This is a genomic window from Micromonospora sp. R311, assembly GCF_056780015.1.
In genome coordinates this window covers 1-54,923 of the sequence record NZ_JBSWCE010000030.1, presented here as the reverse complement: position 1 = coordinate 54,923, position 54,923 = coordinate 1, and the positions used below count along the sequence as shown (strand labels likewise).

61 protein-coding genes, 1 pseudogene and 1 riboswitch (1 of these 63 running past the window's edge) are annotated in these 54,923 nt (G+C 73.7%); of the genes and pseudogenes, 38 read left to right on the top strand and 24 right to left on the bottom strand.

Annotated features, from left to right (window positions below):
* The 3 genes from AC1WTP_RS24340 to AC1WTP_RS24330 all read left to right on the top strand — a co-directional run.
* Window positions 1-829 carry the 3' portion of a ComEC/Rec2 family competence protein gene (locus AC1WTP_RS24340; protein WP_481651622.1) on the top strand. 1,514 nt of this gene lie to the left of the window's left edge, so only the last 829 of its 2,343 coding nucleotides appear in the window; its start codon lies beyond the left edge, outside the window; it ends in the stop codon at window positions 827-829.
* Between the two features lie 124 nt (window positions 830-953).
* Window positions 954-1,934 (top strand): DNA polymerase III subunit delta, encoded by a 981-nt coding sequence (holA, locus tag AC1WTP_RS24335; protein WP_481651621.1) that lies wholly within the window; start codon window positions 954-956, stop codon window positions 1,932-1,934.
* Window positions 1,931-2,509, top strand: a complete 579-nt coding sequence (locus tag AC1WTP_RS24330) for a hypothetical protein (protein WP_481651579.1) — start codon at window positions 1,931-1,933, stop codon at window positions 2,507-2,509. The genes holA and AC1WTP_RS24330 overlap by 4 nt, the downstream gene beginning before the upstream one ends.
* A gap of 216 nt (window positions 2,510-2,725) precedes the next feature.
* On the opposite strand, the gene rpsT is transcribed toward AC1WTP_RS24330, so the two are convergent.
* Together rpsT and AC1WTP_RS24320 are read right to left on the bottom strand one after the other, a co-directional pair.
* Window positions 2,726-2,992, bottom strand: a complete 267-nt coding sequence (gene rpsT, locus AC1WTP_RS24325) for a 30S ribosomal protein S20 (RefSeq protein WP_481651578.1) — start codon at window positions 2,990-2,992, stop codon at window positions 2,726-2,728.
* Window positions 2,993-3,210: 218 nt separating this feature from the next.
* Window positions 3,211-4,197, bottom strand: coding sequence for a phosphotransferase family protein (locus AC1WTP_RS24320; protein WP_481651577.1), 987 nt, complete (start codon window positions 4,195-4,197; stop codon window positions 3,211-3,213).
* A 45-nt stretch (window positions 4,198-4,242) separates the two neighbouring features.
* On the opposite strand from AC1WTP_RS24320, the gene AC1WTP_RS24315 reads away from it, so the two are divergent.
* From AC1WTP_RS24315 to AC1WTP_RS24275, 9 genes are all read left to right on the top strand, one after another.
* Window positions 4,243-4,857, top strand: a complete 615-nt coding sequence (locus AC1WTP_RS24315; RefSeq protein ID WP_481651576.1) for a DUF4240 domain-containing protein — start codon at window positions 4,243-4,245, stop codon at window positions 4,855-4,857.
* Window positions 4,854-5,390: a DUF4240 domain-containing protein gene (locus tag AC1WTP_RS24310; protein ID WP_481651575.1), complete on the top strand. Its 537-nt coding sequence runs from the start codon at window positions 4,854-4,856 to the stop codon at window positions 5,388-5,390. The genes AC1WTP_RS24315 and AC1WTP_RS24310 overlap by 4 nt, the downstream gene beginning before the upstream one ends.
* Before the next feature lie 135 nt (window positions 5,391-5,525).
* Entirely contained in the window at window positions 5,526-7,403 is a 1,878-nt protein-coding gene (gene lepA / locus AC1WTP_RS24305) for a translation elongation factor 4 (RefSeq protein WP_481651574.1), read from the top strand.
* 391 nt (window positions 7,404-7,794) lie between these two features.
* Window positions 7,795-8,082 (top strand): GlsB/YeaQ/YmgE family stress response membrane protein, encoded by a 288-nt coding sequence (locus AC1WTP_RS24300; protein ID WP_481651573.1) that lies wholly within the window; start codon window positions 7,795-7,797, stop codon window positions 8,080-8,082.
* Between the two features lie 243 nt (window positions 8,083-8,325).
* Entirely contained in the window at window positions 8,326-8,610 is a 285-nt protein-coding gene (locus tag AC1WTP_RS24295; protein ID WP_481651572.1) for a GlsB/YeaQ/YmgE family stress response membrane protein, read from the top strand.
* Window positions 8,611-8,815: 205 nt separating this feature from the next.
* Window positions 8,816-10,105, top strand: a complete 1,290-nt coding sequence (locus AC1WTP_RS24290) for a sugar ABC transporter substrate-binding protein (RefSeq protein ID WP_481651571.1) — start codon at window positions 8,816-8,818, stop codon at window positions 10,103-10,105.
* Window positions 10,102-11,088: a carbohydrate ABC transporter permease gene (locus AC1WTP_RS24285; RefSeq protein WP_481651570.1), complete on the top strand. Its 987-nt coding sequence runs from the start codon at window positions 10,102-10,104 to the stop codon at window positions 11,086-11,088. Before AC1WTP_RS24290 ends, AC1WTP_RS24285 begins: the two co-directional genes overlap by 4 nt.
* A gap of 23 nt (window positions 11,089-11,111) precedes the next feature.
* The gene (locus AC1WTP_RS24280; protein ID WP_481651620.1) at window positions 11,112-11,942 is read left to right on the top strand and encodes a carbohydrate ABC transporter permease; all 831 of its coding nucleotides are present in this window, start codon (window positions 11,112-11,114) and stop codon (window positions 11,940-11,942) included.
* 100 nt (window positions 11,943-12,042) lie between these two features.
* On the top strand, window positions 12,043-12,684 hold the full coding sequence (locus tag AC1WTP_RS24275) for an MOSC domain-containing protein (RefSeq protein ID WP_481651569.1): 642 nt from the start codon (window positions 12,043-12,045) through the stop codon (window positions 12,682-12,684).
* Between the two features lie 65 nt (window positions 12,685-12,749).
* On the opposite strand, the gene AC1WTP_RS24270 is transcribed toward AC1WTP_RS24275, so the two are convergent.
* The 3 genes from AC1WTP_RS24270 to AC1WTP_RS24260 all read right to left on the bottom strand — a co-directional run bounded on the left by AC1WTP_RS24270 (window position 12,750) and on the right by AC1WTP_RS24260 (window position 15,716).
* Window positions 12,750-13,655: a phytanoyl-CoA dioxygenase family protein gene (locus AC1WTP_RS24270; RefSeq protein ID WP_481651568.1), complete on the bottom strand. Its 906-nt coding sequence runs from the start codon at window positions 13,653-13,655 to the stop codon at window positions 12,750-12,752.
* Between the two features lie 225 nt (window positions 13,656-13,880).
* The gene (locus tag AC1WTP_RS24265; protein WP_481651567.1) at window positions 13,881-14,744 is read right to left on the bottom strand and encodes a hypothetical protein; all 864 of its coding nucleotides are present in this window, start codon (window positions 14,742-14,744) and stop codon (window positions 13,881-13,883) included.
* 171 nt (window positions 14,745-14,915) lie between these two features.
* Window positions 14,916-15,716, bottom strand: a complete 801-nt coding sequence (locus tag AC1WTP_RS24260) for an enoyl-CoA hydratase-related protein (RefSeq protein WP_481651566.1) — start codon at window positions 15,714-15,716, stop codon at window positions 14,916-14,918.
* 18 nt (window positions 15,717-15,734) lie between these two features.
* Here AC1WTP_RS24260 and hemW point away from each other — a divergent pair, with 18 nt between their 5' ends.
* Window positions 15,735-16,958: a radical SAM family heme chaperone HemW gene (hemW, locus tag AC1WTP_RS24255; protein WP_481651565.1), complete on the top strand. Its 1,224-nt coding sequence runs from the start codon at window positions 15,735-15,737 to the stop codon at window positions 16,956-16,958.
* Between the two features lie 66 nt (window positions 16,959-17,024).
* On the opposite strand, the gene AC1WTP_RS24250 is transcribed toward hemW, so the two are convergent.
* The gene (locus AC1WTP_RS24250; RefSeq protein ID WP_481651564.1) at window positions 17,025-17,687 is read right to left on the bottom strand and encodes a DUF4870 domain-containing protein; all 663 of its coding nucleotides are present in this window, start codon (window positions 17,685-17,687) and stop codon (window positions 17,025-17,027) included.
* A gap of 233 nt (window positions 17,688-17,920) precedes the next feature.
* Between AC1WTP_RS24250 and hrcA the strand changes: the two genes are divergently transcribed.
* From hrcA to AC1WTP_RS24235, 3 genes are all read left to right on the top strand, one after another.
* The gene (hrcA, locus tag AC1WTP_RS24245) at window positions 17,921-18,943 is read left to right on the top strand and encodes a heat-inducible transcriptional repressor HrcA (RefSeq protein WP_481651563.1); all 1,023 of its coding nucleotides are present in this window, start codon (window positions 17,921-17,923) and stop codon (window positions 18,941-18,943) included.
* 73 nt (window positions 18,944-19,016) lie between these two features.
* The gene (gene dnaJ / locus AC1WTP_RS24240; RefSeq protein WP_481651619.1) at window positions 19,017-20,159 is read left to right on the top strand and encodes a molecular chaperone DnaJ; all 1,143 of its coding nucleotides are present in this window, start codon (window positions 19,017-19,019) and stop codon (window positions 20,157-20,159) included.
* A 51-nt stretch (window positions 20,160-20,210) separates the two neighbouring features.
* Window positions 20,211-20,945: a 16S rRNA (uracil(1498)-N(3))-methyltransferase gene (locus AC1WTP_RS24235; protein WP_481651562.1), complete on the top strand. Its 735-nt coding sequence runs from the start codon at window positions 20,211-20,213 to the stop codon at window positions 20,943-20,945.
* A gap of 146 nt (window positions 20,946-21,091) precedes the next feature.
* Here AC1WTP_RS24235 and AC1WTP_RS24230 read toward each other — a convergent pair whose 3' ends face one another.
* On the bottom strand, window positions 21,092-21,853 hold the full coding sequence (locus AC1WTP_RS24230) for an SDR family NAD(P)-dependent oxidoreductase (RefSeq protein ID WP_481651561.1): 762 nt from the start codon (window positions 21,851-21,853) through the stop codon (window positions 21,092-21,094).
* A 68-nt stretch (window positions 21,854-21,921) separates the two neighbouring features.
* Here AC1WTP_RS24230 and AC1WTP_RS24225 point away from each other — a divergent pair, with 68 nt between their 5' ends.
* The 8 genes from AC1WTP_RS24225 to AC1WTP_RS24190 all read left to right on the top strand — a co-directional run bounded on the left by AC1WTP_RS24225 (window position 21,922) and on the right by AC1WTP_RS24190 (window position 29,406).
* Window positions 21,922-22,272 (top strand): histidine triad nucleotide-binding protein, encoded by a 351-nt coding sequence (locus AC1WTP_RS24225; RefSeq protein WP_481651560.1) that lies wholly within the window; start codon window positions 21,922-21,924, stop codon window positions 22,270-22,272.
* A 45-nt stretch (window positions 22,273-22,317) separates the two neighbouring features.
* Window positions 22,318-23,694, top strand: a complete 1,377-nt coding sequence (locus AC1WTP_RS24220) for a serine hydrolase domain-containing protein (RefSeq protein WP_481651559.1) — start codon at window positions 22,318-22,320, stop codon at window positions 23,692-23,694.
* A gap of 132 nt (window positions 23,695-23,826) precedes the next feature.
* Complete coding sequence (locus AC1WTP_RS24215) at window positions 23,827-24,885, top strand: PhoH family protein (RefSeq protein ID WP_481651618.1); 1,059 nt, start codon at window positions 23,827-23,829, stop codon at window positions 24,883-24,885.
* A gap of 14 nt (window positions 24,886-24,899) precedes the next feature.
* Window positions 24,900-25,373: an rRNA maturation RNase YbeY gene (gene ybeY, locus AC1WTP_RS24210; RefSeq protein ID WP_447138475.1), complete on the top strand. Its 474-nt coding sequence runs from the start codon at window positions 24,900-24,902 to the stop codon at window positions 25,371-25,373.
* On the top strand, window positions 25,349-26,764 hold the full coding sequence (locus tag AC1WTP_RS24205; RefSeq protein WP_481651617.1) for a hemolysin family protein: 1,416 nt from the start codon (window positions 25,349-25,351) through the stop codon (window positions 26,762-26,764). Before ybeY ends, AC1WTP_RS24205 begins: the two co-directional genes overlap by 25 nt.
* Window positions 26,757-27,143 carry a cytidine deaminase gene (locus tag AC1WTP_RS24200; RefSeq protein WP_447138476.1) on the top strand — a complete coding sequence of 129 codons (387 nt, stop codon included), beginning with the start codon at window positions 26,757-26,759 and terminating at the stop codon, window positions 27,141-27,143. Before AC1WTP_RS24205 ends, AC1WTP_RS24200 begins: the two co-directional genes overlap by 8 nt.
* Window positions 27,140-28,036, top strand: a complete 897-nt coding sequence (era, locus tag AC1WTP_RS24195) for a GTPase Era (RefSeq protein WP_481651558.1) — start codon at window positions 27,140-27,142, stop codon at window positions 28,034-28,036. Before AC1WTP_RS24200 ends, era begins: the two co-directional genes overlap by 4 nt.
* 170 nt (window positions 28,037-28,206) lie before the next feature.
* The gene (locus AC1WTP_RS24190) at window positions 28,207-29,406 is read left to right on the top strand and encodes an acyltransferase family protein (RefSeq protein ID WP_481651557.1); all 1,200 of its coding nucleotides are present in this window, start codon (window positions 28,207-28,209) and stop codon (window positions 29,404-29,406) included.
* On the opposite strand, the gene AC1WTP_RS24185 is transcribed toward AC1WTP_RS24190, so the two are convergent.
* Entirely contained in the window at window positions 29,387-30,163 is a 777-nt protein-coding gene (locus AC1WTP_RS24185; protein ID WP_481651556.1) for a DUF4097 family beta strand repeat-containing protein, read from the bottom strand. The genes AC1WTP_RS24190 and AC1WTP_RS24185 overlap by 20 nt on opposite strands.
* Before the next feature lie 101 nt (window positions 30,164-30,264).
* Here AC1WTP_RS24185 and recO point away from each other — a divergent pair, with 101 nt between their 5' ends.
* The 5 genes from recO to AC1WTP_RS24160 all read left to right on the top strand — a co-directional run bounded on the left by recO (window position 30,265) and on the right by AC1WTP_RS24160 (window position 33,443).
* Window positions 30,265-31,074, top strand: coding sequence for a DNA repair protein RecO (recO, locus tag AC1WTP_RS24180; protein WP_481651555.1), 810 nt, complete (start codon window positions 30,265-30,267; stop codon window positions 31,072-31,074).
* 8 nt (window positions 31,075-31,082) lie between these two features.
* Complete coding sequence (locus AC1WTP_RS24175; RefSeq protein ID WP_481651616.1) at window positions 31,083-31,883, top strand: isoprenyl transferase; 801 nt, start codon at window positions 31,083-31,085, stop codon at window positions 31,881-31,883.
* A 71-nt stretch (window positions 31,884-31,954) separates the two neighbouring features.
* Window positions 31,955-32,140 carry a hypothetical protein gene (locus AC1WTP_RS24170; RefSeq protein ID WP_481651554.1) on the top strand — a complete coding sequence of 62 codons (186 nt, stop codon included), beginning with the start codon at window positions 31,955-31,957 and terminating at the stop codon, window positions 32,138-32,140.
* Between the two features lie 291 nt (window positions 32,141-32,431).
* Window positions 32,432-32,632 (top strand): thioredoxin reductase, encoded by a 201-nt coding sequence (locus AC1WTP_RS24165; protein ID WP_481651553.1) that lies wholly within the window; start codon window positions 32,432-32,434, stop codon window positions 32,630-32,632.
* Window positions 32,622-33,443, top strand: coding sequence for a pirin family protein (locus tag AC1WTP_RS24160; RefSeq protein WP_481651552.1), 822 nt, complete (start codon window positions 32,622-32,624; stop codon window positions 33,441-33,443). Before AC1WTP_RS24165 ends, AC1WTP_RS24160 begins: the two co-directional genes overlap by 11 nt.
* A gap of 98 nt (window positions 33,444-33,541) precedes the next feature.
* Here AC1WTP_RS24160 and gndA read toward each other — a convergent pair whose 3' ends face one another.
* Entirely contained in the window at window positions 33,542-34,987 is a 1,446-nt protein-coding gene (gndA, locus tag AC1WTP_RS24155) for an NADP-dependent phosphogluconate dehydrogenase (RefSeq protein ID WP_481651551.1), read from the bottom strand.
* 175 nt (window positions 34,988-35,162) lie between these two features.
* A complete protein-coding gene (locus AC1WTP_RS24150) occupies window positions 35,163-35,459 on the bottom strand; it encodes an MTH1187 family thiamine-binding protein (RefSeq protein WP_481651550.1) in 297 nt (98 codons plus the stop codon).
* A 313-nt stretch (window positions 35,460-35,772) separates the two neighbouring features.
* On the opposite strand from AC1WTP_RS24150, the gene AC1WTP_RS24145 reads away from it, so the two are divergent.
* Window positions 35,773-36,030 (top strand): hypothetical protein, encoded by a 258-nt coding sequence (locus AC1WTP_RS24145; RefSeq protein ID WP_481651549.1) that lies wholly within the window; start codon window positions 35,773-35,775, stop codon window positions 36,028-36,030.
* Between the two features lie 56 nt (window positions 36,031-36,086).
* Here the strand turns inward: AC1WTP_RS24145 and AC1WTP_RS24140 are convergent, their stop codons facing one another.
* The 5 genes from AC1WTP_RS24140 to AC1WTP_RS24120 all read right to left on the bottom strand — a co-directional run bounded on the left by AC1WTP_RS24140 (window position 36,087) and on the right by AC1WTP_RS24120 (window position 41,464).
* Window positions 36,087-36,596: a hypothetical protein gene (locus tag AC1WTP_RS24140; RefSeq protein WP_481651548.1), complete on the bottom strand. Its 510-nt coding sequence runs from the start codon at window positions 36,594-36,596 to the stop codon at window positions 36,087-36,089.
* On the bottom strand, window positions 36,593-38,365 hold the full coding sequence (locus AC1WTP_RS24135) for a PHP domain-containing protein (protein WP_481651547.1): 1,773 nt from the start codon (window positions 38,363-38,365) through the stop codon (window positions 36,593-36,595). The genes AC1WTP_RS24140 and AC1WTP_RS24135 overlap by 4 nt, the downstream gene beginning before the upstream one ends.
* Window positions 38,366-38,492: 127 nt before the next feature.
* On the bottom strand, window positions 38,493-39,293 hold the full coding sequence (locus AC1WTP_RS24130; RefSeq protein ID WP_481651546.1) for an energy-coupling factor transporter transmembrane component T family protein: 801 nt from the start codon (window positions 39,291-39,293) through the stop codon (window positions 38,493-38,495).
* Window positions 39,290-40,756: an ABC transporter ATP-binding protein gene (locus AC1WTP_RS24125; protein ID WP_481651545.1), complete on the bottom strand. Its 1,467-nt coding sequence runs from the start codon at window positions 40,754-40,756 to the stop codon at window positions 39,290-39,292. Before AC1WTP_RS24125 ends, AC1WTP_RS24130 begins: the two co-directional genes overlap by 4 nt.
* A gap of 114 nt (window positions 40,757-40,870) precedes the next feature.
* Window positions 40,871-41,464 (bottom strand): ECF transporter S component, encoded by a 594-nt coding sequence (locus AC1WTP_RS24120; RefSeq protein ID WP_481651544.1) that lies wholly within the window; start codon window positions 41,462-41,464, stop codon window positions 40,871-40,873.
* 71 nt (window positions 41,465-41,535) lie between these two features.
* Window positions 41,536-41,641: riboswitch (TPP riboswitch) on the bottom strand.
* A gap of 76 nt (window positions 41,642-41,717) precedes the next feature.
* Here AC1WTP_RS24120 and AC1WTP_RS24115 point away from each other — a divergent pair.
* From AC1WTP_RS24115 to AC1WTP_RS24100, 4 genes are all read left to right on the top strand, one after another.
* Window positions 41,718-42,551 (top strand): alpha/beta fold hydrolase, encoded by an 834-nt coding sequence (locus AC1WTP_RS24115; protein ID WP_481651543.1) that lies wholly within the window; start codon window positions 41,718-41,720, stop codon window positions 42,549-42,551.
* 47 nt (window positions 42,552-42,598) lie between these two features.
* Complete coding sequence (locus AC1WTP_RS24110; RefSeq protein ID WP_481651615.1) at window positions 42,599-43,348, top strand: sugar isomerase domain-containing protein; 750 nt, start codon at window positions 42,599-42,601, stop codon at window positions 43,346-43,348.
* Between the two features lie 121 nt (window positions 43,349-43,469).
* Window positions 43,470-43,973, top strand: a complete 504-nt coding sequence (locus AC1WTP_RS24105) for a DUF6328 family protein (RefSeq protein WP_481651542.1) — start codon at window positions 43,470-43,472, stop codon at window positions 43,971-43,973.
* 114 nt (window positions 43,974-44,087) lie between these two features.
* Window positions 44,088-46,109 (top strand): acyl-CoA dehydrogenase family protein, encoded by a 2,022-nt coding sequence (locus tag AC1WTP_RS24100; protein WP_481651541.1) that lies wholly within the window; start codon window positions 44,088-44,090, stop codon window positions 46,107-46,109.
* 386 nt (window positions 46,110-46,495) lie between these two features.
* Here AC1WTP_RS24100 and AC1WTP_RS24095 read toward each other — a convergent pair whose 3' ends face one another.
* Genes AC1WTP_RS24095 through AC1WTP_RS24060 form a run of 8 tightly spaced genes read right to left on the bottom strand, consistent with a single transcriptional unit; the run spans window position 46,496 to window position 50,991 of the window.
* Window positions 46,496-46,663 (bottom strand): hypothetical protein, encoded by a 168-nt coding sequence (locus tag AC1WTP_RS24095; RefSeq protein WP_447138495.1) that lies wholly within the window; start codon window positions 46,661-46,663, stop codon window positions 46,496-46,498.
* 9 nt (window positions 46,664-46,672) lie between these two features.
* A complete protein-coding gene (locus AC1WTP_RS24090; RefSeq protein WP_481651540.1) occupies window positions 46,673-47,278 on the bottom strand; it encodes a hypothetical protein in 606 nt (201 codons plus the stop codon).
* A gap of 59 nt (window positions 47,279-47,337) precedes the next feature.
* On the bottom strand, window positions 47,338-47,733 hold the full coding sequence (locus AC1WTP_RS24085) for a Fur family transcriptional regulator (RefSeq protein WP_481651539.1): 396 nt from the start codon (window positions 47,731-47,733) through the stop codon (window positions 47,338-47,340).
* Window positions 47,730-48,029, bottom strand: a complete 300-nt coding sequence (locus AC1WTP_RS24080; RefSeq protein ID WP_447138498.1) for an ArsR/SmtB family transcription factor — start codon at window positions 48,027-48,029, stop codon at window positions 47,730-47,732. Before AC1WTP_RS24080 ends, AC1WTP_RS24085 begins: the two co-directional genes overlap by 4 nt.
* Window positions 48,030-48,072: 43 nt before the next feature.
* A complete protein-coding gene (locus AC1WTP_RS24075; RefSeq protein WP_481651538.1) occupies window positions 48,073-48,939 on the bottom strand; it encodes a metal ABC transporter permease in 867 nt (288 codons plus the stop codon).
* A gap of 4 nt (window positions 48,940-48,943) precedes the next feature.
* A complete protein-coding gene (locus tag AC1WTP_RS24070; protein WP_447138500.1) occupies window positions 48,944-49,705 on the bottom strand; it encodes a metal ABC transporter ATP-binding protein in 762 nt (253 codons plus the stop codon).
* A complete protein-coding gene (locus AC1WTP_RS24065; protein WP_481651537.1) occupies window positions 49,702-50,679 on the bottom strand; it encodes a metal ABC transporter substrate-binding protein in 978 nt (325 codons plus the stop codon). The genes AC1WTP_RS24070 and AC1WTP_RS24065 overlap by 4 nt, the downstream gene beginning before the upstream one ends.
* A gap of 54 nt (window positions 50,680-50,733) precedes the next feature.
* The gene (locus AC1WTP_RS24060) at window positions 50,734-50,991 is read right to left on the bottom strand and encodes a hypothetical protein (RefSeq protein WP_481651536.1); all 258 of its coding nucleotides are present in this window, start codon (window positions 50,989-50,991) and stop codon (window positions 50,734-50,736) included.
* 27 nt (window positions 50,992-51,018) lie between these two features.
* Here AC1WTP_RS24060 and AC1WTP_RS24055 point away from each other — a divergent pair, with 27 nt between their 5' ends.
* From AC1WTP_RS24055 to dusB, 4 genes are all read left to right on the top strand, one after another.
* The gene (locus AC1WTP_RS24055) at window positions 51,019-51,360 is read left to right on the top strand and encodes an antibiotic biosynthesis monooxygenase family protein (RefSeq protein WP_109899743.1); all 342 of its coding nucleotides are present in this window, start codon (window positions 51,019-51,021) and stop codon (window positions 51,358-51,360) included.
* 24 nt (window positions 51,361-51,384) lie between these two features.
* Window positions 51,385-51,960, top strand: coding sequence for an Rv0361 family membrane protein (locus tag AC1WTP_RS24050; protein ID WP_481651535.1), 576 nt, complete (start codon window positions 51,385-51,387; stop codon window positions 51,958-51,960).
* Between the two features lie 113 nt (window positions 51,961-52,073).
* Window positions 52,074-53,453, top strand: coding sequence for a glycine--tRNA ligase (locus AC1WTP_RS24045; RefSeq protein ID WP_481651534.1), 1,380 nt, complete (start codon window positions 52,074-52,076; stop codon window positions 53,451-53,453).
* A 145-nt stretch (window positions 53,454-53,598) separates the two neighbouring features.
* Window positions 53,599-54,771 (top strand): tRNA dihydrouridine synthase DusB, encoded by a 1,173-nt coding sequence (gene dusB, locus AC1WTP_RS24040; RefSeq protein ID WP_481651533.1) that lies wholly within the window; start codon window positions 53,599-53,601, stop codon window positions 54,769-54,771.
* A gap of 59 nt (window positions 54,772-54,830) precedes the next feature.
* On the opposite strand, the pseudogene AC1WTP_RS24035 reads toward dusB, so the two are convergent.
* Window positions 54,831-54,923, bottom strand: a pseudogene (locus AC1WTP_RS24035) (C39 family peptidase); the annotation flags it as partial.

Here is a 54,923-nt window from a genome sequence, read left to right as displayed (position 1 = left end):
CGGCGCGCTGCCGGTCCGGCTGGTGGCGGACGGCTGGCCGCCGGCGGGCTGGGTGGTGGCCGCCTGCGCCGTCGGTCAGGGGGACGCGGTCGTGCTGCCGGTGAGCGCCGGGCGGGCGGTGGTGGTCGACGCCGGCCCGGAGCCGGCGGCGGTCGACGCCTGCCTGCGCCGGCTGGGCGTCCGGGAGGTGCCGCTGCTGGTGATCAGCCACTTCCACGTCGACCACGTCGGCGGTGTCGCCGGGGTGTTCCGGGGGCGGCGGGTCGACGCCGTGCTCGCTCCGCGGTGGCCCGAGCCGGTGACCGGTCGGGAGCTGGTGCGCGTCGAGGCGGTGACCCGGGCCGCCGAGCTGTTGACCGCCCCGCCCGGCTGGCGCCACCGGCTGGGCGCGGTCGAGTTGGCCGCCCTCGGTCCGCCCCACCCCCTGCGCGGCACCCGGTCCGACCCGAACAACAACTCGCTGGTGCTGCGGGCCGTGGTCTCCGGCGTGCGGATCCTGCTCACCGGCGACGCGGAGGTCGAGCAGCAGCGGGCGCTGCTGGCGGGCGTACCGGCGGGTGAACTGCGGGCGGAGGTGCTGAAGGTGGCCCACCACGGCTCGGCCTACCAGGATCCGGACTTCCTGGCCGCGGTCCGTCCCGCCGTCGCGCTGGTGTGCGTGGGCGTCGACAACGACTACGGGCACCCGAACCCGGGGCTGCTGGACCGGCTGGCCCGGGGCGGAGCGCGGGTGCTGCGCACCGACACCGACGGCGACGTGGCGGCGGTGGTCGGGCGGTCCGGCCTGGCGGTGGTGACCCGGGGCGTCGATCCCGGCCGGCAGCGCTGACGGATCGACGCCGATTCTAACGATTAACGATGAACCAACGTAAATGTCTGGATTTGCGCTGAGTGCGGGCTCCGTGAGCGGAGTACCGATGACCAGGCTGGATCCGGTCGCACGCCGTGCGAATATGGGCGGCGTGACCGCCGCCAACCTCGCTCCCATTCTGCTCGTCCTCGGCGACGAAGAGCTGCTCGCCACGCGCGCGGTGACCGAAACCGTCGCCCGGGCCCGCAGTGTGGACCCGGACGTGGACGTTCGGGAGTACCAGGCGGGTGCGCTCACCGTCGGCGAGATCGCCGAGATGCTCAGCCCCTCGCTCTTCGGCGGCCGGCGGGTGCTGGTGCTCCGGTCCGGTCAGGACGCCCGCAAGGACCTGGTCGCCGCCCTGCTGGCGTACGCGAAGAACCCCGACCCGGACGTCCAGCTGGTCGTGCTGCACCTCGGCGCCGCCAAGGGCAGGGCGTTCGCCGACGGGCTCAAGGCGGCGGGCGCGACGGTCGTGCCGGCGGCCAAGCTCAAGGGGCACCGCGACCGGGTGGCGTTCGTACGTGACGAGATCCGCCGGGCCGGCGGCAAGTGCACCGAGGACGCCGCCGAGGCGCTCATCGCTGCGGTCGGCAACGACCTGCGCGAGCTGGCGGCGGCCTGCTCCCAGCTGATGGCCGACACCGACGGCCGGATCGGTGCCGACACGGTGGCGCGCTACTACCGGGGGCGGGTCGAGGTGACCGGCTTCACGGTGGCCGACGCCACCATGGTCGGCGACGTCCCGGCCGCGCTGGAGGCGTTGCGCTGGGCCCTGCACGTCGGGGTGGACCCGGTGCCGATCGCCGACGCGATCGCCGACGGCGTCCGCACCGTGGCCCGGGTCGCGTCCGCCGGCCGGGGCAGCCCCTACCAGCTGGCCAGCAGCCTCGGCATGCCGGCGTGGAAGATCGAGCGGGCCCAGCGGCAGGGTCGCGGCTGGACGCCCGAGGGCCTGGTCCGGGCGATGCAGGCCGCCGCCGAGTGCAACGCCGCCGTCAAGGGCGGCGCGGACGACCGGGCATACGCCCTGGAGCGGGCCGTCTTCTCGGTCGCGGCCGCCCGGCAGGGTGGCGCCCGGTGAGCGGAGCGGGCCACGGCTCGTGGGCGACGATCCCGGCCGACGAGGAGCGGTACCGGCCGCTCTACGCCCGGATCCTCGGCCTGCGCTTCGTCAATCCCGGCGGGGTGCTCTGCTTCCTCTTCTTCGAGGGCGTCGTCGCGCTGGCCGCGCTGCTCGCCCTCGCCGAGCTGGTGACCTGGTGGGCGGTGCTGGTCCTGCCGGCCGCGGTGGCGGTGATGGTGAAGCTCAACGACATGGTGGCGGCGCTGGTCGTCCGGTCCGCGGCGGCGGTGCCCGAGCAGGAGCGGGAGCGGTTCCGGCGGCAGATGGAGCCGGTGGTCGGCCGGGCGCAGGTCGAATGGATCACGCACAGCGTGCCCGGCGTGGTCATCACGTCCGAGCCGGTGCGCACGACGCCTGCTCAGCCCGCCCGGAACGGGTCGGGTGGCTCCGCCCGGTCGGGTGGCGCCGAGTCGGCCCCGGGGGCGCCGGGCGGAAGCGGGCCGGCGGGCGGTCGCGGGTCGGAGCACCCGGCGCCGGGCCGACCCGGGATCGGCCCCGACTCGTCCACCGGCCGCCCGACTCCGCCGACCTGACGCCGCTGGCCGCAGCCGTCACCGGACGCCGGTTGCGGTAGGTGTCAACCGGGCGCACTCGACAGAGCCGCCACCTGGGCGCCGGTGTGGAGGTGGGCGCGGGTGCACGCGCACGCCGTCGACGGCGTGGACCTGCCGGGTGCCGAGCCCAGGGGACACACAGACGGAAGCCCCGGGCAGCGCCCGGGGCTTCCGGTCAGGTCTGGGTCCGCCGGATCAGGCGGAGAGCGACACCACGCGCTTGGCGATCGCGGACTTGCGGTTCGCGGCCTGGTTGGAGTGGATCACGCCCTTGCTGGCCGCCTTGTCCAGCTTGCGCGTAGCGTCGCGCATCAGGACGGTGGCCTTCTCCACGTCGCCGGCCTCGGCGGCCTCGTGGAACTTCCGGATGGCGGTCTTCAGCGACGACTTGACCGACTTGTTACGCAGCCGGCGCTTCTCGTTCTGCCGGTTGCGCTTGATCTGGGACTTGATGTTCGCCACGCGACAGCCTCGTCTTGATAGCTCGGGTTGGTCTGCTTCCGCGCGCGACGAGCATGCGTCATCGCTGCGCGAAGAGCCAGGTTACCAGGTCGCCCGGGACGAGCCAAAACGGCCGGGTCCGCGGTGCCCGGACGGGGCGCCGGGCGGCCGGCCCCAGCGCGTCTCCGCCACCACCCCGGCCGGGCTCGGCTCTGCCGGACACCGCGGAGACCGCCGGGTCACGCCCAGCCCCGCCGGCGGGCGAGCCAGTCGAGCGCCTGCTCGCCGCTCCACCGCTGGTGCGCCCGCAGGTGCGCCGAGGCGGTCGGCGGCGCCGACCCGGCGGTGGTGAGGAAGTAGCCGGCCAGCGCGGCCAGGGTGACGTCCAGCACGTCCGCGGGAGCGCCGGCGGCGCCCGGGTGCCCGGCGAAGAGGCCGTCGGCGTCCAGCCCGCTGGCGTACGCGGTGATCAGCAGGCCGGCCAGGTCGAACCAGGCCGGCCCGTGGCAGAGCCAGGTCCAGTCGCAGAACCAGGCCCGGCCGTCGGCGTCGACGAGCACGTTGTCCAGCCGCAGGTCGCCGTGGATCAGCCCGGTGCCGGCGGCGGCGTAGCGGGGGAGGCGGGACTCCAGGGCGACCAGCTCGGGCAGCCGGTCCCGGACCGGGGCGGGCAGCGGTGGTGCCGGCTCGCGCCCGGCGGCCACCTCGCCCCACCAGAGGATGTCCTCCCGGGCCAGGTCGGCGAGCCGGGGCAGCCCCAGGGCGACCAGTTCGGGCGGCGGGTCGGCCAGGGCGGCGGCGAGCCGGGCGTACCCGGCGAGGGTGGCGGCCAGCTCGGCCGGGTCCCAGGGCAACCGGGGCGTACGGCCGGCAATCGCCTCCTGGCCGACGGCGAACCAGCCGGCCGCGCGCAGGGTCCAGCGGGGGCGGGGCACCGGCAGGCCGGCGGGCAGCCGGTCGAGGATCGCCGCCTCCCGCGCGTACCAGTCGACCAGCTGCGGTTGCCCGGCGGCGGGCGCGGCCTTGACGAAGGCCCGGCCGCCGTCGGCGGTGCCGAGCACGGCGGCGAAGCCGCGGGTGAAGCCGGCGCCGGCGACCTCCACCGCGACCACCGGCGCGCCGAGCCGGTCGGCGAGCGCCGTCCGCAGCCCGGCGGGCAGGTCGGCCCAGCCCGGCCGCAGCGCCGTCGCGTGGTACGGCACCGGTGGCAGCGACGGCGGGGGCACGCCTCCATGCTGCCGCGTGTCGTACCGCCCCGCGATACTGCGCCGGTGATCGCCACCGACGACTTCTGGGCGCTGATCGAGGCGTCCGCCACCGCCACCGCCGACCCGGACGCCCGGCTGGCCTGGCTCACCGACCGCCTGGCCGAGCGGCCCACCGACGACGTGGTCGATTTCGCGCTCCGGCTCGACGAGGCCCGCGCCCGGGTGGACACCTGGTCGATGTGGGGCGCCGCGCTGCACATCTGCGGCGGGCTCTGCTCCGACGACGGCTTCCACTACTTCCAGGCCTGGCTGGTCGGGCTGGGGCGGGAGGCGTTCGAGCGGGTGGTCGCCGACCCGGACGCGCTCGCCGACGTGCCGCAGGTGCGCCGGCTCGCCGGCCGGCCCAACCGTGACTGGGCCGACGACGAGTGGCCCGACTGGGAGGCGCTCGACTACGTCGCCGAGCGGGCGTACGCGCGGATCACCGGCGACGAGGACGGGCTGGAGGGGGCACTGGCGGCCCGGGGGAGGGACGTGAGCATGTCCCCCGACCCGCAGGACCCGGAATGGGAGCTGGCGGACCCCGAGGAGCTCACCCGGCGCTTCCCGCGGCTGGTCGAGCTGTTCCCGCTGCCCGACCGGCGGCCCTGGTCGGTCTGGGAGACTGCCAGGCCATGAGGACCGACGACTTCTGGCAGTTGATCGACCAGGCCCGGGCCGGCGGCGGAGGCGAGCCGGGAGCGGTCGCCGCCCGGGCCGTGGCGCTGCTCGCCGAGCACGAGCCGGCCGACATCGTCGGCTATGCCCGCCATCAGCAGCGGGTGCTCGCCGCGTCCTACCGGGTGGACCTCTGGGGCGCGGCCTACCTGATCAACGGGGGCGCCTCGGACGACGGCTTCGAGTACTTCCGGGGCTGGTTGATGACGCAGGGGCGGGCGGTCTTCGCCCGGGCCGTCGCCGACGCCGACTCGCTGGCCGAGCTGCCGCAGGTGCGGGCCGCCTCGCTCAGCGGCGAGGAGTTCGAGTGCGAGGAGATGCTCACGGTGCCCTGGGACGCCTACCGGAAGGCGACCGCGACCGACCTGCCGGCCGACCGCGACCCGGTCCCGGTGCCCGACCTCAACGACTTCTGGGACTTCGACGACGAGGAGGAGGCCCGCCGCCGGCTGCCGAAGCTCGCCGCGCTCTTCGTCGAACCGCCCGCCGAGTGACGCCGGCGCGGCTGACGGCACCAGGTCGGCGCCGGGGATCGCCCGCGCAGCGGGAGCACGGCGGCGACGTGGGAGCATAGAGGGGGCCGGCGTCGCGCCGGCCTGCTCAACGTCAGCCGACCAGAACGGACAGCTGTGCCACCGACGCTCGATTCCGGCGCGAACGCTCCTGGTGCCACCGACCCGGCGCGCATCAGGAACTTCTGCATCATCGCTCACATCGACCACGGGAAGTCGACCCTGGCCGACCGGATGTTGCAGCTCACCGGCGTGGTCGACCCCCGGCAGATGCGTGCCCAGTACCTCGACCGGATGGACATCGAGCGCGAGCGCGGCATCACCATCAAGAGCCAGGCCGTTCGGATGCCGTGGACCATCCGGGAGGGCGAGCGGGCCGGCGAGCAGGCCGTGCTCAACATGATCGACACCCCGGGCCACGTCGACTTCACCTACGAGGTGTCCCGCTCGCTGGCCGCCTGCGAGGGCGCCATCCTGCTGGTCGACGCCGCGCAGGGCATCGAGGCGCAGACCCTGGCCAACCTCTACCTGGCGCTCGAGAACGACCTGCACGTCATCCCGGTGCTCAACAAGATCGACCTGCCGGCCGCCCAGCCGGAGAAGTACGCCGAGGAACTGGCCCACCTGATCGGCGGCGACCCGGCCGACTGCATCAAGGTCTCCGGCAAGACCGGCGAGGGTGTGCCGTACCTGCTCGACGAGATCGTCCGGCAGTTCCAGCCGCCGGTCGGCGACGCCGCGGCGCCCGCCCGGGCGATGATCTTCGACTCGGTCTACGACGTCTACCGGGGCGTGGTCACCTACGTCCGGGTGATCGACGGGCACATCAGCGCCCGGGACCGGATCAAGATGATGTCCACCGGCGCGGTGCACGAGCTGCTGGAGATCGGGGTCATCTCGCCGGAGATGGTCAAGGCCGACGCCCTCGGCGTCGGCGAGGTGGGCTACCTGATCACCGGCGTGAAGGACGTCCGCCAGTCCCGGGTCGGTGACACGGTCACCATCAACTCCCGCCCGGCCACCGAGGCGCTCGGCGGCTACAAGGACCCGAAGCCGATGGTCTACTCGGGCCTCTACCCGATCGACGGCTCGGACTACCCGAACCTGCGCGACGCGCTCGACAAGCTCAAGCTCAACGACGCCGCGCTCACCTACGAGCCGGAGACCTCCGGGGCGCTCGGCTTCGGCTTCCGCTGCGGCTTCCTCGGCCTGCTGCACCTGGAGATCATCCGGGAGCGGCTGGAGCGGGAGTTCAACCTCGACCTCATCTCCACCGCGCCGAACGTGGTCTACCGCGCCCTCCAGGAGGACGGCGAGGAGGTGGTGGTGACCAACCCGAGCGAGTACCCGACCGGCAAGATCGCCGAGGTGTACGAGCCGACGGTGCGGGCCACCGTGCTCACCCCCAACGACTACGTCGGCGCGGTGATGGAGCTCTGCCAGGGCCGCCGGGGCAACCTGCTCGGCATGGACTACCTCTCCGCCGACCGGGTGGAACTGCGCTACACCCTGCCCCTGGCCGAGATCATCTTCGACTTCTTCGACCAGTTGAAGAGCCGCACCAAGGGCTATGCCTCGCTGGACTACGAGCCCTCCGGCGAGCAGTCGTCCGACCTGGTGAAGGTCGACATCCTGCTGCACGGCGAGCCGGTCGACGCGTTCAGCGCGATCGTGCACAAGGACAAGGCCTACACCTACGGGACCAGCATCGCGGCCAAGCTGCGCAACCTGATCCCGCGCCAGCAGTTCGAGGTGCCGATCCAGGCCGCGATCGGCAGCCGGGTGATCGCCCGGGAGACGATCCGGGCGATCCGCAAGGACGTGCTCGCCAAGTGCTACGGCGGTGACATCAGCCGTAAGCGCAAGCTGCTGGAGAAGCAGAAGGAAGGCAAGAAGCGGATGAAGATGGTGGGCCGGGTGGAGGTCCCCCAGGAGGCCTTCATCGCCGCGCTCTCCTCCGACTCCGGTGACGGCAAGGCCCCCGGCAAGAAGTGAGCCACCGCCGGTCGACCGGCGGCTGACGTACGACGGCCGGCGCCCCGGCCGGGCAGGGACCACGCGGTCCGGCCCGACCCGGGGCGCCGGCCGTTGTCGTGTCGGGTCGCCGGCGTGGCCGGCGCCCGCCGTCCGGCGAAGGACGCTTGCCGGTCCGGCGGGGCGGTCGAAGGTATTTTCCGGCGCCCGGCATCGGCCGGAATCACCGTGCCGGAGCCGCTGTGACCTGCGCCGACGGCCTCCGGCGCGAATTCGACCCAGCGCCGGGCATCGGCCGCGGACGAGGTCGGCGGGGACTGCGTCGGTTTGGCGAATCGACCGGTCGGGAATTTAGCGGTCACGACAGGAAGCACACACCGTGTGACAGACATTCTGCAAAGGAGGGGCGACCGTGGAGCTGACCGTTTGGGGCATCATCACTGCGCTCATCGTTGGTCTGATCGTCGGCGCTCTGGGCCGCCTGGTCGTGCCGGGCCGCCAGAACATGCCGATCTGGCTGCACATGCTGATCGGCGTGGGCGCCGCGCTGCTCGGCACGGTGCTCGCCCGGGCCGTGGGCATCGCCACCGAGACCGCCGGCATCGACTGGGGCGAGCTGCTCGTCCAGGTGGTGCTGGCCGCCATCGCCGTGGCCCTGGTGGCCGGCGTTGGCCGACGCCGCAGCGTCACCCACCGGTAATTCCCGTACCGCCTGAACCCGACGGGCGCCCGACCACCAGGTCGGGCGCCCGTCCACGTGCGGGGCCCGGGTGGCGCCGGCAGCGGGGCCGGCCACGGCGGGCGCGGTGGAACCTCCCGGTCTGGCGTCGCTCGGGGCGGATTGTCACCCCAAGTCGGTTTGGGTTTCTGGCGCATCGGGCAATCAGGGGGCGCGACACGAACATCACCCATCGTCACAGACATCCATTGAAGGAGGGCGACCGTGGAGCTGACCGTTTGGGGCATCATCACTGCGCTCATCGTTGGTCTGATCGTCGGCGCTCTGGGCCGGCTGGTCGTGCCGGGCCGCCAGAACATGCCGATCTGGCTGCACATGCTGATCGGCGTGGGCGCCGCGCTGCTGGGCACGGTGATCGCCCGCGCCTCGGGCTTCGCCGAAACCGCCGGACTGGACTGGCGTGAGCTGCTGCTGCAGGTCCTGCTGGCGGCCGTCGCCGTGGCCCTGGTGGCCGGGGCCGGTCGCCGCCGGGGGGTCACCCACCGGTAATTCCGCAACGACGGGCGCCCGGCCGGCAGGCCGGGCGCCCGTTCGTCTGCGTACGCCCTGATTCGCCCCGTCGCAGGATGTCCCCCGGCCCGGCGCTGCGATACGGTCGCCTCGCTTCCGCCGAGCGTCCACTGTCGTAAAGGAATTTTTCCTACTAAGGTGCGGCGGAGAAGGTTAATGCCAGACGGCGCGAGGGAGAAGTGGCGTGAACAGGTGGAAGCGGCTGGCTCCGGTCACCGCCGTCGTGGCCTCGGCCGCGATGGTGCTCGCCGGCTGCGGCGGCTCGGACGACGACGGAGCCGCCGACAACAGCAAGCTGACGGTCTGGATGATGGGCGAGGGCAGCGAGGCGCAGACCAAGTTCCTCGACGGCGTCGAGACCGAGTTCCGGCAGAAGCACCCGGACACCGACGTGGTGGTCCAGTACATCCCCTGGCTGGAGGCGCCGAAGAAGTTCCAGGCGGCGCTCGCCGGCGGTGAGGGCCCGGACATCACCGAACTGGGCAACACCGAGACGCAGGGCTGGGCCGCGCAGGAGGCGCTCGCCGACGTCTCCAGCCGGATGGGCGGCTGGGCCGACGGCAAGGACATCCTGCCGGACCTGGTGCAGAACGCGCAGCTCGACGGCAAGCAGTACGGCGTGCCGTGGTACGCCGGCGTGCGGGGCATCTACTACCGCACCGACTGGTTCGCCGAGGCCGGCGTGCAGCCGCCGACCAACTGGGACGAGCTGGTCAACGCCGCCAAGACGGTGCAGGCCAAGAAGCCCGGCACCTACGGCATCGCCCTGCCGGGCAACTCGGAGCTGCCCTTCTACTCGTTCCTCTGGGGCGCCGGCGCCGAGATCGCCACCAACCAGGGCGGCACCTGGAAGTCCGGTTACACCACGCCGGAGGCGCAGAAGGCGGTCAAGTTCTGGACCGACCTGGTGACCGTGCACAAGGTGGCCCCGCCGGCCGCCGCCGGCTGGAACGAGATCGACGCCCGCACCCAGTTCGCCACCGGCAAGGCGGCGATGGCCTTCGGTGGTAGCTGGCAGCAGGGCGCCATCAAGAAGGACAACCCCGAGATCGAGAAGGTCTGGGGCACGTTCCCGATCCCCGGTCCGGACGGCAAGCCGGCGCCCGCCTTCGCCGGGGGCTCCGACGTCGCCATCTGGAAGGACAGCGAGCGGCAGGACCTGGCCTGGGACTACCTGACCGTGCTGCTGAACAAGAAGAACGCCCAGACCTTCGCCGACAGCCTGGGCTTCTTCCCGGTCTACCAGGACCTGGTCAGCGGTGGCACGTACGCCAACGACAAGATCATGGCGCCGTTCGCCACCGCGATGCAGAACACCAAGCTCACGCCGCTCACCCCGAAGTGGGTGGAGGTCAGCCGGACCAAGACGGTGACCCAGGCGATGAACAGCTCGGTCATGAAGGGTCAGAAGACGGTCGAGAAGGCCACCGCCGACGCGGCCGCCGAGATGGAAAGCATCCTCAACGCCAAGTGACCACGCTGACCGAGGCGACGGAGGCGACCGCCGCGCGGGAGAACCCCGCGCGGCGGCGCCGCCGGGTGGACCGCCTGCCCTACCTGCTGCTCCTGCCCTGCCTGGTGATCATCGGGGTGCTGCTGCTCTGGCCCCTCGGCCAGGTCGTGGTGATGTCCTTCTACCGGCTCAACAACGTCCGGCAGCTGCGCGGCGACCGGGAGTGGCCGTGGATCGGGCTGGGCAACTACACCGAGATCCTCGGTGACCCGTTCTTCCTCACCGTGCTGCGCAACACGGTGCTCTTCGCGGCGGCCAACGTGGTGCTGACGATGATCCTGGGCACCCTGGTCGGCCTGCTGCTCAACCGGCTGGGCCGGAAGATGGCCGCCTTCGTGGCCAGTTGCGTGATGCTGGCGTGGGCCACCCCGGCGCTGACCGGCACGATCGTCTGGAAGTGGATCTTCGACGACACCAGCGGCCTGGTCACCTGGTTGTTCAACGCCCTGCCCGACGGGCTCTCCACCAGCCTCTTCGGCCGCAGCGACTGGACCGGCTACGGCTGGTTCAACTCCCCGCTGCTGTTCTTCTCGATCCTCACCCTGGTGGTTGTCTGGCACTCGTTCCCGTTCATCGCGGTGAGCGTGCTGGCCGGGCTGAAGAGCGTGCCGAGTGAGCTGCACGAGGCGGCCCGGGTCGACGGGGCCGGGCCGTGGCGGGTCTTCTGGAAGGTCACCTTCCCGCTGTTGCGGCCGGTCTTCGGGATCCTGATCGTGCTCTCCACCATCTGGGACTTCAAGGTCTTCACCCAGCAGTTCGTGCTCGCCGGCGGCACCCAGGACCGGCCGACGTTCATGCTCGCCATCTACTCGTACGCCGAGGCGTTCTCGCCGCCGCCGAAGTACGGCCTGGGCGCGGCGATCGCGGTGATCCTCACCCTGATCCTGCTCGTGGTGACCGGCTTCTACGTCCGCATGGTGCTCAAGCAGGAGGAGGACGCGTGACGCGACGCGCGGGCGGCGCAGGCGTGAAGCGGATCGCCCTCAACGGCGCGGGTCTGCTGGTGGCGCTCTTCGCGGCCTTCCCGGTCTACTGGATGATCGCCACCTCGCTGAAGCCGAGTTCGGAGATCTTCTCCAGCACGCCCAGGCCGGTGCCGAACGAGCCGACCCTGGAGCACTACCGGGAGATCCTCACCGGCAACCTGATCCCCGGCGTGACCTTCGCCGACTTCTTCCTCAACAGCGCGCTGGTCGCGATCTCCACGGTGCTGCTCAGCGGCCTGGTCGCGCTGCTCGCCGCCACCGCGGTCGCCCGGTTCCGGTTCAAGCTCCGGACCAGCTTCCTGATCATGCTGCTGGTGGTGCAGATGATCCCGCTGGAGGCGCTGGTCATCCCGCTGTTCCTGATGATCCAGCGGCTCGGGCTCTACAACACCCTGCCCAGCCTGATCCTCACCTACCTCGGCTTCTCGCTGCCGTTCGCGGTCTGGATGCTGCGCGGGTTCGTCGCCGCGGTGCCCAAGGAACTGGAGGAGGCGGCCGCGATCGACGGGGCCAGCCGGGCCCAGATCTTCCGCCGGGTCCTCTTCCCGCTGGTGGCGCCCGGCCTGGTGGCGACCAGCATCTTCTCCTTCATCACCGCGTGGAACGAGCTGATCTTCGCGCTGACCTTCATCAACGACCAGAACCGCTACACCCTGCCGGTCGCGATGACCTTCTTCTTCGGCCGGGACGACACCGCCTGGGGGCCGGTGATGGCTGCCTCCACGCTGTTCACCCTGCCCGTGATCATCTTCTTCCTGCTGGTGCAGCGCCGGATGGTCTCGGGGCTGGTCGCCGGCGCGGTGAAGGGCTGACCGCGCCTCGGTGTGCCGATCCCCGCGGCGCCGCCCGGTGGCGGGCCGCCGGGTGGATCTCGATACCGGCCGCCGGCCGGTCCTGGCTAGGCTGGCCGCCATGACGGGCAGGCTGGCATCGGTGAACCTCGGCATCGTGACCGAGGCGGAGTGGGCGGGCGACCCGAGCGGCCGCAGCGGCATCGACAAGCGGCCGGCGGACGGCCCCGTGCTGCTCGGCCCGGACGGGGTGGCCGGTGACTTCATCGGCGAGCGGGCCCACCACGGCGGGCCCGACCAGGCCGTCTACGCCTACGCCGAGGAGGACGCCGGCTGGTGGGCCGGCGAGCTGGGCCGGACGATCGGCCCCGGCGGTTTCGGCGAGAACCTGACCACCTACGCGGTCGACGTGACCGGTGCGGTGATCGGCGAGCGGTGGGCGATCGGGTCGGCGCTGCTCCAGGTGACCAAGCCGCGCACCCCGTGCACGACCTTCGCCGGCTTCTGGGGCGTGCCGGATCTGATCAAGCGGTTCACCGTCCGCGCCACGCCCGGGGCGTACCTGCGGGTGCTGCGGGCGGGCGAGGTCGGCGCGGGCGACCCGGTCGAGGTGGTCGACCGCCCGGCGCACGGCGTGACCATCGGCGAGGTGTTCCGGGCGCTGAACCTGGAGCCGGATCTGCTGCCCCGGCTGCTGGACGCCGCGGACCTGCCGGAGTCGATCCGGGAGAAGGCGCGCCGCCGGGTGGCCGGCCGCCGCTGACCGCCGGCTCCGGAAACCCCGAACGGGCCCCGCCCCGCGCGGGGAGGGGCCCGTTCAGCGTCGGGTCAGCGCAGCCAGGGGATGTTGCGGTCGAGCAGGTCGCGCTGCTTGAGCTCCTTGCGCAGCGGGATCTCGTCGTCGATGTAGCCGTCCCAGTTGATGCCCCAGTAGTTCGCGGTGTGGGTGCCCTCACCGCAGAGCTGGCGCTGCACCGGGGTGCGGTTGGCCCACCACGGGCCGTCCTTGTCGATGTGCAGCTCGTCCAGCGGGCGGATCCACCGGTAGGTGTAGCCGACGAAGAGCATCTTGCGGGTGATCGTCGACAGGTTGGTCGACCGGGAGTGCCACTGGCGGCGGTCGAAGATGAACGCGTCACCCGGGTTGGCGGTGATCTCCACCGTGCCCTCCGGGTCCGGGTTGTGCACGGTGGTGTCGGCCGGGCGGGGCAGCGAGTTCCACAGGTGGCTGCCGGGGATGACCTTGGTGGCGCCGCGACCGTTCTCCGAGAGGTCGGAGAGCACGTAGGCGACCTTCAGCGAGAACATCGGCCGGGGGAGGTCCGGGTCCATCGTCTCCGGGTCGGAGTTCTGCCGGTACCCGTCCTGGTGCCAGCCCCAGTACGGCTTCTCCGGCTCCAGCGCCGGCGGGGTCACGTCCAGGTGGTTGTGGTGGGTGTAGATGTTCCACCCGGCCAGGCCCCACATGTACGGGAAGGTGATCGGGTGGGTGAGCAGGTCGCCGAAGAGCTCGTCGCGCTCCAGGAAGCCCAGCAGGTGCAGGGTCCCGTCCTTGGTGGTGTTGCCCTTGGCCTTCTCCTCGGCGTAGACGCGGTCGACCGCCGCCTCCAGCGCCGCCCGGTGGTCCTCCGTCAGGACGTTCCGCAGCAGGAGGAAGCCCTGCTCGTGAAACTCCTTGCGGTCAGTGTCGCTGATCGGTTCGTAACCGGTCCGGTCGCCGTAGTCGAACGCCACGTCGTACCCCTCCCCATGAGGCGAAACCATTGCTGGCACAGGCCGCCGATCGTAACGCGGTGAAAGGGCGGGCGGGAATGCCCGACCGGCCGTCCGGTGCGGGAGCCGGACCATGGGCAGCGGTACGACTGCGGTGGGTATACATAGCGCCGGATTCTCGCGCCAATCGCGGTGAATGCCGGATTGTGCGGTGACTGCCGGTAAGGAGATCGGGGGCGGGGACCGTCACCCCTCGGCGAAGACCTCCGCCACCACCCGTGACGGGTCGGGGGAGCCGTCGGTCACCCGCTTCCAGGTGCCGTCCCGGGCGGTCCACTCCAGGTCGCCGAAGCGCACCCGCTTGACCCCGTGGTCACCGGCGTGGGAGACCAGCCAGTGGGCGTACCGCCAGCCGCCGCGCTGGTTGGCGGCGGGCACGGTCAGGCCGGTCAGGTCGTCGGCGGCGACCGCCGCGGCCAGCCCCCAGTCCAGGGTCAGGCCGCGGGTCAGCGCCGTGGTCGCGGCCACGCCGCGCATCGCCGGATCCCGGCTCACCGTGCAGGCGACCGCCCCGGTCGCGTGCCCGAGCAGCGCCCGGGTGAGCACCTGGGATTCGTCCGCCCACTTCTGGTAGGCCTCGGGGAACGCCGACCGCTGCACCTTCTGCGCCGCGTCGGTCACCCGCATCCGCTCCCAGCCGCGCACCTTCTTCAACGCCGCGTAGAACCGGTTGGCCGCGTACCGGGGGTCGCTGATCTGGGTCGGGGTGCCCCAGCCCTGGCTCGGCCGCTGCTGGAACAGCCCGATCGAGTCGCGGTCGCCGCCGTCGAGGTTGCGCAGGCCGGACTCCTGGTACGCGGTGGCCAGCGCCACCACCACCGCCCGCTCCGGCATCTCCCGCTGGATCCCGATCGCCGCGATCGTCGCCGCGTTGGCCATCTGGTCGGCGTCCAGCGCCACCTCGCCGTCGGCCTGCACCGTGCACGTCCGGCTGGCCAGCGGCAACCGCAGCCCCTGCCCGAACTGCCGGACGACATACAGGACCCCGATCACGGCGACGAGCACGAGGACGACCCCGCCCGCAACGACTGCCCGAGTTCGCACCCACACCCCCTGTTCGACAGCCCCACAAGCGTACGTCCCCGAACGGCCGGCCCGGGTCGTCCGACCGGTTCGCGCCCGCTCCGCGGGCTGCGCTCCCGGTGGTCGGGTGAGGCGGAAGATTCCCGTTCCGGCCGGTCTCTCACCTGTCGCCGGCCCGCCCGACCAAACACACGGGGTTCAGCCGGACACCTCCGCGTCGAGCTCGGCCACCCAGCGCGCCGGCCGCTTCTCCCGGAACGCCAGGACGCCCTCGCGGCCGTCGTCGGAGAGGAAGTAGCCGGTGGAGAGGCGGGCCAGCTCGGCGAGTTCGGCGCGCAGGTCGGCGGCGGGCGGCCGGCGCAGCAGCTGCTTCGCCCCGGCGAGCGCGGCGGGCGCGCCGCGGACCAGCGAGTCGCAGAACCGGGCCACCGCGGCGTCCAGCCCGTCGGCCGGCACCGCGGCGGTGACCAGGCCGATCTCGGCGGCCCGGCGGCCGTCGAAGGTGTCCCCGGTGAGGTAGAGCTCGGTCGCCGCCCGCGGGTGCAGCCGGGGCAGCACGGTCGCCGAGATCACCGCGGGGATCACCCCGATCCGCACCTCGGTGAAGGCGAAGCTGGCCTCCTCGGCGCAGACCGCCAGGTCGGCCGCCGCGACCAGGCCGAGGCCGCCCGCCCGGGCCGGCCCGGCGACCCGGGCCACCACCGGCTTCGGGCACTCCCAGACGGCGGCCAGCACGTCGCCGAGCATCCCCGCCGGCACCGTCCCGCTGGCGTACGCGGCCGCGGTCTCCTTCAGGTCGGCACCGGAGCAGAAGACCGGACCGGTGTGGTCCAGCACGACCACCCGGACGGCGTCGTCGGCGACCGCGGCGGCGAGGCCGGCGAGCAGCTCGGTCATCAGCGGAGTGGAGAGCGCGTTGCGGTTGTGCGGGCTGTCCAGGGTGAGGGTGGTCACCCCGCGGGCCGTGGCGACCCGCACCAGCGCGTCGGGAGAGGTCATGCGGGCACACTAGTGGCCATGCCCGGCGTCCTTCCAGAAGGCGAACCCGTCCCCGTCGACGGCTCGCTGCCCGCCACCGCCACCCGCGCGGTCGGCGCGCGCGGTTTCGGCGTGTACGTCCACGTGCCGTTCTGCGCCAGCCGCTGCGGCTACTGCGACTTCAACACCTACACGGCGGCGGAGCTGGGCGGCGGCGCGAGCCGGGAGGGCTACGCCGACACCGTGCTGGCCGAGTTGGCGCTCGCCGCCCGGGTGCTGGGCGACACCCCGCCGCCGCGGGTGGACACGGTCTTCGTCGGCGGCGGCACCCCGACCCTGCTCCCCGCCGACGACCTGGCCCGGATCCTGGACGGCATCGACCGCACCTGGGGGCTGGCCGCCGACGCCGAGGTGACCACCGAGGCCAACCCGGAGTCGGTCAACCCGGAGTCGCTCAAGGCGCTCCGCGCGGCCGGCTACACCCGGATCTCGCTGGGCATGCAGTCCGCATCCCCCGGGGTGCTGGCGATCCTGGACCGTACCCACCGCGCCGGCCGGGCCACCGCCGCCGCCTCCGAGGCGCGCGACGCCGGGTTCGACCACGTCAACCTCGACCTCATCTACGGCACGCCGGGCGAGAGCGCGGCGGACTTCGCCGCCTCGCTGGACCAGGTGGTGGCGGCGGGCGTCGACCACGTCAGCGCGTACGCCCTGATCGTGGAGGACGGCACCCGGCTCGCCGCCCGGATGCGCCGGGGCGAGCTGCCGTACCCCAGCGACGACGTCGCGGCGGACCGCTACCTGGCCGCCGAGGCGACGCTGTCCGCGGCCGGCTTCTCCTGGTACGAGGTCTCCAACTGGGCCCGCACGCCGGCCGCCCGCTGCCGGCACAACCTGCTCTACTGGAGCGGCGCCGACTGGTGGGGCCTCGGCCCGGGGGCGCACAGCCACGTCGGCGGAGTGCGCTGGTGGAACGTCAAGCACCCCACGACGTACGCCCAGCGGCTCGCCGCCGGGGGGTCGCCCGGCCTGGCCCGGGAGGTGCTCACCCCCGACGAGGCGCACACCGAGGACGTCATGCTCCGGCTGCGGCTCGCCGCCGGGCTGCCGTTGGCCAGCCTGGACGCGGCCGGCCGGGCCGGCGCCGGGCAGGCGCTGGCGGACGGGCTGCTGGCCGCGCCCGAGTACGCGGCCGGGCGGGCCGTGCTCACCCTGCGCGGGCGGCTGCTCGCCGACGCCGTGGTGCGCGACCTGCTGCCCTGAGGCGGTCGCCGATCTCGGCACCGGCGGTGGTGCCCCGGAGCCGGCCGGGGGAGCGGCCGGCCCGGGTCACTTGGTGAAGCTGTAGGTCATCGGGTAGCGGTAGAGCACGCCCTCGTTGGCCTTGACCCCGGCGATGATGCCGAAGATCAGCGGCACCAGCCAGACGAGCATCGGGACGAAGAACAGCAGCCCGCAGGTGACCAGCGTGAGCACCCAGCTCAGCACGCTGACGATCGTCCAGGTGAGCTGGAAGTTCAGCGCCGCGACGGCGTGCGCCCGGACGGTCGGCGACTGCTGCCCGCGGACCATCATCGCGATCAGCGGCGCCAGCCAGCCGAGCAGGCCGCCGCCGACGATCACGCCGGCCGCGCCACCGAAGTGGGCGATCAGGGCCCAGGTCTTGTCCTCGTTGTTGGCGTAGCCGCCGGTGGGCGGGCCGTAGCCGCCGCCGGCCGGGTAGCCGGCCCCCGGCGGGTAGCCCCCGGGCGGCGGGTAGCCCCCGGGTGGGGGAGCGCCACCCGGCGGAGGGTAGCCGCCCGACGGCGGTTGGTCACCGATGGGCGGCGGATAGCCACCGGGCGGGGGATAGCCGCCCGGGGCCGGCGCCCCGGACAGTGGTGCGGTGGGTTCGTCGCCGGCCGGCGGGCCGGGGACTGCCGACGGAGCGTTCGGGTCCGGCGGCGGCGCGCCGGGGCCGTCGGCTCCCGGTGGGCGAGGCGGTTCAGTCATGCACGTCACGGTAGGGGCAGCCGGCAACGGCACACCAGAGCGACATCGTCCCGGTTGTCCGGATGATCGGTCGGTGCGGTCCCGGCCTCCCGGCGGGGCGCACCGGTGGTCCGTCTTGATCATCGCGTCCGTGGGCCCGCCGACGTAGACTGGCACTCGCTACAGTCGAGTGCCAGGACGTGCCGCGCGGTCGCCGCGCGCCGCCGGCCGACGTGCGACAGGAGGTGGGGAGGATGGGTCTCGACGACCGCAAGCTCGCGGTCCTGCGCGCGATCGTCGAGGACTACGTCGCCACGCAGGAGCCCGTCGGCAGCAAGGCGCTGGTCGAGCGGCACCAGCTCGGGGTCTCCCCGGCGACCGTCCGCAACGACATGGCGGTGCTGGAGGAGGAGGGCTACATCCGGCAGCCGCACACCAGCGCCGGCCGGGTGCCCACCGACCGCGGCTACCGGCTCTTCGTGGACCGGCTGTCCCGGGTCAAGCCGCTCAGCCCGGCCGAGCGCCGGGCGATCGAGCGCTTCCTGGTCGGCGCGGTCGACCTCGACGACGTGGTGCACCGCACGGTACGGCTGCTGGCGCAGCTGACCCGGCAGGTCGCCGTCGTGCAGTACCCGAGCCTGGCCCGCTCCTCGGTGCGCCACCTGGAGCTGGTGCCGATCTCCACCACCCGGCTGATGCTCGTGATGATCGCCGACACCGGCCGGGTCGAGCAGCGGCTGGTCGAGATGCCCGGCCCGATTTCGGCCGAGGACGTCACCGACCTGCGCCGGCTGGTCAACGAGAAGCTGGTCGGCACCCGGCTGTCGGAGACCCCGCCGCTGGTGCAGGCGCTGGTCGACGAGGCCATCCCCGCCCTGCGGCCGGCGATGGCCACCCTCTCCACCGTGCTGCTGGAGACGTTGGTCGAGCGGCACGAGGAGCGGATCGCGTTGGCCGGCACGGCCAACCTGACCCGCGGCGGCCTGCTCGACTTCCAGGGCTCGCTGCGACCCATCCTCGAGGCGCTCGAGGAGGAGGTCGTGCTGCTCAAGCTCATCGGCGAGGCGGAGCCGAGCACGACGCGGGTGCTGATCGGCGACGAGAACGAGATCGACAACCTGCGGGCCGCCTCGGTGGTGAGCACCGGCTACGGCCCGGGTTCGACGATCGTCGGTGGTCTCGGCGTGCTGGGGCCGACCCGGATGGACTACCCCGGCACCATCGCCACGGTGCGGGCCGTGGCACGCTACGTGGGCGACCTGCTGGCCCAGAACTGACCAGGCAGAACCGACGGCCGGTTCCGGCCGGCGACCGGCGCAACGCGAGACGAACATGAGGACACGGAACGCAGTGGCCAGGGACTACTACGGCATTCTCGGTGTGAGCCGGGACGCCTCCGACGACGAGATCAAGCGCGCCTACCGCAAGCTGGCGCGGCAGTACCACCCGGACGTCAATCCGGACCCGGAGGCCCAGGAGAAGTTCAAGGACATCAACGCCGCGTACGAGGTCCTCTCGGACGACCGGAAACGGCAGATCGTCGACCTGGGCGGCGACCCGCTCGCCCCGGGCGGCGGGGGCGCGGGCGGCCCCGGAGGCCCCGGCGGCGCCGGCCCGTTCGTCGGCTTCCAGGACATCATGGACGCGTTCTTCGGCGGCGCGGGCGGCGCCCGCGGGCCGCGGCCGCGTACCCGGCCCGGGGCGGACGCGATCCTGCGGCTGGAACTGGACCTGCACGAGACGGCGTTCGGCGTGGAGGCCCCGATCACCGTCGACACCGCCGTGCTCTGCACCACCTGCTCCGGCGCCGGCACCGCCGCCGGCACCCACCTGGCCACCTGCGAGGCGTGCGGCGGCCGGGGCGAGGTGCAGTCGGTGCAGCGCACCTTCCTCGGCCAGGTCGTCTCGGCCCGCCCGTGCACGGTCTGCCAGGGCTACGGCACCACCATCCCGCACCCCTGCCCGACCTGCGCCGGCGACGGCCGGGTGCGGACCCGCCGGTCGCTGACCGTGAAGATCCCGGCCGGCGTCGAGGACGGCATGCGGATCCGGCTGGCCCAGCAGGGCGAGGTGGGCCCGGGCGGCGGCACCGCCGGGGACCTCTACGTGGAGATCCACGAGCGCCCGCACGACGTCTACTCCCGCAAGGGCGACGACCTGCACTGCCGGGTCACCGTGCCGATGACCGCCGCGGCGCTCGGCACCCGGCTGACCATCAAGACGCTGGACAGCGAGGAGACCGTGGACGTCAAGCCGGGCACCCAGCCGGGCAGCACGCTGCGGCTGCGGGCCCGGGGCGTGCCGCACCTGCGCGGCACCGGCCGGGGCGACCTCTACGTCCACCTCGACGTGCGCACGCCCGCCAAGCTCGACGCCGAGCAGGAGCGGATGCTGCGCGAGTTCGCCAAGACCCGGGGCGAGGAGGTCGCCGAGCTGACCAAGCAGGGCGGCTTCTTCTCCCGGATGCGCGACGCCTTCAACGGCCACGCCTGACCCGCCGGCTCGCCGTCCCGGCCGCTGCCGGGGGCGGCTAGCCTGATCGACGTGTCCGCACCGCTGTTCCTGGTCGAGTCGTTGCCGACCGCCGACTCGCTGACCCTCGACGGCCCCGAGGGCCACCACGCCGCCACGGTGCAGCGCCTGCGCGTCGGCGAGGAACTGCTGCTCGCCGACGGGCACGGGGGCACGGCCACCGCCGTGGTCACCGCCGTCGGCCGGGGCAGCCTGGAGCTCGACGTCCGCTCGCGCGGGTACGTGGACGCGTCGGTACCGCGGCTGGTGGTGGTGCAGGGCATCGCCAAGGGCGACCGGGGCGAACTGGCCGTGCAGGCGATGACCGAGGTCGGGGTGGACGAGATCGTGCCCTGGGCGGCGGCCCGCTCGGTGACCCTGTGGCGCGGCGAGCGGGGCGTACGGGCCCGGGAGAAGTGGGCGGCGACCGCCCGGGAGGCCGCCAAGCAGGCCCGCCGCGCCTGGCTGCCGGTGGTCGCCGGGGCGCCGGACGAGTCGACCGGCACGGTGGCCCGCCGGGTCGCCGGGGCCGCCGCCGCGTTCGTGCTGCACGAGGAGGCCGACGACCGGCTGACCACCGTCGAGCTGCCCGACAGCGGCGAGATCGTGCTGGTCGTCGGCCCCGAGGGTGGCATCGCCCCGGCCGAGCTGGACGCGTTCACCGAGGCCGGCGCCCGTCCGGTCCGGCTCGGGCCGTCCGTGCTGCGCACCTCGACGGCCGGCGTCGCCGCGCTCTCCGTGCTCTCGACCCGGCTGGACCGCTGGTAGCCGCTGCGCCCGGCGGGCCGGCGCGGCCCCGGCGCCCGCTGCCGCACCTCCTTTGCTCTGCGTCAACCCACGCACAGGTTGCGGCCGCCAACTGTTGCGTCCGGTGAAGCAGAGCAAAGGGCGTGCGGGAGAGTTGTCGGGGCCGGTCAGCTGCGCAGGTAGGAGGCGCCGTTGAGGTCGACGATGGTGCCGGAGGCCCACTCGGCCTGCGGCGAGGCGAGCCAGTGCACGGCGGCGGCGATCTCCTCGGGGCGGGCGACCCGGTCGAACGGGCTCTGCGCCCGTACCGCCTCGCCGCGCGGCGACTTGAGGTGCTCGTTGGTCATGTCGGTCGCCACGAAGCCGGGCGCGACCGTGGCCACCGCGATGCCGTACGGGGCCAGCGCCACCGCCAGCGACTGCCCCATCGCGTTCAACCCCGCCTTGCTCGCCCCGTACGCCGGGTTGCCCGGCTCGCCCCGGAACGCGCCCCGGGAGGAGACGTTGACGATCCGGCCGCCCCGCTCACGCATGTGCTGGGCGGCGCACCAGCTGGCGTTGGCCGCGCCGAACAGGTTGGTGTCCAGCACCTCGCGCCAGCGCTGCCGCCACTGCTCGTAGCTGCTCTCGAAGACCGGGTGCGGCGGGTCGGCGGGCCCGAACACGCCCGCGTTGTTCACCAGCACGTCCAGGCCGCCGAGCAGGCCGGCCGCCTCGTCCACCATCGCCCGGACCGCGTCCGGGTCGGCGAGGTCGGCCCGGACCACCACGTGCCCCTCGCCGGGCAGCTGCGCGCGCAGCTCCTCGGCCAGCTCCGCGGAGTCCCGGTGGTGGATCGCCACCCGGTCGCCGCCGGCCGCGAAGGCCCGCACCACCGCCCGCCCGATGCCGCGCGAGCCCCCCGTCACCAGTACCGCCCGTGAAGTCACGCCGGCCATCATGCCGGAGCGGTCCGGCCTCGCCCACCGGCCCCCGGCGCAGCGCTTAGCATGCCCGAATGGGATCCGACTGCCTGTTCTGCCGCATCGTCGCCGGGGAGATCCCGGCCACCATCGTCCGGGAGACCGACACCACCCTCGCGTTCCGCGACATCGACCCCAAGGCGCCGGTGCACGTGCTGGTCGTCCCCAAGGAGCACTACGCCGACGTGGCCACGCTCGGCCAGGGCGACCCGGCGCTGGCCGGTGAGCTGCTCGCCACGGCCGCCGCGGTGGCCGAGGACGAGGGGCTGCTCGGCGACGGGTTCCGGCTGATGTTCAACACCGGGGCGTACGGCGGCCAGGAGGTCTTCCACGCGCACGCGCACCTGCTCGGCGGCGCGCCGCTCGGGCCGATGCTCTGCCGCTGACCCGTCGGCCCCCGCCGGCCGGACGTCTCTCCTTACACTGCCCGGGTGACGGATGTGGGGGACCGCCTCGGGCGGATGGTGCGGCAGGTGCAGGCGCAGGGCCGGGTGCCGGCGGTGTCGGCGGCGCTGCACCGGGCCGACCGGGAACCGTGGTCGTGCACGGTCGGCTGGACCGGCAGCGACACCGCGCTCGACCCGGAGACGCGGTTCCGGATCGGCTCGGTCACCAAGACCTTCACCGCCGTGCTGACCCTCCAGTGCCGCGACGACGGCCTGCTCGACCTGGACGACCCGATCGGCCGCCACCTCGACCTGCCGGCGCACGGCGAGCTGACCGTGCGCCGGCTGCTCTCGCACACCGCCGGGCTGCAACGGGAGCCGTACGGCGACGTCTGGGACACCCTGCGTGCCCCGGACACCGGGCAACTCCTGGCCGAGCTGGCCCGCGCCGAGCGGGTGCTGCCGCCCGGGCGCCGCTACCACTACTCCAACCTCGGCATGGCGCTGCTCGGCCGGCTGGTCGGCGAGCTGCGCGGCGGCACCTGGGCGGAGGTGCTGACCGAGCGGGTGCTGATCCCGCTGGGGCTGACCCACACCACGGTGGCACCCGGCCGGCGGGCTGCCACGGGCTTCCTGGTCGACGCGTACTCCGACGAGGCCCACCCGGAGCCGCCGACCGACTTCGGCGCGGTCGGCCCGGCCGCCCAGCTCTGGAGCACCGCCGGGGACATGGCCCGGTGGGCGGCGTTCCTCGCCGATCCGGCGGCGCTCGACGCGGCCGGCCGGGTGCTCGCCCCGGCGACCCTGGACGAGATGCGCTGGCCGGTGACGGTCACCGACGAGACGCTCTGGGCCGGCGGCTTCGGGCTCGGGTTGATCCTGGTCCCGCAGGGCAAGCGGATCATGCACGTGGGGCACGACGGCGCGATGCCCGGTTTCCTGGCCGCCGTCTACGGGCGGCGGGGCGGCGACGGCACGCCCGGCGCGATGGGCGCCGCCGTGCTCGGCTCCTCCGGCACCGCGGCGGAGCTGTTCGACCTGCCGCACCGGCTGCTCACCGCGGCGGTGGAGCACGACCCGGCGGAGGTCGAGCCGTGGCGGCCGGGGCCGCCGGCCCCCGAGTCGGTACGCGGGCTGCTCGGCCGCTGGTGGGGCGAGGGCTTCGAGTACGTCTTCTCCTGGCACGACGGGGCCCTGCGGGCCCGGGGCGCCGACGACCCGCCGGGCAAGCCGCCGGCGGTCTTCGCGCCGCTGCCGGACCGGCCGGACGTGTTCCGCACGGTCTCCGGCCGGGAGGCCGGTGAGCTGCTCCGACTGACCCGGGACGAGCGCGGCTCGGTGGTCCGGATGCACTGGGCGACGTACCGGTTCACCCGCACCCAGGAGACCTTCGAGCGGTACGACTTCCGGGCGGGGAGCTGACCCGGGGGCGGCGGAAATGGACGGGGTGCCACCCGCGTTGAACCGATACGATGGGTGTAACGTCCGCACGCCGCGCCAGCAGGGCCGGCGCCGATTCGAGAGCAGGTGGCGCAGGGCCCCTCGGCCCGATCTATGACCGGCACCCCACCTCCCGGCCCGCCCCGGGTGCAGACCAGGATCACGGTTCCCGATTCCAAGATCATGGTCAACCTGCTCGGCGCGGGTGACGAGATCCTGCGACTGGTCGAGCGCTCGGTGAACAGCGACGTGCACGTCCGGGGCAACGAGATCACGATCACCGGTGCCCCCGCGGACAACGCCCTCGCCGAGCGAATCTTCAGTGAGCTGCTCGAACTCATCGAGAAAGGCGAGACCCTGACCACAGACGCCGTCCGGCGTACCGTCGGCATGCTCGAGCAGGGCAGCGCCGAGCGGCCCGCCGAGGTCCTGACGCTCAACATCCTCTCCCGGCGCGGGCGCACCATCCGTCCCAAGACCCTGGGCCAGAAGCGCTACGTCGACGCGATCGACGCGCACACCATCGTCTTCGGCATCGGGCCCGCCGGCACCGGCAAGACCTACCTGGCGATGGCGAAGGCCGTCCAGGCGCTCCAGGCCAAGCAGGTCAACCGGATCATCCTCACCCGGCCGGCGGTCGAGGCGGGCGAGCGGCTCGGCTTCCTGCCCGGCACGCTGAACGAGAAGATCGACCCCTACCTGCGCCCGCTCTACGACGCGCTGCACGACATGCTCGACCCGGACTCGATCCCGAAGCTGATGGCGGCGGGCACGATCGAGGTCGCGCCGCTGGCGTACATGCGCGGCCGGACGCTCAACGACGCGTTCATCATCCTCGACGAGGCGCAGAACACCACGCCCGAGCAGATGAAGATGTTCCTCACCCGGCTCGGCTTCAACTCCAAGATCGTCGTCACCGGTGACGTCACCCAGGTGGACCTCCCCGGCGGCACGACCAGCGGCCTGCGGGTGGTCCGGGAGATCCTGGGCGGAGTCGAGGACGTCCACTTCGCCCAGCTGTCCAGCTCCGACGTGGTGCGGCACCGGCTGGTCGGGGAGATCGTCGACGCGTACGCCCGCTGGGACGCCGAGCGGGAGAACCAGCAGGCGCAGAGCGTGCACGCCGTGCCGGGGCGCACCGCCCAGGGCGGCCGGGCCGGCCGGCGCCGCTAGACAGAGGAAGACACTTGTCCATCGAGATCGCCAACGAGTCCGGTGTCGAGGTCGACACCGACGCCGTGCTCGCCGTCGCCCGGCACGCCCTCGACGAGATGGGGGTCAACCCCCTCGCCGAGCTCTCCGTGCTGCTGGTCGACATCGACTACATGACCGAGCTCAACCACCGCTGGATGGGCGGTGACGGGCCGACCGACGTGCTCGCCTTCCCCATGGACGAGGGCAGTGTCGACCACGGGCCGGGGGAGGCCACCGCCGCCGGCGGCGAGCCCGCCCTGCTCGGTGACATCGTGCTCTGCCCCGAGGTGGCGGCCAAGCAGGCGGCCGCCGCCGGGCACTCCGCCGCCGACGAGCTGCACCTGCTGACCGTGCACGGGGTGCTGCACCTGCTCGGTTACGACCACGCCGAGCCGGAGGAGGAGCGGGAGATGTTCGCGCTCCAGGCCCGACTGCTGGCGAGCTGGCGGTCGACCCGGTCCCGGTGATGTCCACTCCGCTACTGGCGGCCGGCGCCACCGCCGGCCTGCCCGACGCGCGACTGCTCGTCTTCGCCGCCGCGCTGGTGGTGCTCGCCGGCCTGATCGCGATGACCGAGGCCGCGCTGGCCGCCGTCTCCCCGGCCCGGGCCGCCGAACTGGCCCGCGACGGCGTGCGCGGCGCGCGTACCCTCCAGGTCGTCGCCGGTGACGTGGTCCGCCACCTCAACCTGCTCCTGCTGCTGCGGCTGCTCGCCGAACTGACCGCCACCACCCTGGTGGCCCTGGTCGCGGTGGACACCTTCGGCGCGGGCTGGCGGGCGGCACTGATCACCGCCGGAGCGATGACCGTGGTCAGCTTCGTCGTGGTCGGCGTCGGCCCACGCACCCTCGGCCGGCAGCACGCGTACGCGGTGGGCCGGGCGGTCGCGCCGCTGGTGCGCTGGCTCGGGCGGGCGCTCAACCCGCTCGCCTCGCTGCTGATCCTGATCGGCAACGCGGTGACCCCGGGGCGCGGTTTCCGGGAGGGCCCGTTCGCCACCCAGGTGGAGCTGCGCGAGCTGGTCGACCTGGCCGAACAGCGCGGCGTGGTCGAGCACGGCGAACGCCAGATGATCCACTCGGTCTTCGCGCTCGGCGACACCATCGCCCGCGAGGTGATGGTCCCGCGCACGGAGATGGTCTGGATAGAGGGGAGCAAGACGCTCTCCCAGGCGCTGGCGCTATTCCTGCGCTCCGGCTTCTCCCGGATCCCGGTCATCGGCGAGAGCGTCGACGACGTGCTCGGCGTGCTCTACCTCAAGGACCTGATCCGGCGCACCCAGGGCGGCGCGCCGGAGGACGGCCGGCTGCCGGTCGCCGAGCTGATGCGCCCGGCCACCTTCGTGCCCGAGTCCAAGCCGGTCGACGACCTGCTCTCCGAGATGCAGGCCGCCCGCAACCACCTGGTGATCGTCGTCGACGAGTACGGCGGCACCGGCGGGCTGGTCACCATCGAGGACATCCTGGAGGAGATCGTCGGCGAGATCACCGACGAGTACGATGTCGAGCGGCCGCCGGTCGAACGCCTGGAGGACGGGGCGGTGCGGGTCACCGCCCGGCTTCCGGTGGAGGACCTCGGCGAGCTGTTCGACACCGACCTGCCCGCCGACGAGGTGGAGACGGTCGGCGGGCTGCTCGCCCAGTCGCTGGGTCGGGTTCCGATACCGGGGGCGCAGGTCGAGGTGGCCGGCCTCCGGCTGGTCGCCGAGGGCACCACCGGCCGACGCAACCGGATCGACACGGTGCTGGTGCGGCGGGTGGAGTCGACCGGCGAGCCGGAGAGCCCGGGCCGCGGCGAGCACCCCGAGTCCCGGGGCAACCACAACCGATCCGAGGAGAGGCAACCCGCCGATGCCTGAGTCATCCGCCCTGCCGGCCGCCCGGCCGAGCCCGTCCGAGCCGGTCGAGCTGAGCGCCGAGGACGCCAAGCTGGTGGTGCTGGCCCGGGGCGCGCGGGGCCGGGTGGGCGCCGTGGAGGGCGCGGCGGTCCGCGACCAGGACGGCCGGACGTACGCCGCGGCCAGCGTCGCGCTGCCCTCGCTGACGATCACCGCGCTCCAGTTGGCGGTCGCCTCGGCGGCGGCGGCCGGCGCCACCCGGCTGGAGGCGGCCGCGGTGGTGACCGAGGCGTCGACGCTGGACGGCGCCGGGCACGCCGCGGTGCGCGACCTCTCCGCCGACGCGCCGGTGCACGTGGCCGCGCCGGACGGCACCGTCCTCGGCACGGTGACCGCGTGAGCGACCTGGCACCGCGTCCTTACCGGGCCGGGTTCGCCTGCTTCGTCGGCCGGCCCAACGCCGGCAAGTCGACGCTGACGAACGCGATCGTCGGGCAGAAGATCGCGATCACCTCGAACAAGCCGCAGACCACCCGGCACGTGATCCGGGCCGTGCTGCACCGGCCCGAGTCGCAGCTCGTGCTCGTCGACACCCCGGGCCTGCACCGCCCCCGTACGCTGCTCGGCGAGCGCCTCAACGACCTGGTCCGGCAGACCTGGAGCGAGGTCGACGTGATCGGCCTCTGCATCCCGGCCGACGAGCCGGTCGGCCGCGGCGACCGGTTCATCACCAGCGAGCTGTCCGGGCTGAAGGCCACCGTGCTGGCGGTGGTGACCAAGACCGACCTGGTCGACCGCAAGCGGCTCGCCGAGCAGTTGCTCGCGGTCAGCGAGCTGGGCGACTTCGCCGAGGTGGTGCCGGTCAGCGCGGTCTCCGGGCACCAGCTCGACACGCTGGTCGACGTGATGACCCGCTACCTGCCCGAGTCGCCCCAGCTCTACCCGGACGACATGCTCACCGACGACCCGGAGCAGGTGCTGGTCGCGGAGCTGATCCGGGAGGCCGCCCTGGAGGGCGTCCGCGACGAGCTGCCGCACTCCATCGCGGTGGTGGTCGAGGAGATGGTCCCCGAGGGTCAGCTCACCAAGATCTACGCCGACGTCTACGTCGAGCGGCCCAGCCAGAAGGCGATCGTGATCGGCCACCGGGCCAGCCGGCTCAAGGAGGTCGGCACCACCGCCCGCCGGCAGATCGAGGAGCTGCTCGGCACCCGGGTCTACCTCGACCTGCACGTCCGGGTGGCCAAGGACTGGCAGCGGGACCCCAAGCAGCTGCGCAAGCTCGGCTTCTGACGCCGGTTCGGCACCGGCCGCCGCGGCCCGGGCGGACCGGGTGTGCAGTGATCGGTATCGGTCGGGCATATGGGGAGTTTCACGTTCCGGTCGGGGCGCCGGCCGTTTGGCGGGGCCGCGGCGGAGGGTAGGGGGAGAAGTCCCCCGCCCCCGGACCCCTGCGCAGGCTGATGCGAAACCGATACCTGGACCTGCTCCGCTTCCTGGCCATCGTTCGAGTCGTCGTCTACCACGTCACCGGGTGGGCCACCCTGACCCTGGTCTTCCCGGCGATGTCGGTGATGTTCGCGCTGGCCGGCTCGCTGATGGCCGCCTCGCTGCACCGCTGGGGTCCGGCCGCCGTCGTGCGCCGGCTGCGCCGCCTGCTGCCGTCGCTCTGGGTGGTCGCCGCGGTCTTCGTCCCGGCCATGCTGCTCACCGGGCTGCCGCTGAGCCCGAAGGTGCTGCTCTGGATCTTCCCGGTCGCCGACCCGCCGGCCAACGACTGGGGTGCCCTGGCGTTGAGCGTGATCTGGTATCTGCGCGACTACCTCTGGTTCGTGCTCGCCTCGCCGGTCGCCCTCTGGCTGTTCCGGCGCGCCCCGGTGCCCACCCTGCTCGCCCCGTACGCCCTGCTCGCCGCCGTGGAGCTGGGGCTGTACCCGACCGCGCCGGTGGTGCTGCGCGAGTTCGGGCTCTACTTCGGCGCCTGGCTGCTCGGCTTCGCCCACCAGGCCGGGATGCTGCGCCGGCTGGCCAACCGGGTGCTGCTGCCGGTCGCGCTGGCCCTCGCCGCGGCCGGTGGCGCGTGGATCGTCACCCATCCGGGGCCGCGTGGTCTCGACCTCAACGACAACCACCTCGGCAACGCGCTCTGGTCGGCGGCCTTCGTGCTCGTCCTGCTGGGCCGGGGACCGGCCGGCGCGGCCTGGCTCGACCGGGTACCCCGGTTCGGCCGGCTGGTGACCGTGTTCAACCGGCGGGCGCTGACCGTCTACCTCTGGCACATGCCGTTCGTGGTCGCGCTCACCCCGCTGGTCGACGTGGTGGGCTGGTCGCACCAGGACCCGCTCGGGCTGGCCATCCGGATCGCCCTGGTCTTCGCGCTGGTCGCGGCGGTGACCGCGCTGGTCGGTTGGGTGGAGGACGTGGCGGCCGGCCGGCCGCCGGAACTGGTCCCCGGCGGCCGCCGGACCCCCCGGACGCCGGCCGGCGCGTCATCGCCCCCCGCGGGGACGGCCCGCGCACCGGTGGCGGCGCCGTCCAGCCCGCCGCCCGCCGGCGCTGCCGCGGTCGGGCCCGGCGTGCCGGCCGGCGCCCGGGCGGTCGTCCCGGCGCCGCGCGGCTTCGGCGAGCCGGAGACCGTGGAACTCAGCGCTGGGCGACCGTGATGTCGCCGCTGCCGGTGCCCACGTCGAGCACCAGCCGCGCGGCCGGGTCGTCGGGCACGGCGACGTGCACGTCACCGGAGCCGGCGCTGGACCGGACCCGGTACTGGCCGGCGGGCACGAGCAGCGTGACGTCCCCGCTGGAGGCGTGCGCCCGGGCCGAGGCGGCCGTGCTGAGCTCGAGGGTGACGTTGCCGGAGCTGGTCTCGGCGTCCGCCTCGCCGCCGAGGCGGCGCGCGGAGATGTCCCCGGAGGAGGCGCGCAGGGTGGTCGGGGCGGCCACGTCGTCCACGTCGATGTTGCCGGAGCCGGTCTCGGCACGTACCGCGCCGGAGGCGCCGCTGACCCGGATGTTGCCCGAGCCGAGCTGGAACTCCACCGGGCCGACCCGGCTCAGGTCGACGTCGCCGGAGCCGGTCTCGCCCTGCACCGCCACCCCTTCCGGTGCGGTGACCTCGTAGGAGACGCTGCACCGGGAGCCGCAGTCGGCGTCCAGCACCAGCTCGCTGCCCTTGATCTCGTACCGGGCGTCGGGCTGGCCGCCCTGGTAGCGCACCACCCGCTTGATCCGCACCTCGCCGGCCGGACCGGATGCCCTGATCACCACGTCGCCGGAGCCGGGTAGCACCCGGATCATGGTGATCCGGGCCGCCTCGGTGTTGTCGAAGTCGAGCCGCCGGAAGGAGAGGTTGTCGCACCCGGCGAGGACGATGAGCGCGGCGGTCGCGGCGAGCGCGGCGGTGGTCCGGTGCAGTGCCATATCGAGCACGCTACGGCCGATCCCCGGCACCACACATCCGGGTCAACCGGCCGCGCACCCCGAACCAACCCTGATTTCGCACCCCGAGGGAGAATGGCCCGATGGTCGGGTACCGCCGACAGCTCTACCGCGACGACGCGGTGGTCCTGCGCGTACAGAAGCTCGGCGAGTCCGACCGGATCATCACCCTGCTCACCCGCCGGCACGGCCGGCTGCGCGCGGTCGCCCGGGGCATCCGGCGCACCACCAGCAAGTTCGGCGCCCGGCTGGAGCCGTTCGGCCACGTCGACCTCCAGCTCGCCGGTGATCCGAAGGGCAACCACGGCAGTTCGCTGCACACCGTGAGCCAGGTCGAGGGGATCGACCTCTACGGCAAGCGCTTCCTCGGCGACTACCCGCGCTACACCGCCGCCAGCGCGATCGCCGAGACGGCCGAGCGGCTCACCCCGGTGGAGCGGGAGCCCTCGCTGCGGCTGTTCCAGCTCACCCTCGGCGCGTTGCGCGCGCTCGCCGACGGCAGCCACGCCACCACCCTGGTGCTCGACGCCTACCTGCTGCGCGGGATGGCGCTGGCCGGCTGGGCGCCGGCGTTGACCGCCTGCGCGGTCTGCGGCACCCCCGGGCGGCACCGGGCGTTCTCCGTACCGGCCGGGGGCGCGGTCTGCCCGGACTGCCGACCTCCCGGCGCCGCCCACCCCGCCCCGGCCACCATCGACCTGATGTCCGCGCTGACCAGCGGCGACTGGCGGGTCGCCGACGCCACCGAGACCGGCGTACGCCGGGAGTGCAGCGGCCTGGTCGCGGCGCACCTGCAGTGGCACCTGGAGCGCGCGCTACGCTCGCTGCCGCTGGTCGACCGGGGCGCCCCGGTGCCCGGCGCGGAAGGCGCGAGCAGGGAGAAGAGCGAGTGATCCGATCGATGAGGGGCGGCCGGCGCGAGCCGGTGCCGCCGACACCGCACCCCTCGGGCGCCCGGCCACCGGCGCTGCCCCGGGAGGCGCTGCCCCGGCACGTCGCCGTGGTGATGGACGGCAACGGCCGGTGGGCCAAGGAGCGCGGGCTTCCCCGCACCAAGGGCCACGAGGCGGGGGAGTTCTCCCTCTTCGACACCATCGAGGGCGCCATCGAGCTGGGCATCCCCTACCTGTCGGCGTACGCCTTCTCGACCGAGAACTGGCGGCGCTCGCCGGAGGAGGTCCGCTTCCTGATGGGCTTCAACCGGGACGTCATCCGCCGCCGCCGCGACCAGCTGGTCGACCTCGGCGTCCGGGTGGTCTGGTCCGGCCGGGCCGGGCGGCTGTGGAAGAGCGTGATCTCGGAGCTGCAGACCGCCGAGGAGATGTCCCGCGGCAACTCCACCCTGACCCTGCAGTTCTGCGTCAACTACGGCGGGCAGGCCGAGATCGCCGACGCCGCCGCCGCGATCGCCCGGGACGCGGCCGCGGGCCGGCTCGACCCGGCGAAGGTCACCGAGAAGACGGTGGCGAAGTACCTCTACCACCCGGAGGTCCCCGAGGTGGACCTCTTCCTCCGTCCCTCCGGCGAGCAGCGGATCTCCAACTACCTGCTCTGGCAGACCGCGTACGCCGAGCTGGTCTTCCTGGACACGCTCTGGCCGGACTTCGACCGCCGCCACCTCTGGTACGCCTGCGAGCTGTACGCGCAGCGGGACCGGCGCTTCGGTGGCGCGCTGCCCAACCCGGTCGCCCCGCCGAGCTGAGGCGCGAGGCTTACCCGACCGTCACGCTGGGTACCAATCCGGTCAGCAGCCACTGACGGAGGTGAACCCACATGATCCAGAAGCGCATTGCCCAGTGGGCGGTGATGGCGATCGCGGTGCCGCTGGCGGCGGCCGGCGTGCGCCGGATCAGTCACACGCTGGAGGCCCGCCGTGGCCCGTCCGGGGTCACCCGCCTGCTCACCAAGGGCGCCGACCTGCTCCGCCCGCAGAAGACCAAGCGTCGCCGCTTCTTCTGACCCCATCGGGCAGCGCCGCCCCACGGGGCGGCGCTGGCCGTCCCGGCGCCGCCCCGCCCGTCGGCGGTCGCGTGGTGGCACCGCGAGAGCCGCTGACCGGGCTGACCAGGCGCCGGGTCCGTCCACCGGGCGGACCCGCCACACCCGCATGATCGACTGATCGGTCGGGGTTCGGGGTTTCGGCGTTGGTGGAGGGTGGCGGTGCCTAGGATCGGACGTGGGGCAGGGGCATGCCCCGGACCGCGTCGAGCCTCGGGGGTGGGGATGCGGGATCTCCGGTTCAAAATGATCATGGCACTGAACGCCGCCGACCTCGGTGACCCGATCTGCGAGCAGGTGGCCGAGATCTGCGCCGAGATCGCCGAGCAGCACTGCGCCGAACTCGGCCACGCGCCCCGGCTGCGCTCCGGCGAGATCGCCGAGCTGGCCACCGGCGAACCGGCCCTGACCTGGGCGCCCACGCCCACCGACACCGGGCAGCGTGCCTGGTGACCGGGCCCGCCGGCGGGCGGCCGGCGCCGGTCGGCCGGTCGGTGACCCGGTGACCGGGGCCGCGCCGGCGGTGGACGTCCGCCGGGCCGACGACCGCTTCGCCACCCGGATCTCCTGGCTCGACTCGAAGCACTCGTTCTCGTTCTCCCGGCACTACGACCCGGCCAACACCCACCACGGCCTGCTGCTGGTCAACAACGACGACGTGGTGCGGCCGGGCGCCGGTTTCGAGACCCATCCGCACCAGGACATGGAGATCGTCACCTGGGTGCTGCGCGGGTCGCTGGTGCACCAGGACTCGACCGGGCACTCCGGCGTGATCTATCCCGGGCTGGCCCAGCGGATGAGCGCCGGCACCGGCATCCTGCACTCGGAGAAGAACGACGCCTGGCGGCTCGAGCGCCGGGCCCCGCACACCGACCCGGTCCACTTCGTGCAGATGTGGGTGCTGCCGGACACCGAGGGCATCGACCCCGGCTACGAGCAGTTGGAGATCGACGACCAGTTGCTCCGCGGCGGCCTGGTGCCGGTGGCGTCCGGGATGGACCGGTACGACGGGGGGTCGGCGATCCGGATCCGCAACCGGTACGCCACCCTGCACGCCGCCCGGCTCACCCCCGGCGACGAGGTGACCCTGCCGGACGCGCCCTTCGTGCACCTCTACGTGCCGGTCGGCGCGGTGACCCTGGAGGGCAGCGGCCTGCTCGCCACGGGCGACGCCGCCCGGCTCACCGGCACCGGCGGCCAGCGGGTCACCGCCACCGAGCCCGCCGAGATCCTGGTCTGGGAGATGCACGCCACCATCGCCTGACTCCCGCCCCCGTGCCTCCCGCGATCCGGCGGTTTCGGCCCGCGTTACGCGGCCTCCAGGCCGAGCCGCCTGGGTAGCGAGTGCAGGATCGCGGGCGGTCAGGCCTCCAGTTCGGCGCGGTCGCCGGCCCAGACGGTGTGGAAGGTGCCCTCGCGGTCCACCCGGTGGTAGGTGTGTGCGCCGAAGTTGTCCCGCAGCCCCTGGATCAGCGCGGCCGGCAGCCGCTCGGCGCGCAGCGCGTCGAAGTACGCCAGGGAGGAGGCGAACGCGGGGGCCGGCACCCCGGCCCGGGCCGCCTCGGCCACCACCCGCCGCCAGCTCGGCACGCCGTCGTTCACGGTGCCCGCGAACCAGGGCGCGACCAGCAGCGTGGGCAGCTCCGGCTGCTCGTCGTACGCCTGCCGGATGCGGTCCAGGAAGCGGGCCCGGATGATGCAGCCGCCCCGCCAGATGGTCGCCGTGCCGCCCAGGTCGATGCCCCAGTCGTACTCCCGGCTGCCGGCGCGGATCTGGTCGAAGCCCTGCGCGTACGCGACGATCTTGCTGGCCAGCAGCGCCCGCCGGACGTCCTCGACGAACGCGTCCCGGTCGGTGACCTGCCACGTCTTCTCACCGGCGTCCGGGAAGGCCCGGCGGGCCACCGCCCGCTGGTCGGCGTGGCCGGACAGCGAGCGGGCGAAGGTCGCCTCGGCGATGCCGGTGATCGGGATGCCCAGGTCGAGCGCGCTCTGCACCGTCCACCGGCCGGTGCCCTTCTGCTCGGCCCGGTCGAGCACGACGTCGACGAACGCCCGCCCGGTGGCCGCGTCGCGGTGCCCCAGCACGTCGGCGGTGATCTCGATGAGGAAGGACTCCAGCTCGCCGGAGTTCCAGTCGCGGAAGATCTGCGCGAGCTCCGCCGGCTCGGCACCCAGCCCGGCCCGGAGCAGGTCGTACGCCTCGGCGATGAGCTGCATGTCGGCGTACTCGATGCCGTTGTGCACCATCTTGACGAAGTGCCCGGCGCCGTCCGGGCCGATGTGCCGACAGCACGGCACGCCGTCCACCTGGGCCGCGATCTTCTCGAAGATCGGCCCGAGCTTGCGGTAGGACTCGGCGGAACCGCCGGGCATGATGCTCGGCCCCAGCAGCGCGCCCTCCTCGCCGCCGGAGACGCCGGTGCCGACGAAGTGCAGCCCGTGGCCGCGCAGCGCCTCCTCCCGACGCCGGGTGTCGGCGAAGTGCGCGTTGCCGCAGTCGACCACGATGTCGCCCGCCTCCAACAGCGGGACCAACTCGTCGAGCACGGCGTCGGTGGGGCCGCCCGCCTTGACCATGACGATCACCGCGCGGGGGCGTTCCAGCGCGGCCACGAAGTCGGCCATCGACTCGGCCGGCACGAACGTCCCCTCGTCGCCGTGCTCCGCGACCAGGCTGCGGGTGCGCTCCGGCGAGCGGTTGTGCACCGCCACGGTGAAGCCGTTGCGGGCCAGGTTGCGGGCCAGGTTCCGGCCCATCACCGCCAGCCCGGTCACCCCGATCTGCGCCGTCGCCTGCTCGGCCATCCGTCCGCCACCTTCCGCCGTCGACACCTGCCGTTGCGACCGTATCGCGACCCGGACGACCGGCGGGCCGGTCATCGACAGCCGGTGACCACGACGTCGCGGCGCGCGTCGACGGGCGGCGTCGGGGCGCGCGTCGACGGACGGCGTCGGTCGCCACGCCGTCGGGGCGTCCCGGTCAGTCCTCCGCGAGGCGCGCCTCGACGTGGGCGACCTTGCTGGTGAGCGCGTCGGTCACGCCGGGGCGGAGGTCGGCCTTGAGCACCACGCTGACCCGGGGCGCCCGCGCGGCCACCGTGTCGACCGCCCGCTTCACCACCGCCATCACCTCGTCCCACTCACCCTCGACGGTGGTGAACATGGCGTCGGTGCGGTTGGGCAGGCCGGACTCCCGGACCACCCGGACCGCCTCGGCGACCAGGTCGCCCACGGACTCGCCGACGCCGAGCGGAGTGACGGAGAACGCGATCAGCATGCCGTCGATGGTGCCAGTAATTCGGCTGCGCGGGCCCGGGTGGGCGGCTAGGGTGTGGTCATGCGCAAGTGACGCCCCACCTCCGAGCCGGCTCCCGCCCGTGTGCGCGGGCCGTGCGCTCCCGGGCGTCCGCACTCCCACCTGCCGCTCAGCGGCGGTGTCCGCCGTGGTCGATCCCGGGACCAGTCCCAACCGTCCGACCGCGGCTGTCTCGTCAGCGCGGTCCCCAGCAGACGACCGGTCCGGCCACCGGACGCGGCGACCGACCCGGTCACCGCACCGCACCGGCCGGTCCGCAGACAAGGAGGCCCGGATGCCCGCCAGGCGCAACCCGAAGAAGTCCCGTACACCTCAGCCCACGGCAACCGTCGCGGACCTGACGCCGGCCGACCTCGACCAGGTGACGGTCGTGCCGGCCGTGCCGCCACTGCCGGTCGACCCCACCGCCGCGGCGGCGGCCCGGCCGGCCGCGCCGAAGGCCGGCCCGCCGGTCACCGGGGGCCGGTCCGCCGCCGGGCGGGGCAGCCAGCGGGCCGGTCAGGCCCGCCGGTACGCCTTCCGGCGCAGCTGACCGGTCCCGGCGGACGCGGGTGCGGTCGCCGTCGGGGGCGGCCGCACCCGCGTTCCTCAGTGGTCGGCGCAGCACGGGGTCGGGTTCGGCACCTCGAACGGGGCGACGCCCCCCGCGCTGTGCGGCGTGACCACCAGCACCAACTCACCGGCACGCCACTGTGGCCGGACGAAGTCGCGGGTGTGCAGCGGCGTCGCCGGCCCGGGCGGCGCCCCGCCGCCGAGCACCACGACCCGCTCGATCGCGCTCGCCGCGAGCAGGTCGGCGACGGTGAGCGTGCCGACCATCCGGTCCGAGCCCGGGTAGTGCACCGCCCGGCCCGACCGTCGGGCGGCGTGTTCGCCCGCCGCCCGCTCCGCCGCCGCCCGCAACTCGGGCGGGCTGCCGGGGAGACCGGCCAGCCGGTCCGGGGCCGCGGCCACGGTGAGCGCCACGTGCGGGTACGGCGTGGCGACCAGGTGGGTGCACGCGACCAGGTCCGGCAGGCCGAGTGGCGCGACGTGACCGGCGAGCCAGTGCTCCGCCTCCCGAACCGTCCGATGACCCAGGCTGAGGCCGAGGATCACTGCGGCAGCACCCAGATCGGGTTGGCGTAGAACCAGAGGTCCTCCCACGGGTCGGCCGCTCCGGCGACGTCCAGCGCCGGGCCGGACGGGTCGACCGCCGCGCCCATCAGGCCGGGCTGGGCGCGCTTGCCGTCCGTGCCCCGGATCCGCAGGTAGAACGGCTCGTCCACGCGGCCGAAGGAGTAGCTGAACGAGACCCGGCCGGTGCCCCTGGCGACCTCGAAGGACTTCACCACCCGGGTGTCCGGGGCGGTGAAGGCGTCCCGGTCGGCGACCGGGCCGGTCACCCGGCCGGCGATCACGTCGACCCGGGTGAGCACGGGCAGGAACTGCGACCAGTTCGGGGTGTCGGCCAGGTCGATGTCGATGGTCACCTCGACGCCGGTGCCGCGCCTGACCCGCAGCACCCCGCCGAGCGGCGTGCCCGAGCCCCGCCGCCGGTCACCGGCGACCCGGGCGCGGACGTCGAGGCCCTTGATCAGGCCGCCGTGGTCCACCCAGACCCGGCCCGCGCGGAGGCCGTCCATCACGGCCCGGTAGCCGAAGGAGGTCGCCCCGACGTGGGTACGGCTGTACTGGCCGGGCCAGTAGTCGCCGGCGTCGGTGATCAGCGGGCCGTACACCGGGTCCTCGTACCGGCCGTTGCGGGCGAAGTCGCTGCCCGGCCCCCGCTGCGAGGTGTCCAGGTAGTTGACGTGCGAGTCGGAGTTGGCGCTGATCCACCAGGCCCTGCCCTCGGCGAGCAGGCTGTCCCAGAGCCCGCCGACGGTGGCGGTCATCCAGTCGAATCCGCCCCAGGTGCGGTAGCTCTCCAGCGGGTAGCCGGGGAACGACGCGGGGGACGGGTTGTTGTCGTAGTAGCCGCGGGCCCGGCCGCCGCTCTCCCGCGGCAGGCCGGCGGCCTGGTGGCCGGGAGCACCCTCCATGCCGATCGCCACGCTCGGATCGGCGTCCCGCCAGGCGCGGATCTCGTGCGGGGAGTCGATGCCCCGCCGGGCCGGGTGGTTGGCCAGGAAGAGGGCGCCCTCGACGCGGCGCTGGCGGACCGCCTCGCCGAGGAACCTGATGCCGGCGATGGCGAGCGCCTCGTTGGCCGGGCTGGAGTCACCGGCGTTCCGGACGCTGCCGTCGAAGGCGTTCTCGAACTCCTTGAGCACCGCGACCTCGTTGCGTCCCGGGTGGACGAAGACGGTGGCGTGCTCGGCGGCCGGGATGTTCCACTCCAGCCCCTGGTAGATCAGCAGGTCCTTGAGCTGGCCGCGGGCGGCGACGATGTCCGGGTTGACCCTGTCGACGCCGATCTTGGCGTGGGCGACGCTGCCGTGGTCGGTGACGACCATCCAGTCCAGCCCGTACGCCCGCGCGTGCCGGGCCTGGTCGATCACCCGGTACATCGCGTCCGAGCTGTACTGGGTGTGGATGTGGTGGTCGCCGGCGAGCCAGCGGAACTCGCCGGTGCGGCCGTGGTCGCCGCCGGGGCCGTGGTCGTGGTCCGCCGCGTGCGCCGGCGCCCCCGCGGCCAGCACGGTCGTCGCCGCACCGGCGCCGAGCAGGCCGGCGCTGCGCAGGAAGCCCCGCCGGCTGAGGTCCGCGGGGGGCAGTTCCGCGTCCGGGATGGCGAGGTCCAGAGCCGGGGGTACGTCGGTGCCGGCGACGGAATCGTGATCGTGGTGGTGCGCGTGGCCGTGGCCCATGTGCTGCTCCAGTCGGATCTGGGAGGTTGTCCGCGGGACAATCTCGTCCGGCCAGGGGAACAGCACGTGTCCCACGCGAGGCACCCATACGAACAACCCCCGCCCCGCCCCCGCGATCCTGCACTTCCTGCCCCGGCATTCCGGGCGTACCGCGAGCAATCGCGGGCACAAACTGCAAGATCGCGGGGGTGGGTGGTGCGGGTCAGCCGATCAGGGGGCGGAAGGTGCCGAGAAGGATGCTCACCGTCAGGGCTGCGGCGGCCAGGGCCGCGGCTCCGGCGATCAGCAGGGCGTCGGCGGGGCCGAAGTGCTGCCGCCGGGCGACCGTCCGGGGGGTGCCCGCGTCGAAGCCCCGGGCGTCCATCGCCACCGCCAGTCGGGTGCCCCGCCGGATCGCCCCGACCAGCAGCGCGAACGCGGTCGAGACGAAGAGCCGCAGCTTCGCCAGCGGGTTGCGGCCGGCGTCCACCCCGCGCGCCCGCCGCGCCAGGGTGATCATCTGCCATTCCTGACCGAGCAGCGGCACCAGCCGGAACGCGGCCAGCGCCCCGATGGCGAAGCGGGCCGGTGCCTTCGCGTTCTGGATCAGCGCGTCGGCCAGGTCGGTCGGGTCGGTGGTGGCGAAGACGATCACGCCGGGCAGCGCCACCGCGAACATCCGCAGCACCAGGCCCAGCGCGGTGAGCAGCACCCCCGAGGTGACCACCGCCGGACCGGCCTCGACCAGCACCCGGCCGGACCGCTCGGCGGCGAAGAGCACCAGGGTGACCAGGATGCCCACCGCGCCGAGCAGCAGCGGCCAGGCCCGTCGGGCCAGCACCCGGTAGCGGACCCCGAACAGCGGCAGCACCGCCAGTTCGGTCGCGACGGCGATCGCCGGAGCCACCGGGTCCAGGGTGGCGATCATGATGAACGAGAAGACCAGCGCCGCGGCGAGCTTGGCGACCGGGTTGCGCCGGGCCAGCGGGGCGTCCGGCGCGGCGACCGGCTCGACGCTGATCACGGACCCACCCGGCCGGCGCGGCCGGCGGTCGACGCCCGGGGATCGGTCTCCGGGCGGTCCAGGGTGAGCGTCCGGTCGGCCAGCGCGGCCACGAACTCCGCGTCGTGGGTCACCGTGACCAGGCCGTGCCCGGCGTCGCGCAGTTCGGCGAAGAGATCCACCAGCTCCAGCCAGGTCCGCCGGTCCTGGCCGAAGGTGGGTTCGTCGCAGATCAGCAGGCGGGGCGCGGTGGCCAGCGCGGTCGCCACGCTCAGCCGCCGCGCCTCGCCGCCGGAGAGGGTGTACGGGTTGGCGCCGGCCAGCTTCTCCAGCCGGAGCCGGGACAGCAGCGCGTCCACGGTGGCGCGTACCGCCGGCTCGGGCGCGCCGGTGCGGCGCGGGCCCAGCGCCAGCTCGTCGAAGACCGTGCCGGTGACGAACTGGTGCTCGGGATCCTGGAAGACCGAGCCGATCCGGCGGGCCAGCGCCGGGGCGCGCCACCGGTGCGGGGGAGTGCGGGCGTCCGCGCCGGCCAGCGCCGGGGTCGCGGTCACCGTGCCGGCGCCGGGGCGGAGCAGCCCGCCGAGCAGCAGCGCCAGGGTGGACTTGCCGGCCCCGTTCGGGCCGAGCACGGCGAGCGCCTCGCCGGCGCGTACCGCCAGGTCGGTGGGGGCCAGCCGGGGCGGCAGGCCGAGCCGGTCGGCGGCGAGCAGCACGTCGCCGGCCGGGGCGGTGGCCCGCCGGGGCGGCACCGGGCGGCCCGGCACCCAGACCCCCTCGGCGGCGAGCGCGTCGCCGTGCGCGCCGAACACCGCCTCCGGGGTGCCGTCGGCGCGGACGCCGCGACCGGGCGCCAGCACCACCACCCGGTCGACCAGCGGCAGCGCCTCGGCGACCCGGTGTTCGACCAGGATCAGCGTGGTGTCGGCGTCCAGCGCCCCGGCGACCGCGGCGCGGACCAGCGCGGCGCCGGCCGGGTCGAGGTTGGCGGTCGGTTCGTCGAGCAGCAGCAGCCCGGGGCGCAGGGCGAGCACCCCGGCCAGGGCGAGCCGCTGCTGCTCGCCGCCGGAGAGCGCGGCGGTGGGCCGGTCCCGGTGGTACGGGAAGCCGACCCGGCCCAGCGCCTCGTCCACCCGGGGCCAGATCTCCCCGGCCGGCACCCCACGGTTCTCCAGCCCGAACGCGACGTCGTCGCCGCAGCGGGCCATCACCAGCTGGGACTCCGGGTCCTGGAAGACGATGCCGACCCGCTCCCGGCCCTTGCGCGGGTCCAGCCCGTCGATCTCGACGGTGCCCTCCTGCTCGCCGGAGTCCTCCGGCAGCAGCCCGGCCAGCGCGGCGAGCAGGGTGCTCTTGCCGGCCCCGGAGGGCCCGAGCAGCAGCACCCGCTCGCCGCTCTCCACCCGCAGGTCGAGTTCGCGCACCGCCCACGCCCGCCGCCCGGCGTGCCGCCACCCGAACCCCCGCACCTGCACCGCGCTCACCGCCGCACCCCCGGTGACCCAGCGTCGATCAGGACGTTGTCGGCGCGGGACGCCGGCGCGGTCGACACCGACCTGGTGATCGACGAGGTGCGGCGGGGGCGGGGCATGGGTGGGTCAGATCAGGGTACGGTCGCGGGCGGCGGGGAAGCGGTCGAGGGCGCCGGTGCCGGCCAGCGCGCGGGTCAGGTACCAGCCGCCGGCGCCGGCGATGATCGTGGCGCTGACCACGGTCAGCAGCGCGTACGGGATCCGGTAGCTGCCCAGCGCGTAGTCGACGTTCCAGACGAAGAAGTCGAACAGCGCCGCGCCGAGGCCGGTCAGCGCGCCGGCGAGCAGCGCGGTCGGCAGCCGGAACGAGCGGTACCGGAAGGCGGCGAAGGCCAGCTCGGCGCCGAGGCCCTGGATCAGGCCCTGGACGATGGTGATGCCGCCCCACTCCGAGCCGAGCAGCGCGGAGATCGTCGCGGCGACCGCCTCGCAGAACAGCGCCGCGCCGGGCTTGCGGATGACCAGGCCGCCGAGCACCGCCGGCACCAGCCAGACGCCGTACATGACCGCCTGGCCGGCCGGGAAGAACGCGAAGGCCGGGTCGACGGCCCGCCAGAGCAGGCCCCAGGCCCAGAAGATGACGCCGAAGGCCACCGCGATCACCGCGGCGACGACGATGTCGATGGTGCGCCACCGGTTGGTGGTCGGTTGTTGTTTCATGAGTGCTCCCAGTCCTGACTGCGAACCAGGAGAAGACGCACGCCGCGCCCGGTGTCCCGGACGGCGGCGCGGCTGGAGGTCGACCGAACTCCCTGCGCTGGCATTACCCAGATCAGGTTCGAGGGTCTGCGGAAGGTGCCCGCACTCTCAGCGCTGTGCGCTCCCCTGTCGGATGTGAAGTTGTCCCGCAGACGCTAGCACCGCCGGCCGCGCCGGGACGAGCGGCCCGCGCCGGCTGGGTAGGCTGCCGATCATGCGCATCGACGCCCGAGGGCTGGAGTTCGAGGTACGCGTCGGCGGCCCGGAGGGCGGCGAACCCGTGCTCCTGCTGCACGGCTTCCCGCAGCACTCCGGGGAGTGGGACGACGTGGTCCCGGCGCTGCACGCCGCGGGGCTGCGCACGTACGCGCCGGACCAGCGCGGCTACTCGCCCGGCGCGCGGCCGGCGGAGGTCGAGGCGTACCGGATGGCGGAACTCGTCGCCGACGCGGTGGCCCTGCTGGACGCCCTCGGGCTGCCGGCCGCGCACGTGGTCGGCCACGACTGGGGCGCGCTGGTCGGCTGGGAGGTGGCGGTCCGGCATCCGGAGCGGGTGCGCACGCTGACCGCGGTCTCCGTGCCGCACCCGGCCGCCATGGCGTACGCGCTGGCCAACGACCCGCAGCAGAAGGTGCGCTCGGCGTACATCCTGCTCTTCCGGCAGCCCGGGAAGGCGGAGACGGTGCTGCTGGGCCTGGACGCGGCCGCGCTGCGCCGGCTGCTCGGCGGGGTCGGCGACGCCGCCCGGGTGGCCGCGTACGCGGAGCCGATGCGCCGGCCGGGCGCGCTGACCGCCGCGCTGAACTGGTACCGGGCGATGCCCTCGCGGGCGGAGCTGGCCGGGACCGGCCCGGTGACCGTGCCGACCACCTTCGTCTGGAGCGACCGGGACGTGGCGATCGGCCGCACCGCCGCCGAGGCGTGCGCCGCGCGGGTGACCGGGGACTACCGCTTCGTGGAACTTCCCGGGGTGAGCCACTGGATTCCGGACGAGGCGCCCGCGCCGCTGGCCGAGGCGATCCTGGCCCGGGTACGCGGGCTGGCCTGAACGGCGCCGGACGCCGGGGGAGGGAGGCACGGATGGACGGAGGAGACATGACGGTGAGTGCCGAGGAGTACCTGGCCGTGGTGACCGAGACGATGGGTCGGGTCGCCGCCAGCCAGCGCGAGGCGGTCGGTCGGGCGGCCGATCTGATCGCCGACGCGGTGCGCGCGGACGGCGTGGTGCACGCCTTCGGCACCGGCCATTCGGAGGCGCTGGCGATGGAGATCGCCGGCCGGGCCGGCGGGCTGGTGCCGACCAACCGGATCGCCCTGCGTGACCTGGTGCTGCTCGGCGGCGAGCCGGTCGGCCTGCTCGGGCCGACCCTGGAGCGGGACCCGTCGGTCGCGCACCGGCTCTACGACCTCGCCCCGGTCCGCCCCGGGGACGTCTTCGTGCTCGCCTCCAACTCCGGGGTGAACGGCGCGATGGTGGAGTTCGCGTCCCTGGTCAAGGAGAAGGGGCACGCCCTGGTGGCGATCACCTCGGCGCAGCACTCCGCCCGGATGACCTCGCGCCACCCGTCCGGTCGCAAGCTCGCCGACTTCGCCGACGTGGTGCTCGACAACGGCGCCCCGTACGGCGACGCCACCCTGCCGCTGCCGGGCGGCGGCGCGGTCGGCGCGGTCTCCTCGATCACCGCGGCGCTGCTGGCCCAGCAGATCACCGTCGAGGTGGTGGCCCGGCTGCTGGCGGCGGGGGAGCTGCCCCCGGTCTACCTGTCGGCGAACATCGCCGGGGGCGACGAGCACAACCACACGCTGGAGGCCCGTTACGCCGGCCGGATCCGCCGCGGGGCCTGAGCCGCGGCGCGGCGTCGGCCGACCCGGTCGTGAGGCGGTTTCGTTACGGGTGCGTCGGGGCATCAGCGTTGCTGCCGGCGGGCGGGAGCCCGCCGGCAGTACCGTCTCACCGGAGGTGCCCGTGTCGAAGGAAACCGAGCGGCAGCGTTGGCAGCGCAACTTCGCCGACCTGCTCCAGGAGTTGCGGGTCGCTCAGACCGGTGTGCAGATCCTCTTCGCCTTCCTGCTCACCCTGCCGTTCAGCAACGGGTTCGGCGGCACCAGCGGCTTCCAGAAGGACGTCTACATCGTCTCGCTGCTGTCGGCGGCGGCCGCGACCGCGCTGATCATCTCCCCGGTGGCGTTCCACCGGGCGCTGTTCCGGCAGGGGCGCAAGCCGGAGCTGGTCCGGTTCGCCCACCGGATGGCCAGCGCCGGCCTCGCCTTCATGCTGATCTCGATGGTCAGCGCGGTGCTGCTGATCACCGACTTCGTGCTGGACCGGAGCGTCGCCCTGGTGCTCAGCGGCGTCACCGGCCTCTGGTTCCTCACCTTCTGGGTGCTCCTGCCGTTCGCCCGCCGGAACTGGGGCGAGGACGACATCGACGACGAGGACGACGAACCGCGGACCATCCCCGGCGACTGAGCAAGTCGAGAGAACTCGATCTTTACGGAACGCTACCCCTGGGTAACACCCGGGGGTAGCGTGGCTTGTGTCGCGCACGTTGACGCAGCCGGACCGAGGTTCGAGGGGGCAACCGTGACCACGACGCAGAACAGCCGACCCGCGCCGGACGGCGCCGGCCCCGACCAGCCCACCCCCGCCGACGGCGTGACCACGGCCGGCACCGCCGGACCGTTGCCGACCGAAGCGGGCCAGGTCTCCGAAAAGGAGGCCCGCCAGGTCGCCGAGGCCGCCCGGGAATCCTCCTGGGACCGACCCAGCTTCGGCAAGGAGCTCTTCCTCGGCCGGTTCCGGCTCGACTTGATCAACCCCTGGCCCCGGTCGGATCCGGCGGACGACGCGCACGCCGACGACTTCCTCGGCCGGTTCCGCGAGTTCCTCACCGCCGACGTGGACGGCGCGGCGATCGAGCGCGACGCGTCCATCCCGGACGAGGTGTTCCACGGGTTGGCCCGGCTGGGCGCGTTCGGCATGAAGATCGACCGGTCGTACGGCGGGCTGGGGCTGAGCAACCTGCACTACTGCCGGGCGCTGATGCTGGCCGGCTCGGTCAGCCCGGCGATCGGGGCACTGCTCTCGGCGCACCAGTCCATCGGGGTGCCGCAGCCGCTGAAGATGTTCGGCACCGCCGAGCAGAAGCAGCGCTTCCTGCCCCGGCTCGCCGCCGGCGAGGTCTCCGCGTTCCTGCTCACCGAGCCCGACGTCGGCTCCGACCCGGCCCGGCTGGCCACCATCGCCGAGCCGACCGAGGACGGCACCGGCTACCGGCTCAACGGTGTCAAGCTCTGGGCCACCAACGGCACGCTCGCCACCCTGCTCGTGGTGATGGCCCGGGTGCCGGCCGCCGAGGGTCGGCGGGGCGGCATCACCGCCTTCGTGGTCGAGGGCGACGCCGAGGGCATCACCATCGAACGGCGCAACGCCTTCCTCGGCCTGCGCGGCCTGGAGAACAGCGTCACCCGGTTCCACGACGTCTTCGTGCCGAAGGAGAACGTGATCGGCGGCGAGGGCAAGGGGCTGAAGATCGCCCTGAGCACGCTGAACACCGGGCGGCTGTCGCTGCCGGCGATGTGCGTCGGCGCCGGCAAGTGGGCGTTGCACGTGGCCCGGGGCTGGGCCGCCGAGCGGGTGCAGTGGGGCCGGCCGGTCGGCGAGCACGAGGCGGTCGCCCAGAAGGTCGCCTTCATCGCCGCCACCACGTACGGCATGGAGACCATGCTCGACCTGTGCTGCCTGCTGGCCGACGACGACCGCAACGACATCCGGATCGAGGCGGCGCTGGTCAAGCTCTACGCCAGCGAGATGGCCTGGCGAATCGCCGACGAGCTGATCCAGATCCGGGGCGGCCGTGGCTACGAGACGGCCGAGTCGCTGGCCGCCCGGGGCGAGCGCCCGGCCGCCGTCGAGCAGCTGCTGCGCGACCTGCGGATCAACCGGATCTTCGAGGGCTCCACCGAGATCATGCACCTGCTGATCGCCCGGGAGGCGGTCGACGCGCACCTCTCCGTCGCCGGCGACATCATCGACCCCGACGCCGGGCTCGGCCGGAAGGCGCGGGCGGGTGCCCGGGCCGGCGCCTTCTACGCGAAGTGGCTGCCCACCCTCGCTGTCGGCAAGGGCCAGAGCCCCGGGGCGTACGCCGAGTTCGGGCCGCTCGCCCGGCACCTGCGGCAGGTGGAGCGCTACTCCCGCAAGCTGGCCCGCTCGACGTTCTACGCGATGTCGCGCTGGCAGGGCCGGATGGAACGCAAGCAGGTGTTCCTCGGCCGGGTGGTGGACATCGGCGCCGAGCTGTTCGCGATGTCCGCGGTCTGCGTGCGCGCCTACGCCGAGCGGGACCGCCGGCCGGAGAACGTCGAACTTGCCGACCTGTTCTGCCGGCAGGCCCGGGTCCGGGTCGAGGCGCTCTTCACCGCGCTCTGGGACAACACCGACTCGGTCGACGTCGCCGCCGCGAAGCGGATCCTCGACGGCCGCTACGCCGACCTGGAGTCCGGCGTGATCACCCCGGCCGACGACCTGCCATGGGTGGCCCGCTGGTCACCCGGCCCGGCCACCGTGGCAGACGTCCGCCGCCGCGTCCCGCCGCCGCGGTGACGCCCGCCCGCCGCACCCGGCACCGCCCGCTCCACTTCCGGTGACCCGTCCCGCCCGGCACGGGGGCGCCGGGTCGGTCTCCGGCACCGGGGCTGACCACCCCGATCGCCGCCGCGCGACAGCGTCACGACGATTGGGGCGGGCCGGGAGCGGGCCCGCTGTCCTGTTCCGTCGTTACCTGCTCGGGGTGGCGGGTGTGCCCGGTGGCCGCCCGGGCGCGTCGCCGTCCCGAAGGCGTAGCAGTGTCGAACTCGATACCTCAGAGTCATCAATATGACTCTGAGGTATCGAGTTCGTTGCGATGATGCCCTCGGCGACGTGGCGACGTGGCGACGTGGCGACGTGGCGACGTGGCGACGTGGCGACGTGGCGACGTGGCGACCGGCTCAGCGGGCGATGGCCCAGGCCAGGATCGCCGCCAGGATCAGCCCGTTGAGCACGGCCAGCCCCAGGTACGCCGCCGGCGGGATCTTGCGGCCCTGGCGGACGAAGTTGACCAGGACGGCGGCGTAGCCGAGCAGCAGGACGGCGATGACGACCAGGAAGTAGAACACCCGACGACCTTAGCGGCCGCCACGCAGGCCGAGTTGGCGCAGCTCCAGTGCGGCCAGCGCGTCGACCGTCTCGTCGTCGCCGCGCCGCCACGCCTCGGCCACGTCGGGCGCGATCCGGGTCAGCCGGCCCAGCGGCTGGGTGGCCAGCGCGCGCAGGGCCAGCAGGTCCCGGCCGGCGGGGGCGGCGGCCAGCTTCGCGGCCGACCCGGCGCGGCGCATCCAGCGCACCCGCAGCGGCAGCCAGCCGAAGATCACCAGGCCGAGCGGGAAGACAAGCACGGCGACGGCGAGGGCCAGGGCCAGCTGGTCGACCAGTTCCTGCTGCTCCCGGCCGGCCTCGGCCAGGGACCGGGCGGCATCGGCGGCCCGCTCGAACGGCGCGGTCAGCTCGTCGCCGACCAGCGGCACCCGGCCGACCTTGCCGCCGGCCTCGGCCAGGTTGTCGGCCAGTCCGCCGCCGGCCCCCTCCAGCTTCTGCCCGGGTACGGCGAGCTTCTGCACCAGGTCGTGCAGCCAGAGCGCGCCGCGCACGGCGGCGTACACCCAGGCGACGACGAGCAGGTCGGTGATCAGCTGTCGGACGGCGACGGGGAAGCGATCAGCGTAGATCTTCACGCCGGACAGCGTGCCACGCCCGGCCCCCGGTGGCACCCCGCTGCGCGGCCCCTCGGTGGTCAGCCGGCGCAGGCCGGGCAGGTGCCGAAGATCTCCAGGGTGTGGCTGACGTCGGCGTAGCCGTGCTGGGCGGCCACCCGCTCGGCCCAGGTCTCCACCGCCGGGCCGGCCACCTCCACCGTGCGGCCGCAGGCCCGGCAGACCAGGTGGTGGTGGTGCCCCTCGCTGCACCGGCGGTAGAGGTGCTCGCCGCCGGGCGGGCGCATCACGTCGATCTCGCCCGCGTCGGCCAGCCCCTGCAGCGTCCGGTAGACCGTGGTCAGCCCGACCCGCTCGCCGCGCTCGCGCAGCATGGCGTGCAGGTCCTGCGCGCTGTGGAAGCCCTCGACCTCCGCCAGCAGGGCGCTCACGGCGGAGCGTTGGCGGGTGTTGCGGACCGCGGCGCTGCTGCTCATGACCCCTCCCCGGCGTGACTGACCGCGTCGGCCACGATGTGCGCGACGTGCTCGTCGACCAGCGTGTACGCGATCTCGCGCCCGCGCCGGGAGCCGCGCACCACGCCCGCGCCGCGCAGCACCCGCAGGTGCTGGGAGACCAGCGGCTGCGCGACGCCGAGCTTCTCGACCAGCTCGTGCACGCAGCGCTCGCCCCCGCCGAGCTCGCTGACGATGGCCAGCCGGATCGGCGCCGACAGGGCGCGCAGCAGCTCGCTCGCGCCCTCGTAGGCGTCGTAACCCGAACCGCTGCTCACCGGATAACGGTAACCAATCCCGCTGACACGGCGCTGAGCAGGCTCAGTGAAGCACCACCTCGTGCGGCTCGGGGGCCGGCGCGGCGGCCGGCATGCGCCGGCGGCGGAGCGCGCGCCAGGCCGCGCCCACCACGGCGACCGCGACGAACGACGCGATCGCCAGCAGCACCACGGAGGCGCCGGGGGCGGTGTCGGCGGTGGCGGCCACCCAGACGCCCGCGCCGGCGGCGAACAGGCCGAGCGCCATCGCCGCCGTCATCGTGCTGCGGAAGCCCCGGGTGACCTGCTGTGCCGTGGCGACCGGCACCACCATCAGCGCGCTGATCAGCAGCACCCCGACCGCCCGCATGGCGATCGTCACGGTGACCGCGGTGGCGACCGCGATGAGCAGGTTGAGCGCCCGCACCGGCAGGCCGGAGACCCGGGCGTACTCCTCGTCGTGGCTGACCGCGAAGAGGGCGGGGCGCAGCGCCAGCATGGTGACCAGGATCGCCGCGCCCAGCACGGCGATGGTGGTCAGGTCGGCGGGGGAGATGGTGGTCAGCGACCCGAAGAGGTAGGCGTTGAGGTTGGCGCTGGTGCTGTCGGAGAGACCGACCAGCATCACGCCGCCGGCGATGCCGCCGTAGAAGAGCAGTGCCAGGGCGAGGTCACCGGAGGTGCGGCCGCGGGCGCGGACCAGTTCGATGGTGATCGCGCCGAGGGTCGCCACGACCACCGCGACGAGCACCGGGGAGCGGTTGAGCAGCAGGCCGGCGCCGACGCCGGTCAGCGCCACGTGCCCGACCCCGTCGCCGATCAGGGCCAGCCGGCGCTGCACCAGGTAGATGCCGAGCGCCGGAGCGGCCAGGCCGATGACCAGCGCGCCGATCAGGGCCCGCTGCATGTAGGGGTACTGGAAGAGTTCCATCGGGTCAGCTGCTCCAGAGCCCGGCGGGCTCGTCGGGACCGTGCGGGTGCACGTGGTCGTGGTCGGGCTCGGCGTGGTGGCCGGCCGGTTCGGGCACCGCTCCGTCGTGGCAGATGCCGCCCTCGTGCACGACGACCGCCCGGCTGATCAACGGGCGCAGCGGCCCGAGTTCGTGCGCCACCAGCAGCACCGTCCCGCCGCCGGCGACGAAGTCGTGCAGCGCCTTGGCGAAGGCCTCCTGGCTCGCCGCGTCCACCCCGGCGGTGGGCTCGTCGAGCACCAGCAGTTCCGGCCCGCCGGCCAGCGCCCGGGCGATGAGGGTGCGCTGCTGCTGCCCGCCGGAGAGGGTGGCGACCGGGTCCCTCGCCCGGTCGGCGAGCCCGACCGCGGCCAGGGCCGCGTCGACGGCGGCCCGGTCGGCCGCGCCGGGCGGGCGCAGCACCCCGCGCCGGGCCAGCCGGCCGGAGGCCACCACCTCGCGCACCGTGGCCGGTACGCCGCCGCCGGCGCCGAGGCGCTGCGGGACGTACCCGATCCGCCGCCACTGCCGGAAGCGGCGCAGCGGGGTGCCGAACAGGGTGACCGACCCGGCGCTGAGCGGGACCAGCCCGAGCGCGGCGCGGATCAGCGTGGACTTGCCGGAGCCGTTGGCGCCGAGCACGGCGACCACCTCGCCGGCGGTGACGGTCAGTGAGACGTCCCGCAGCACGGGGCGGCCGTCGTAGCCGACCACCCCGTGCGTGACGGAGATGACAGGTGCGGTCACGAGCAGCTCAACGCCGTCCGGAGGGTCTGCAGGTTGGTGCGCATCACCGAAAGGTAGTCCCCGCCGTTCTCGGCCGACAGGCCTTCCAGCGGGTCCAGCACCGCGGTCTTCGCGCCGACCTCGGCGGCGATGGTCTCGGCCACCTTCGGGCTGACCAGCGTCTCGAAGAAGATCGTCGTGGCCCGGTGGGAACGGGCCTCCTCGGCCACCTCGGCCAGCCGCTGGGGGGAGGGCTCGGTCTCCGGGCTCAGCCCGGTGATCCCGATCTGCTCCAGCTGGTAGCGCTCGGCGAGGTAGCCGAAGGCGGTGTGGCTGGTCACGATCTCCCGGCGTTGGCAGGTCTTCAGGCCCTGGGTGTACTCGGCGTCCAACTTCTCCAAGTCGGTACGGAGGGTCGCGGCGCGGGCGGTGTAGTCCGCGGCCCGCTCGGGGTCGGCCTTGCCCAGCCGTGCGGCGAGCTGGTCGCCCACCGTGGCGAGCCGGGTCGGGTCGAGCCAGAGGTGCGGGTCCTTGCCGCCGGACTCCTCGTCGGCGTGCCCGGTCTCCTCGGCGTGCCCGGCCTCCTCGCCCTCGTGTTCGTGGTCGTGACCGCCGGCGGCGGCGTCGAGCAGCGGCTGCACGGTGGCGACGTCGAGAGCGCGGTCCGCGGCGTTCTGCTCGACGGCCTCGTCGACCGCCGGCTGGAAGCCCTTCAGGTAGACGACCAGCTCGGCGCCGGCCACCTCGCCGACCTGGCCGGGGTTGAGTTCCAGGTCGTGCGGCTCGGTGCCCGGCTTGACCAGGTTGGTGACGGAGACCGCGTCCCCGCCCACCCGCTCGGCGACGAACTGCAGCGGATAGAAGGCGGCCACCACGTCCACCCGCTGCGGGTCGGCGCCGGCCGTGCCGTCGTCGGAGCAGGCGGCCAGGCCGCCGAGGGTGAGCAGAGCGGCGGTGGTCGCGGCCAGGGCGCGCGGAGCGGTGCGGAAGTTCATGACGTCAACTGTCCGCGCCAACGATAATGATTGTCAAAAACGCATGCTTGCATGTCAGAGCAGCTTCACCAGACCCGCGGTGACCAGCAGGGTGAGCACCAGCAGCCGGATCACCCGGGTCTGCGGCGTCTGCACCGGCCAGGTGGTGACCAGCAGCGCGGCCACCGCCGCGGCCAGCAGCAGGGTGAGCAGCCCGCCCGGCACGCCCGGGGTGAAGAAGGCGACCAGCACCAGCACCAGGGTGATCAGGAACACCGCGGTCGGGTTCGCCCGGGCCAGCCGGCCCGGCAGAGAGCTCTGCGTACGCTGCATCCCACAGACTCTACGAGGAGGTGGCCGGTGCTGGTGACCAACCGGTTCGTGGTCGAGGTCGATGTCGCGGAGGCGTTCACCGAGCGGGCGCACGCCGCCCTCGCGGCGCTCGCCGCCCGCCCCGGCTACCTGCGCGGCCAGTTGGTCCGGGCGCTGGACGACCCGCGGCACTGGTGCCTGGTCACCGAGTGGGAGTCGGTGGGCACCTATCGGCGGGCGCTCGGCGGCTTCGACGTCAAGGTCACCGCCGTTCCGCTGCTCGCCGAGAGCCTCGACGAGCCGTCCGCGTACGAGGCGCTGGCCACCGCCGCGCCCGGCGGCGAGGTGGTGGTCGCGGCGAGCGATCGGGCCGCTGGTCCTTACCGCTGAGCCGGTGGGCACTACCCTGCTCCTATGACCGCTCCCGGACCGGCAGCCGCCTCGCCGTACCCCTCGCTGCCCGGCCAGGAGGGCGCCCAGCCGCCCGCGGTACCCGGGCCCCCGGCGGAGCACGGCGTCCCCGTGCCGCCGCCCGGCCCCGGGGTGGCCCCGCCGTTCGCGGCGCCGCCGACCGAGGGCCGGCGCACCCGGCTCTGGCTCGGCCTCGGCGCCGGGGCGCTGGCGGTGCTGATCTGCTGCGGCGGTGGCGGCGCGGCCGTGGTGGGGCTGGCGGTGAGCGGTGTGCAGGCGGTCGAGGAGCAGGGCCGGACCGTCTCCACCGACTACTACCAGGCGCTGGTCGAGCGGAAGTACGGCCAGGCCTACGACCAGCTCTGCGACGACGCGCAGCGGCGCGAGTCGCGGCGGGAGTTCGAGCGGCGGGTGGCCGCCGAGCCGCAGGTCGCCGCGTACCGGGTCGGCGAGGTCGACCCGAGCAACCTGACCGTGCCGGTCGACGTGACGTTCACCGGCGGCCGGCAGGAGCGCCAGCAGGTGGTGCTCGGGCAGGACCGGCAGACCGGCGGCCTGGAGGTGTGCGGGGTCAACTGACCCGCCCCGGTATTCTGCTGGGCTCGGGACCCTGCTGGCCGTACCGTTGTCCCGAACTGTTCGTTCCGTCCACATCACGTCCCCGCCGACCGCCAGCCGGCGTAGGAGGAAACATGCCAGCCGACCGTATCGACGCCGTCGTCAGCCTCGCCAAGCGCCGGGGCTTCGTCTTTCCCTCCAGCGAGATCTACGGGGGCACCCGGTCGGCGTGGGACTACGGTCCGCTCGGCGTCGAGCTCAAGGAGAACGTCCGCCGGCAGTGGTGGAAGACCATGGTCCAGCAGCGCGACGACGTGGTCGGCCTGGACTCCGCGGTGATCCTGGCCCGCGACGTCTGGGCCGCCTCCGGCCACCTGGACGCGTTCGTCGACCCGCTGACCGAGTGCCAGTTCTGCCACAAGCGCTACCGGGCCGACCACCTCGAGGAGGCGTACGCCGAGAAGCACGGCAAGCCGCTTGCCTCGCTGGCCGAGCTGAACTGCCCCAACTGCGGCAACAAGGGCACGTTCACCGAGCCGAAGATGTTCAACGGCCTGATGAAGACCTTCCTGGGCCCGGTGGAGAGCGACGAGGGGCTGCACTACCTGCGCCCGGAGACCGCCCAGGGCATCTTCGTCAACTACAAGAACGTCGAGACGGTGGCCCGCAAGAAGCCGCCGTTCGGCATCGCGCAGACCGGCAAGTCGTTCCGTAACGAGATCACCCCGGGCAACTTCATCTTCCGCACCCGCGAGTTCGAGCAGATGGAGATGGAGTTCTTCGTCGAGCCGGGCACCGACGAGCAGTGGCACGAGTACTGGCTGCGGGAGCGCTGGAACTGGTATCTCGACCTCGGCCTGTCGGAGGAGAACCTGCGCTTCTACGAGCACCCCAAGGAGAAGCTCTCCCACTACTCGAAGCGGACGGTGGACATCGAGTATCGCTTCCAGTTCGGCGGCACCGAGTTCGCCGAGCTGGAGGGCATCGCCAACCGCACCGACTTCGACCTCTCCACGCACAGCAAGCACTCCGGCGTCGACCTGTCCTACTTCGACCAGACGAAGCAGGAGCGCTGGGTGCCCTACGTCATCGAGCCGGCCGCCGGCCTCACCCGGGCGGTGCTGGCGTTCCTGCTGGAGGCGTACGACGAGGACGAGGCGCCGAACACCAAGGGCGGCGTGGACAAGCGCACCGTGATGCGGTTCGACCCCCGGCTGGCCCCGGTCAAGGTGGCGGTGCTGCCGCTGTCCCGCAACGAGGCCCTCTCGCCGAAGGCGAAGGACCTGGCCGCCACGCTGCGCAAGCGCTGGGTGGTGGAGTTCGACGACTCGCAGGCGATCGGCCGCCGCTACCGCCGGCAGGACGAGATCGGCACCCCGTTCTGCGTGACCGTCGATTTCGACACTCTCGACGACAATGCGGTTACCGTGCGGAACCGGGACACCATGGCCCAGGAGCGGATCTCGCTGGACCAGGTCGAGCGCTACCTGATCGAGCGCCTGCCCGGCTGCTGAGCCACGCCCGGTCCGACGGCCCGGGCCGGGCCGAGCGCGGCGACCGGGTTCGCCGCCGCGGTGCGAGTGCGAGTTCGCTCACCATCGCGGCGGCGACCGGCCACCCACGCCGGCCCGGCGCGGCCGGCGTGGGATTCTTGGGTACGTGACCAGTCCCGCCGTTCCCGCCCTCGGCCCGCTCACCCTCGGGCGGCACCAGGTGTGGCCACCGGTGGTGCTCGCCCCGATGGCCGGCATCACCAATGTCGGCTTCCGTCAGCTCTGCCGGGAGCAGGGCGGCGGCATCTACGTCTGCGAGATGATCACCACCGTCGCGCTGGTGGAGCGGAACCCCAAGACGCTGCGGATGATCGCCTTCGGCGCCGACGAGCGGCCGCGCAGCCTCCAGCTCTACGGCACCGATCCCGAGATCACCGCCGCCGCGGTGCGGATCGTGGTCGAGAAGGACCTCGCCGACCACATCGACCTGAACTTCGGCTGCCCGGTCCCGAAGGTCACCCGCAGGGGCGGGGGCGCCGCGCTGCCCTGGCGGCGCCGGCTCTTCGCCCGGCTGGTGCGGGCCGCGGTGGACGCCGCGTCACCCGCCGGGGTGCCGGTCACGGTCAAGATGCGCAAGGGCATCGACGACGACCACCTGACGTACGTCGAGGCGGGGCTGGCCGCCCAGGACGCCGGCGTGGCCGCGGTGGCCCTGCACGGGCGTACGGCCGCGCAGCGCTACTCGGGCACCGCCGACTGGGACGCCATCGCCACCCTCAAGCAGGCGCTCGACGTGCCGGTGCTGGGCAACGGCGACATCTGGGAGGCCGACGACGCGCTGCGGATGGTGGCGCACACCGGCGTGGACGGGGTGGTGATCGGCCGGGGCTGCCTGGGCCGGCCGTGGCTCTTCGCCGACCTGGAGGCCGCCTTCGGCGGGCGCCCCGAGCGACGGCTGCCCACCCTCGGCGAGGTGGCCGGGACCATGCGCCGGCACGCCGAGCTGCTGGTCGAGCAGTTCAGCGCCGGGTCGCGTACCCCGGGGCGGGGCGAGCGGGACGGCTGCACCGACTTCCGCAAGCACGTCGCCTGGTACCTCAAGGGCTTCCCGGTCGGCAGCGAGCTGCGTCGCGAGCTGGCGATGATCGACAGCCTGGCCCAGCTCGACGACCTGCTCGGCAAGCTCGACCCGGCCGAGCCGTTCCCGGTCGCCACGCTGGGGCAGCCGCGCGGCCGGACCAACTCGCCGGGCAAGGTCTTCCTGCCCGACGGCTGGCTGGCCAGCCGGGACGACGACACCGTCCCCGAGGGCGCCGAGCTGGAAGACTCCGGCGGCTGAGACGAGGAAGGGCCGACCCCGGGTGGGTCCGGCCCTTCGGTTTGGTCGGTCAGCCAACCTCAGGAGGTGGCGTAACCGCGGGTGGCGATCCAGTCGGCCAGGTTGTCCACGCTCATCCGGTAGGAGGCGGTGTCCGGGTTGGCCGAGTCGGC

What these genes read in the sequence shown, in the direction of transcription:
- AC1WTP_RS24165 (WP_481651553.1), top strand. Translation starts at nt 32,432, where the DNA reads ATGGCACTGAACGCCGCCGACCTCGGTGACCCGATCTGCGAGCAGGTG.
- AC1WTP_RS24065 (WP_481651537.1), bottom strand. Translation starts at nt 50,679, where the DNA reads ATGAACTTCCGCACCGCTCCGCGCGCCCTGGCCGCGACCACCGCCGCT.
- hemW (WP_481651565.1), top strand. Translation starts at nt 15,735, where the DNA reads ATGCCCGGCGTCCTTCCAGAAGGCGAACCCGTCCCCGTCGACGGCTCG.
- AC1WTP_RS24185 (WP_481651556.1), bottom strand. Translation starts at nt 30,163, where the DNA reads ATGGCACTGCACCGGACCACCGCCGCGCTCGCCGCGACCGCCGCGCTC.
- AC1WTP_RS24190 (WP_481651557.1), top strand. Translation starts at nt 28,207, where the DNA reads ATGCGAAACCGATACCTGGACCTGCTCCGCTTCCTGGCCATCGTTCGA.
- AC1WTP_RS24075 (WP_481651538.1), bottom strand. Translation starts at nt 48,939, where the DNA reads ATGGAACTCTTCCAGTACCCCTACATGCAGCGGGCCCTGATCGGCGCG.
- AC1WTP_RS24225 (WP_481651560.1), top strand. Translation starts at nt 21,922, where the DNA reads ATGGGATCCGACTGCCTGTTCTGCCGCATCGTCGCCGGGGAGATCCCG.
- AC1WTP_RS24050 (WP_481651535.1), top strand. Translation starts at nt 51,385, where the DNA reads ATGACCGCTCCCGGACCGGCAGCCGCCTCGCCGTACCCCTCGCTGCCC.
- AC1WTP_RS24150 (WP_481651550.1), bottom strand. Translation starts at nt 35,459, where the DNA reads ATGCTGATCGCGTTCTCCGTCACTCCGCTCGGCGTCGGCGAGTCCGTG.
- AC1WTP_RS24110 (WP_481651615.1), top strand. Translation starts at nt 42,599, where the DNA reads ATGACGGTGAGTGCCGAGGAGTACCTGGCCGTGGTGACCGAGACGATG.
- AC1WTP_RS24250 (WP_481651564.1), bottom strand. Translation starts at nt 17,687, where the DNA reads ATGACTGAACCGCCTCGCCCACCGGGAGCCGACGGCCCCGGCGCGCCG.
- AC1WTP_RS24045 (WP_481651534.1), top strand. Translation starts at nt 52,074, where the DNA reads ATGCCAGCCGACCGTATCGACGCCGTCGTCAGCCTCGCCAAGCGCCGG.
- hrcA (WP_481651563.1), top strand. Translation starts at nt 17,921, where the DNA reads ATGGGTCTCGACGACCGCAAGCTCGCGGTCCTGCGCGCGATCGTCGAG.
- AC1WTP_RS24260 (WP_481651566.1), bottom strand. Translation starts at nt 15,716, where the DNA reads ATGACCTCTCCCGACGCGCTGGTGCGGGTCGCCACGGCCCGCGGGGTG.
- AC1WTP_RS24215 (WP_481651618.1), top strand. Translation starts at nt 23,827, where the DNA reads ATGACCGGCACCCCACCTCCCGGCCCGCCCCGGGTGCAGACCAGGATC.
- gndA (WP_481651551.1), bottom strand. Translation starts at nt 34,987, where the DNA reads ATGGCCGAGCAGGCGACGGCGCAGATCGGGGTGACCGGGCTGGCGGTG.
- AC1WTP_RS24200 (WP_447138476.1), top strand. Translation starts at nt 26,757, where the DNA reads ATGCCTGAGTCATCCGCCCTGCCGGCCGCCCGGCCGAGCCCGTCCGAG.
- AC1WTP_RS24115 (WP_481651543.1), top strand. Translation starts at nt 41,718, where the DNA reads ATGCGCATCGACGCCCGAGGGCTGGAGTTCGAGGTACGCGTCGGCGGC.
- recO (WP_481651555.1), top strand. Translation starts at nt 30,265, where the DNA reads ATGGTCGGGTACCGCCGACAGCTCTACCGCGACGACGCGGTGGTCCTG.
- AC1WTP_RS24060 (WP_481651536.1), bottom strand. Translation starts at nt 50,991, where the DNA reads ATGCAGCGTACGCAGAGCTCTCTGCCGGGCCGGCTGGCCCGGGCGAAC.
- AC1WTP_RS24120 (WP_481651544.1), bottom strand. Translation starts at nt 41,464, where the DNA reads ATGAAACAACAACCGACCACCAACCGGTGGCGCACCATCGACATCGTC.
- AC1WTP_RS24175 (WP_481651616.1), top strand. Translation starts at nt 31,083, where the DNA reads ATGAGGGGCGGCCGGCGCGAGCCGGTGCCGCCGACACCGCACCCCTCG.
- AC1WTP_RS24275 (WP_481651569.1), top strand. Translation starts at nt 12,043, where the DNA reads ATGACGGGCAGGCTGGCATCGGTGAACCTCGGCATCGTGACCGAGGCG.
- AC1WTP_RS24310 (WP_481651575.1), top strand. Translation starts at nt 4,854, where the DNA reads ATGAGGACCGACGACTTCTGGCAGTTGATCGACCAGGCCCGGGCCGGC.
- AC1WTP_RS24170 (WP_481651554.1), top strand. Translation starts at nt 31,955, where the DNA reads ATGATCCAGAAGCGCATTGCCCAGTGGGCGGTGATGGCGATCGCGGTG.
- AC1WTP_RS24085 (WP_481651539.1), bottom strand. Translation starts at nt 47,733, where the DNA reads ATGAGCAGCAGCGCCGCGGTCCGCAACACCCGCCAACGCTCCGCCGTG.
- holA (WP_481651621.1), top strand. Translation starts at nt 954, where the DNA reads ATGGGCGGCGTGACCGCCGCCAACCTCGCTCCCATTCTGCTCGTCCTC.
- AC1WTP_RS24145 (WP_481651549.1), top strand. Translation starts at nt 35,773, where the DNA reads ATGCCCGCCAGGCGCAACCCGAAGAAGTCCCGTACACCTCAGCCCACG.